The 56,720-nt window shown below is 71.5% G+C and carries 49 protein-coding genes (1 of these 49 running past the window's edge); 30 read left to right on the forward strand and 19 right to left on the reverse strand.

Translation table 11 applies throughout. The annotated features are described in order from the left end of the window. Window positions 1–11: 11 nt before the first annotated feature. Window positions 12–1,088: a hypothetical protein gene (locus AC21LY_RS16020; protein ID WP_489047549.1), complete on the reverse strand. Its 1,077-nt coding sequence runs from the start codon at window positions 1,086–1,088 to the stop codon at window positions 12–14. Between the two features lie 137 nt (window positions 1,089–1,225). Between AC21LY_RS16020 and AC21LY_RS16025 the strand changes: the two genes are divergently transcribed. Beyond that, window positions 1,226–1,630 (forward strand): NUDIX hydrolase, encoded by a 405-nt coding sequence (locus tag AC21LY_RS16025; protein WP_489047550.1) that lies wholly within the window; start codon window positions 1,226–1,228, stop codon window positions 1,628–1,630. Then, the gene (locus tag AC21LY_RS16030) at window positions 1,627–2,784 is read left to right on the forward strand and encodes a winged helix-turn-helix domain-containing protein (protein ID WP_489047551.1); all 1,158 of its coding nucleotides are present in this window, start codon (window positions 1,627–1,629) and stop codon (window positions 2,782–2,784) included. The genes AC21LY_RS16025 and AC21LY_RS16030 overlap by 4 nt, the downstream gene beginning before the upstream one ends. On the opposite strand, the gene AC21LY_RS16035 is transcribed toward AC21LY_RS16030, so the two are convergent. Together AC21LY_RS16035 and AC21LY_RS16040 are read right to left on the reverse strand one after the other, a co-directional pair. Further along, window positions 2,772–3,575 carry a Fic family protein gene (locus tag AC21LY_RS16035; RefSeq protein ID WP_489047552.1) on the reverse strand — a complete coding sequence of 268 codons (804 nt, stop codon included), beginning with the start codon at window positions 3,573–3,575 and terminating at the stop codon, window positions 2,772–2,774. The two genes, AC21LY_RS16030 and AC21LY_RS16035, sit on opposite strands and share 13 nt — an antisense overlap. A 9-nt stretch (window positions 3,576–3,584) precedes the next feature. Beyond that, window positions 3,585–5,120 (reverse strand): ABC-F family ATP-binding cassette domain-containing protein, encoded by a 1,536-nt coding sequence (locus tag AC21LY_RS16040; RefSeq protein ID WP_489047553.1) that lies wholly within the window; start codon window positions 5,118–5,120, stop codon window positions 3,585–3,587. A gap of 477 nt (window positions 5,121–5,597) precedes the next feature. On the opposite strand from AC21LY_RS16040, the gene AC21LY_RS16045 reads away from it, so the two are divergent. The 4 genes from AC21LY_RS16045 (at window position 5,598) to AC21LY_RS16060 (ending at window position 10,318) form a co-directional block, all read left to right on the forward strand. Then, complete coding sequence (locus AC21LY_RS16045) at window positions 5,598–6,899, forward strand: ROK family transcriptional regulator (RefSeq protein WP_489047554.1); 1,302 nt, start codon at window positions 5,598–5,600, stop codon at window positions 6,897–6,899. Between the two features lie 99 nt (window positions 6,900–6,998). After that, the gene (locus AC21LY_RS16050; protein WP_489047555.1) at window positions 6,999–9,053 is read left to right on the forward strand and encodes a serine/threonine-protein kinase; all 2,055 of its coding nucleotides are present in this window, start codon (window positions 6,999–7,001) and stop codon (window positions 9,051–9,053) included. Beyond that, on the forward strand, window positions 9,053–9,652 hold the full coding sequence (locus AC21LY_RS16055) for a DUF6319 family protein (protein WP_489047556.1): 600 nt from the start codon (window positions 9,053–9,055) through the stop codon (window positions 9,650–9,652). The genes AC21LY_RS16050 and AC21LY_RS16055 overlap by 1 nt, the downstream gene beginning before the upstream one ends. Before the next feature lie 9 nt (window positions 9,653–9,661). Further along, window positions 9,662–10,318, forward strand: coding sequence for a nitroreductase family protein (locus tag AC21LY_RS16060; RefSeq protein WP_489047557.1), 657 nt, complete (start codon window positions 9,662–9,664; stop codon window positions 10,316–10,318). A 27-nt stretch (window positions 10,319–10,345) separates the two neighbouring features. On the opposite strand, the gene AC21LY_RS16065 is transcribed toward AC21LY_RS16060, so the two are convergent. After that, the gene (locus AC21LY_RS16065; protein ID WP_489047558.1) at window positions 10,346–11,560 is read right to left on the reverse strand and encodes a TetR/AcrR family transcriptional regulator; all 1,215 of its coding nucleotides are present in this window, start codon (window positions 11,558–11,560) and stop codon (window positions 10,346–10,348) included. A 156-nt stretch (window positions 11,561–11,716) separates the two neighbouring features. Here AC21LY_RS16065 and AC21LY_RS16070 point away from each other — a divergent pair, with 156 nt between their 5' ends. Both AC21LY_RS16070 and AC21LY_RS16075 read left to right on the forward strand, forming a co-directional pair. Then, window positions 11,717–12,928: an acetyl-CoA C-acetyltransferase gene (locus AC21LY_RS16070; RefSeq protein WP_489047559.1), complete on the forward strand. Its 1,212-nt coding sequence runs from the start codon at window positions 11,717–11,719 to the stop codon at window positions 12,926–12,928. 32 nt (window positions 12,929–12,960) lie between these two features. Next, window positions 12,961–15,153, forward strand: a complete 2,193-nt coding sequence (locus AC21LY_RS16075; protein ID WP_489047560.1) for a 3-hydroxyacyl-CoA dehydrogenase NAD-binding domain-containing protein — start codon at window positions 12,961–12,963, stop codon at window positions 15,151–15,153. A 649-nt stretch (window positions 15,154–15,802) separates the two neighbouring features. Here the strand turns inward: AC21LY_RS16075 and AC21LY_RS16080 are convergent. Then, on the reverse strand, window positions 15,803–16,567 hold the full coding sequence (locus AC21LY_RS16080; protein WP_489047561.1) for a GAF and ANTAR domain-containing protein: 765 nt from the start codon (window positions 16,565–16,567) through the stop codon (window positions 15,803–15,805). 90 nt (window positions 16,568–16,657) lie between these two features. Next, window positions 16,658–18,706, reverse strand: coding sequence for a M13 family metallopeptidase (locus tag AC21LY_RS16085; RefSeq protein WP_489047562.1), 2,049 nt, complete (start codon window positions 18,704–18,706; stop codon window positions 16,658–16,660). A gap of 157 nt (window positions 18,707–18,863) precedes the next feature. Between AC21LY_RS16085 and AC21LY_RS16090 the strand changes: the two genes are divergently transcribed. After that, on the forward strand, window positions 18,864–20,936 hold the full coding sequence (locus AC21LY_RS16090) for a CocE/NonD family hydrolase (RefSeq protein ID WP_489047563.1): 2,073 nt from the start codon (window positions 18,864–18,866) through the stop codon (window positions 20,934–20,936). A gap of 9 nt (window positions 20,937–20,945) precedes the next feature. Here the strand turns inward: AC21LY_RS16090 and AC21LY_RS16095 are convergent, their stop codons facing one another. Next, a complete protein-coding gene (locus tag AC21LY_RS16095; protein WP_489047564.1) occupies window positions 20,946–21,671 on the reverse strand; it encodes a pirin family protein in 726 nt (241 codons plus the stop codon). An 81-nt stretch (window positions 21,672–21,752) separates the two neighbouring features. Between AC21LY_RS16095 and AC21LY_RS16100 the strand changes: the two genes are divergently transcribed. Then, the gene (locus AC21LY_RS16100; protein WP_489047565.1) at window positions 21,753–23,384 is read left to right on the forward strand and encodes an NTF2-like N-terminal transpeptidase domain-containing protein; all 1,632 of its coding nucleotides are present in this window, start codon (window positions 21,753–21,755) and stop codon (window positions 23,382–23,384) included. Between the two features lies 1 nt (window position 23,385). Here the strand turns inward: AC21LY_RS16100 and AC21LY_RS16105 are convergent, their stop codons facing one another. Then, on the reverse strand, window positions 23,386–23,802 hold the full coding sequence (locus AC21LY_RS16105; protein WP_489047566.1) for a DUF3054 domain-containing protein: 417 nt from the start codon (window positions 23,800–23,802) through the stop codon (window positions 23,386–23,388). A gap of 200 nt (window positions 23,803–24,002) precedes the next feature. After that, window positions 24,003–25,265: a lysylphosphatidylglycerol synthase transmembrane domain-containing protein gene (locus tag AC21LY_RS16110; protein WP_489047567.1), complete on the reverse strand. Its 1,263-nt coding sequence runs from the start codon at window positions 25,263–25,265 to the stop codon at window positions 24,003–24,005. 34 nt (window positions 25,266–25,299) lie between these two features. Between AC21LY_RS16110 and macS the strand changes: the two genes are divergently transcribed. Then, entirely contained in the window at window positions 25,300–26,511 is a 1,212-nt protein-coding gene (gene macS / locus AC21LY_RS16115) for a MacS family sensor histidine kinase (protein WP_489047568.1), read from the forward strand. 28 nt (window positions 26,512–26,539) lie between these two features. After that, window positions 26,540–27,211, forward strand: a complete 672-nt coding sequence (locus tag AC21LY_RS16120; RefSeq protein ID WP_489047569.1) for a response regulator — start codon at window positions 26,540–26,542, stop codon at window positions 27,209–27,211. Window positions 27,212–27,271: 60 nt separating this feature from the next. Here AC21LY_RS16120 and AC21LY_RS16125 read toward each other — a convergent pair whose 3' ends face one another. Continuing rightward, on the reverse strand, window positions 27,272–27,544 hold the full coding sequence (locus AC21LY_RS16125) for a barstar family protein (RefSeq protein ID WP_489047570.1): 273 nt from the start codon (window positions 27,542–27,544) through the stop codon (window positions 27,272–27,274). A 2-nt stretch (window positions 27,545–27,546) separates the two neighbouring features. Further along, on the reverse strand, window positions 27,547–27,927 hold the full coding sequence (locus AC21LY_RS16130; protein WP_489047571.1) for a guanyl-specific ribonuclease: 381 nt from the start codon (window positions 27,925–27,927) through the stop codon (window positions 27,547–27,549). A gap of 342 nt (window positions 27,928–28,269) precedes the next feature. On the opposite strand from AC21LY_RS16130, the gene AC21LY_RS16135 reads away from it, so the two are divergent. Then, window positions 28,270–28,614 carry a hypothetical protein gene (locus AC21LY_RS16135; protein WP_489047572.1) on the forward strand — a complete coding sequence of 115 codons (345 nt, stop codon included), beginning with the start codon at window positions 28,270–28,272 and terminating at the stop codon, window positions 28,612–28,614. 429 nt (window positions 28,615–29,043) lie between these two features. Beyond that, window positions 29,044–29,373 (forward strand): hypothetical protein, encoded by a 330-nt coding sequence (locus AC21LY_RS16140; RefSeq protein WP_489047573.1) that lies wholly within the window; start codon window positions 29,044–29,046, stop codon window positions 29,371–29,373. 68 nt (window positions 29,374–29,441) lie between these two features. Here AC21LY_RS16140 and AC21LY_RS16145 read toward each other — a convergent pair whose 3' ends face one another. Beyond that, window positions 29,442–30,101, reverse strand: a complete 660-nt coding sequence (locus AC21LY_RS16145; RefSeq protein WP_489047574.1) for a TetR family transcriptional regulator — start codon at window positions 30,099–30,101, stop codon at window positions 29,442–29,444. Window positions 30,102–30,245: 144 nt separating this feature from the next. On the opposite strand from AC21LY_RS16145, the gene AC21LY_RS16150 reads away from it, so the two are divergent. Genes AC21LY_RS16150 through AC21LY_RS16160 form a run of 3 tightly spaced genes read left to right on the forward strand, consistent with a single transcriptional unit; the run spans window position 30,246 to window position 32,901 of the window. Continuing rightward, window positions 30,246–31,298, forward strand: coding sequence for a flavin reductase family protein (locus AC21LY_RS16150; RefSeq protein WP_489047575.1), 1,053 nt, complete (start codon window positions 30,246–30,248; stop codon window positions 31,296–31,298). Window positions 31,299–31,332: 34 nt separating this feature from the next. Next, window positions 31,333–32,505 (forward strand): fatty acid desaturase family protein, encoded by a 1,173-nt coding sequence (locus AC21LY_RS16155; RefSeq protein ID WP_489047576.1) that lies wholly within the window; start codon window positions 31,333–31,335, stop codon window positions 32,503–32,505. 33 nt (window positions 32,506–32,538) lie between these two features. Next, on the forward strand, window positions 32,539–32,901 hold the full coding sequence (locus tag AC21LY_RS16160; protein WP_489047577.1) for a hypothetical protein: 363 nt from the start codon (window positions 32,539–32,541) through the stop codon (window positions 32,899–32,901). A gap of 283 nt (window positions 32,902–33,184) precedes the next feature. On the opposite strand, the gene AC21LY_RS16165 is transcribed toward AC21LY_RS16160, so the two are convergent. The 3 genes from AC21LY_RS16165 to trmB are packed head-to-tail and all read right to left on the reverse strand — an operon-like array spanning window position 33,185 to window position 37,773. After that, window positions 33,185–36,244 carry an MMPL family transporter gene (locus AC21LY_RS16165; RefSeq protein ID WP_489047578.1) on the reverse strand — a complete coding sequence of 1,020 codons (3,060 nt, stop codon included), beginning with the start codon at window positions 36,242–36,244 and terminating at the stop codon, window positions 33,185–33,187. A gap of 33 nt (window positions 36,245–36,277) precedes the next feature. Beyond that, window positions 36,278–36,940: an NYN domain-containing protein gene (locus tag AC21LY_RS16170; protein WP_489047579.1), complete on the reverse strand. Its 663-nt coding sequence runs from the start codon at window positions 36,938–36,940 to the stop codon at window positions 36,278–36,280. After that, window positions 36,937–37,773, reverse strand: coding sequence for a tRNA (guanosine(46)-N7)-methyltransferase TrmB (trmB, locus tag AC21LY_RS16175; protein ID WP_489047580.1), 837 nt, complete (start codon window positions 37,771–37,773; stop codon window positions 36,937–36,939). The genes AC21LY_RS16170 and trmB overlap by 4 nt, the downstream gene beginning before the upstream one ends. Before the next feature lie 37 nt (window positions 37,774–37,810). Between trmB and AC21LY_RS16180 the strand changes: the two genes are divergently transcribed. The 7 genes from AC21LY_RS16180 (at window position 37,811) to AC21LY_RS16210 (ending at window position 46,152) form a co-directional block, all read left to right on the forward strand. Then, on the forward strand, window positions 37,811–38,539 hold the full coding sequence (locus AC21LY_RS16180) for an LppX_LprAFG lipoprotein (RefSeq protein ID WP_489047581.1): 729 nt from the start codon (window positions 37,811–37,813) through the stop codon (window positions 38,537–38,539). Between the two features lie 8 nt (window positions 38,540–38,547). Continuing rightward, complete coding sequence (locus tag AC21LY_RS16185) at window positions 38,548–40,116, forward strand: MFS transporter (protein WP_489047798.1); 1,569 nt, start codon at window positions 38,548–38,550, stop codon at window positions 40,114–40,116. 41 nt (window positions 40,117–40,157) lie between these two features. Then, window positions 40,158–40,874 (forward strand): hypothetical protein, encoded by a 717-nt coding sequence (locus tag AC21LY_RS16190; protein ID WP_489047582.1) that lies wholly within the window; start codon window positions 40,158–40,160, stop codon window positions 40,872–40,874. Next, complete coding sequence (locus tag AC21LY_RS16195) at window positions 40,871–41,932, forward strand: hypothetical protein (RefSeq protein ID WP_489047583.1); 1,062 nt, start codon at window positions 40,871–40,873, stop codon at window positions 41,930–41,932. Before AC21LY_RS16190 ends, AC21LY_RS16195 begins: the two co-directional genes overlap by 4 nt. Beyond that, the gene (locus AC21LY_RS16200; RefSeq protein WP_489047584.1) at window positions 41,922–42,257 is read left to right on the forward strand and encodes a DUF6802 family protein; all 336 of its coding nucleotides are present in this window, start codon (window positions 41,922–41,924) and stop codon (window positions 42,255–42,257) included. The genes AC21LY_RS16195 and AC21LY_RS16200 overlap by 11 nt, the downstream gene beginning before the upstream one ends. A 181-nt stretch (window positions 42,258–42,438) precedes the next feature. Further along, window positions 42,439–44,283: a phosphoenolpyruvate carboxykinase (GTP) gene (locus tag AC21LY_RS16205; protein WP_489047585.1), complete on the forward strand. Its 1,845-nt coding sequence runs from the start codon at window positions 42,439–42,441 to the stop codon at window positions 44,281–44,283. 993 nt (window positions 44,284–45,276) lie between these two features. Next, a complete protein-coding gene (locus AC21LY_RS16210; protein WP_489047586.1) occupies window positions 45,277–46,152 on the forward strand; it encodes a hypothetical protein in 876 nt (291 codons plus the stop codon). A 65-nt stretch (window positions 46,153–46,217) separates the two neighbouring features. On the opposite strand, the gene AC21LY_RS16215 is transcribed toward AC21LY_RS16210, so the two are convergent. Further along, window positions 46,218–47,366: an FAD-dependent monooxygenase gene (locus tag AC21LY_RS16215; RefSeq protein ID WP_489047587.1), complete on the reverse strand. Its 1,149-nt coding sequence runs from the start codon at window positions 47,364–47,366 to the stop codon at window positions 46,218–46,220. A gap of 150 nt (window positions 47,367–47,516) precedes the next feature. On the opposite strand from AC21LY_RS16215, the gene AC21LY_RS16220 reads away from it, so the two are divergent. Next, complete coding sequence (locus AC21LY_RS16220) at window positions 47,517–48,047, forward strand: FAS1-like dehydratase domain-containing protein (protein ID WP_489047588.1); 531 nt, start codon at window positions 47,517–47,519, stop codon at window positions 48,045–48,047. 3 nt (window positions 48,048–48,050) lie between these two features. On the opposite strand, the gene eccA is transcribed toward AC21LY_RS16220, so the two are convergent. Beyond that, window positions 48,051–49,730, reverse strand: coding sequence for a type VII secretion AAA-ATPase EccA (gene eccA / locus AC21LY_RS16225; RefSeq protein ID WP_489047589.1), 1,680 nt, complete (start codon window positions 49,728–49,730; stop codon window positions 48,051–48,053). 57 nt (window positions 49,731–49,787) lie between these two features. Beyond that, window positions 49,788–50,270, reverse strand: a complete 483-nt coding sequence (locus AC21LY_RS16230; protein WP_489047590.1) for a hypothetical protein — start codon at window positions 50,268–50,270, stop codon at window positions 49,788–49,790. A gap of 106 nt (window positions 50,271–50,376) precedes the next feature. Between AC21LY_RS16230 and AC21LY_RS16235 the strand changes: the two genes are divergently transcribed. The 4 genes from AC21LY_RS16235 (at window position 50,377) to AC21LY_RS16250 (ending at window position 55,745) form a co-directional block, all read left to right on the forward strand. After that, window positions 50,377–51,156 (forward strand): ABC transporter ATP-binding protein, encoded by a 780-nt coding sequence (locus AC21LY_RS16235; protein WP_489047591.1) that lies wholly within the window; start codon window positions 50,377–50,379, stop codon window positions 51,154–51,156. Further along, window positions 51,156–53,729: an ABC transporter permease gene (locus AC21LY_RS16240; protein WP_489047592.1), complete on the forward strand. Its 2,574-nt coding sequence runs from the start codon at window positions 51,156–51,158 to the stop codon at window positions 53,727–53,729. Before AC21LY_RS16235 ends, AC21LY_RS16240 begins: the two co-directional genes overlap by 1 nt. A 76-nt stretch (window positions 53,730–53,805) precedes the next feature. Next, window positions 53,806–54,846, forward strand: coding sequence for an NAD(P)/FAD-dependent oxidoreductase (locus tag AC21LY_RS16245; RefSeq protein ID WP_489047593.1), 1,041 nt, complete (start codon window positions 53,806–53,808; stop codon window positions 54,844–54,846). Window positions 54,847–54,857: 11 nt separating this feature from the next. Continuing rightward, window positions 54,858–55,745, forward strand: coding sequence for an RNA polymerase sigma-70 factor (locus AC21LY_RS16250; RefSeq protein WP_489047799.1), 888 nt, complete (start codon window positions 54,858–54,860; stop codon window positions 55,743–55,745). A gap of 6 nt (window positions 55,746–55,751) precedes the next feature. On the opposite strand, the gene AC21LY_RS16255 is transcribed toward AC21LY_RS16250, so the two are convergent. Then, complete coding sequence (locus AC21LY_RS16255; protein ID WP_489047800.1) at window positions 55,752–56,492, reverse strand: class I SAM-dependent methyltransferase; 741 nt, start codon at window positions 56,490–56,492, stop codon at window positions 55,752–55,754. A 64-nt stretch (window positions 56,493–56,556) separates the two neighbouring features. On the opposite strand from AC21LY_RS16255, the gene AC21LY_RS16260 reads away from it, so the two are divergent. Beyond that, window positions 56,557–56,720, forward strand: partial view of a glycosyltransferase family 4 protein gene (locus tag AC21LY_RS16260; protein ID WP_489047594.1) — the beginning only. The gene runs 979 nt beyond the window's last position; 164 of the gene's 1,143 nt are visible here — the first part of the coding sequence; its start codon is at window positions 56,557–56,559; its stop codon lies off the right edge, out of view.

Genomic DNA, 56,720 nt, shown 5'->3' on the forward strand with positions numbered 1-56,720 from the left:
CCGCGCCGGGGTCAGGCCGCGCCGGACCCCGCGCTCGCGGGTGCGGCAGCGGCGGGCTCCGCCGCGGGCTGCGCGTCCGCCGGCTGGGCACCGGCCGCGGACGGGGCCGGATCGGCGGCCGGGGCCGGGGCGGACGCGTTCCCGGTCCGCCCGCCCAGGGCATCGCGGATGGTGCCGGTGACCCCACCGGCAGCGTCCCGCAGGTCGCCGGTCACCCCGCGGGCGGCATCACTCGCGGGGGCGGGGTCGGCGTTGGTCGCCCCGCCGGCGGGTGCCCCGCTCGGCGCCGAGGCGGGCGCGGCGACCGGGGCCGCGGCACCGTCGTTCCCGGAGGGCGCCGCGCCGGACGGGGCGGCACCGTCGGGCTGCCCGACGGTGCCCGTGGGCAGGAACCGGGCCACGTCGGCGGCGGAGCCGAGCGGCGGGGGCGTCTGCGTGGCGCCGGCGGACTGCGCGGCGATGGGCTGGTTGCCCCAGTAGATGCCCAGCACCGGGATGTTGAAGTAGCCGCTGGCCCAGCCCGGGGTCAGGTGGATGCCCTCGTTGATCCCGATGGTCAGCTTCGGCATCACCCAGGTGCCGCCGGCGGCCAGCAGGCCGAACGGCAGGGCGATGCTGCCGGCGGTGTTGATCTGCTCGGTGAAGTTCCAGTTGTTCACCGTGAGCGTGTTGCCGAGGGTGATGCCGCCGCTGCCGAACGGGGAGTCGATCGCGTCGTTGGTGGAGATGTTCCAGGTCCCGGACGTCGGAGAGCTGGGCGACCACGAGTTGTAGATGTTCCCGCCCGCGTCCGCCCAGTACCCGTTGACGCCGTAGACGAAGTTGGCCCAGCCCTGGCCGCCGGTGACGTTGACCGGATAGAACTGCGGGACCCACACCACGCTGTTCCACGACCAGGCGCCGATCTCGGCGAGGCCGCCGCCGATCCACAGGCCGCTGGTGATCAGCTGCGACAGTCCCGCGACCGCTCCTGCTCCGCCGGCTGCAGCGGCCGGGGCGGCGGGCATGAGCCCGGCACCGGTCACCGTGATCGCCGCGGCGGCCGTGGCCACCGCCGCGCGCCGACGCAGCGAACCGCGACCACCCATGTCTTGAGTGCACGCCGTTGTAGTCATTGATTCCTCCAGAGATATTCGTTCGAACGCCCTCGGCGTTCCGCGTCACGGTATCCGAGGCGGCGTAGCGGCCGGACGGACTTGTCGGTGCCCGCCGATAGGGTGACGGCATGGACGTGCTGACGGTGGCGGCGGTGTGTTTCCGGGACGAGGCCGGGCGGGTGCTCACGGTGCGCAAACGCGGCACCGACGCCTTCATGCTGCCCGGCGGCAAGTTGGAGCCGGGAGAGGCCGCGATCGACTGCGCGGTCCGGGAGATCGACGAGGAGCTGGGCGTCGCCCTCACGACGGACGATCTGACCCACCTCGTCTCCTGGCGCGGCCCCGCCGCGAACGAGGCGAACACCGACATCGAGTCCACCGTCTTCGCCACCGACCTGCGCGTGTCGCCGCGCGCCGCGGCTGAGATCGCCGAGGCACGCTGGCTGGACCCGGCGGATCACGGCGGCGTGACCATCGCCCCGATGCTCGCGCAGTACCTCTTCCCACGCCTCGCGGGCACGCCCAGCGCATGAGGATCAGCCAGCCGCAGGCCCGCCGGATCGCCCTCGCCGCCCAGGGCTTCGAACCCGGCTTCGCGGGTACATCGACGCCGACGATGCGGCAGGTGCAGAAGACCATCGATCGCCTGGGGCTCATCCAGATCGACAGCGTCAACGTGGTCACCCGCAGCCAGTATCTGCCGCTCTTCGCCCGGCTCGGCGACTACGACACGGCGCTTCTCGACCGCGCCCGCGACCGGGCGCCGCGGCGGCTCGTCGAGGCGTGGGCCCACGAGGCCTCGCTCGTCCCGCCTGAGACCTGGCCGCTGCTGCGGCACCGTCGGACCTCGGCCCGGGCGGCCGCGCGGTTCGCGAGTTACGAGGCTCGCAATCCCGGCCAGCTCGACCGGCTGCGCGCCGAACTCGCCGGGCTGCCGCCCATCACCGCCCGCGCCCTCGAAGCGCACCTCGAGCACGACCAGGTCGTGGAGAAGACGCACTGGGGCTGGAACTGGTCGTCGGTGAAGGAGGGGCTGGAGGTCCTCTTCCACACCGGCGAGGTCACCAGCGCGGGCCGCACCAGCCAGTTCGAACGGCTCTACGCCCCGACGTCCGCGGTGCTGGGCGAGCTCGCGGAGCGCGAGATCCCCGACGAGGAGGCCTACATCGAGCTCATGCGGCAGTCGGCGCGGGCGCACGGCATCGGCACGCTGCGCTGCCTGCGGGACTACTTCCGGCTGTCCACCGCGCAAGCCGCACCCGCCGTCGAGAAGCTGGTCGCCGCGGGCGAACTCATCCCGGTCGAGGCGGACTGGTGGGCCGGCACCGTCTACCTGCATGCGGAGGCCAAACGCCCCCGGGCGATCGCGGCGCGGGCGCTGCTCTCGCCCTTCGACCCCGTGGTGTGGCAGCGCGAGCGGGCCGAGGCGCTCTTCGACTTCTTCTACCGGATCGAGATCTACACGCCGAAGGAGAAGCGGGTGCACGGCTACTACGTGCTGCCCTTCCTGTTCGGCGACCGGATCGTGGCGCGCTGCGACGTGAAGGCCGATCGCGCCGCAGGCGAGCTCCTGGTGCACGCCACCACCTGGGAACCCGGCGGCCGGGACGCGGAGTCCGAGGCGGCGTTGGAGAAGACCGTCGCCGAGATGGCCGGCTGGCTGGGGCTCGACGGCTACCGGCTCTGACCCGCGGGCTCCGTGATCGCGGTGAAGACGCGGAACAGGGCGTGCGCGTCCGGGCGGTAGTGCCCGTAGTCGGGGGCGGACCGGCGGGAGGCACCGTCCCACTGCTTCTTGGTCACTGCGGCGAAGTCGAGGCGGTACCCGTGCCGCGCGGCTAGGAGCTGCAGCAGCGTCTTCGACGAGCGGCCGTTGCCCTCGCGGAACGGGTGCGCGCAGTTGAGATAGGCGTACGCCTCGGCGAGATGGTGCGCGTACCCGCGGCGGTCGAGGTGGCGGGCGGGCTTGCGGAGGATTCCGGCGGCGTCGCCGAGGTAGCGCTCGATCCATGCGGCGCGGAAGGTCTGGTGCCGCAGGTCCATGTCGTACCGGCGGAGGACGCCCGCCCACGGGTAGATCGCGCCGAACAGGGCGCGGTGGATCGCGACCAGGTGGTCACCGTCGAAGGTGGCGGGCACCGCGATCAGCCCGGTCTCGACGCCGACCTGCTGCGCGGTTCCCACCTCGAACTCCAGCTGCCGCAGCGCCCGCGCGTCGCGGATCCCGAACCGATTGCGCAGGGTCCGCGTGCCGGGATAGACGGTCTCCGGGAAGTCCGACGGCACGTCGACACAGTCGGGGGCGCCGATCTCGGTGGCGGACCGCCGGGCCCGTGTGATGGCGTCGTCGATGTATCGCTCCAGGGAGACGGCACCGTCGGCCACCGCGACGAGCCGGTCCACGTCGAGCCGGGTGGGTTCCCAGCCCTCGAGCGCGCTGTTCGCGATGGCCCCGCGCAGCACCTCGGCCCGGTCCATCCCGGAAGCCTATCGAGCGACCCGCACCTCGCGCGTCAGGCCGAGCAGGTCGAGGAAGGCGCGATCGTGCGAGATCACGACCAGCGCGCCAGTCCACTCCCGCAGCGCCGCCACCAGCAGCTCCACCGACGGGACGTCGAGGTTGTTGGTCGGCTCGTCCAGGGCCAGGAGCGACGGTGCCGGGTCCCCGAGCAGCGCGATCGCCAGCGCCAGTCGCAGTCGCTCGCCGCCGCTGAGCGTGCTCACGATCCGCTCCGACTGCCGGCCCCGGAAGAGCATCCGGGCGAGCGCGGCATGGGCGTGCTGCGCGTCGAGATCGGGATGCGCGTCACGCACCGCGTCGAGCAGTGCGCCGTTCTCGGCGGTCCCGAACCGCACGTCCTGCGGGACGTAGCCGATCACCGTCGGCGGCTCCGCGGCCCGCGCGGCGGCGATGGCGCGGCGCAGCACCGTCGTCTTGCCCGCCCCGTTGGGTCCGACGAGCGCGACCCGCTCCGGGCCCGCCACCTGCAGCGGGCCGTCGTCGAGCTGGAGACGGTGCAGGCCGGGGCCGGGCTCGGGCATCGCGATGCGGACGGCGCGATCGTCGCGGACGCCCTCCTTGGCGGAGTCCAGGGCGTCCCGCGCCGCGTCGACGCGACCCTCGTGCAGCCCGCGGTGCTTGCCGGCGGAGACCTCGGCGGCGTTCTTCCGCAGGCCCGCGATGATCTTCGGCACCCGCTTCTCGGCCTCGGCCTTCGCCGCGAACCGCGCGCGACGGTCCAGCTTGACCTGCGCCTCCACCAGGTCGCGCCGCTGCGCCTTGAGGTCGACCTTCGCCGTGGTCACGGCCTGTTCCGCCGCCGCCTGCTCGGCGTCGAGCACCTCGCGGTAGTGCGAGTACGGGCCGCCGAAGACGCGGACCGCGCCGCGGTAGAGCTCCACGGTGGTGTCCATGCGTTCGAGCAGCGTCAGGTCGTGGCTGACCACGACGGCCGTGCCGCCGAATCGCTCCAGCGCCTCTGTGAGCAGGCCGCGGGCCCGCTCGTCGAGGTTGTTGGTCGGCTCGTCGAGCAGCAGGGTGTCGGGCCGGCGCAGCAGCCGGCCGGCGATGGCGAGCAGGGTGGCCTCGCCCCCGGACAGCGTCCCGACGGTGCGGTCCAGGGCCCCGAGCCGCAGGCCCAGGCCGTCGAGCACGGCGGTCGCGCGTTCCTCGACGTCCCAGTCGTCGCCGACGGCCTCGAAGTCCTCGGGAGCGGCCGAGCCGCCCTCGATACGGCGCAGGGCGGCGACGGTGCCGCCGATGCCGAGGGCATCGGCGAGCGTGTCCTCGGGCCGGGATTGCGGGTGCTGCGGGACGTAGCCGACGACGCCCGCGCCGCTCACCGAGCCCGATGTGGGCGTGATCAGGCCGGCGAGGACCCGCAGCAGCGTGCTTTTCCCGGCACCGTTGGCCCCGACGAGCGCGGCCCGCCCCGCCGGGATGGTGAAGCTGAGGTCGTCGAAGACGGTCGCGCCGTCCGGCCAGGTCAGGGAGAGCGCGGAGACAGCGAGAGAGGTGGCCATGAGTGCTCCTTGAGGTCGTCTTCGGTCGCGCGGCACGGATGGTGCGGCAGCGGGGGCAGGGACGGCTCAGGACAGCATGGCCACCATCCTAGATTCCGACCCCGACGCGGCGCCACCGATTATTCGAGCGCCGGCAGGAGCGCCGGCAGGGTGGGGAACCGCCGGTTCGCACCGGTCTCGGTGTGATCTGCGTCCCACTCGGGGCGGTCGGGCTTGTGCGCAGTTGAGCATGTGGTGCTACTTTCAAATCATGTCCGGGAGTCTTGAGGCCCATCTGCGCGTCGGTTATGAGACCGTCGCGCTGGGTTGCCGTCTCCCCATGGTTCGCGTGCACTGTCGAATGTGTTGCTGCTGAGCGTTCCGCTCGCATCCGCTGGAGGTCCTGATAAGGGGCCGATCCGTTCGACAACTCCATCTTCACGCCGGCGCCCGGGAAAGCTCCCGTAGGTCGCGGCGTACGCACACCTTCGAGGAATCATGACCGTCGTTGATCTTCCTGCCGTCACCCCTGCCGCGACCCGCGCCCCGCAGTCCCGTGTGACTCGGCCGCGCAACCCGCTCGTCCGCCCCGCCGCCGTCGAGCGTCAGGCGCGCACCGCCTCGCCCGCGCGGGTCTTCCCGCCCCAGCTGCGCGTCTCGGAGAAGCCCGCCGCCGCCGTGCTGCGGGTGATCCGACGGGGCGGCCTCGTCCTGCGCGACGAGATCGTTCGCGAGACCCAGCTCTCCGCCGCCACCGTCAACCGCCAGGTCACGGCCCTGATCGAGGCCGGGCTGGTGCGGGAGCGCGCCGACCGCGCCGCCAGCGGCGTCGTCGGCCGCCCGCGCCTGCCGCTCGAGGTCGACCCGAACGGCCCCCTCGCGCTGGGCATCCACATCGGTTTCCGGGTGAGCACGGTGACGATGCACGACGTGGCCGGCAAGGTCGTCGGCGCCATCCAGATCCCCACGCCCGAGAGCGGCGAGCCCGGCGAGGTGCTGTCGGTGATCGCCACCAGCGCACGGCGTTTCCTCGCCCGCTGGGACGGCCGTACCGTGCTCGGTGCGGGTATCGCCATCGGCGGCCGCGTCGACGACCGGGGCATCGTCGCCGATCATCCCCGGCTCGGCTGGAAGGACGTCGCTCTGGGCGAACGCCTTTCGGGCGCGATCGGCCTGCCCGTCACGGTCGCTCCGCACGTCGAGGCGATGGCCGCCGCCGAGCTGCACCTCTCCGAGGAGTACGAGTCGCAGGGATCAACGCTGTACTTCTACGGCCGCGAGACCGTCGGCGTCGCGCTCGCGCTGCACGGCGCCGTGCACTCGCCGAAGTCGGGCCCGCACACCATCGGCCACCTGCCGACGCGGAACGTCGAGCTGCTCGACCCGAAGCGCACCGGCCGGCTCGAGGACGCGGTGACCGATACCGCCGTCGTGGACGCCGCACGCGCGCAGAAGCTTCCGGTGCGCACCATCGCCGATCTGCACAAGCTGGCCGACGGCGGCAACGCGACCGCGCGGGCCATCGTCGCCGAGCGCGGCCGGGTACTGGGCGAGGCCGCCGCCCTCGTGGCGGACATCTTCAACCCCGACCGCCTGATCCTCGGCGGCCAGGCCTTCACCGACCACACCGCGATCCTCCCGCACGTCTCGGCGGCCCTGAAGGCCACCTCGGCCGAGCCCTCCCGGTCCGTGCGGGTCAGCGGTGCCGGTGGTCGCGTCCAGCAGCAGGCCGCGGGGGCCGCCGCGCTCGACGGTGTCTACACCGACCCGCTGGGCGCCGTCTCCCGCGCGATCGCGTAGTCGCCGGCCGACGAGCCGCCAACCCCACGTTAAGCCGCGCGCAACCTGCATCGCGGTAGATTCGTACCGCTGTACATGTGCGGGAGCGGAGGCAAGTTCGTGGCGTCGGAACCAGGTGAATCGATCGCGGGGTACGTGATCGAATCGGTACTCGGTACCGGAGGCATGGGCACCGTCTACCGTGTGCGGCACCGCACGCTGCCCCGCTCCGTCGCCCTGAAGGTGCTGCAGACCCAGCTCTCGGCGGATCCGTCGGTGCGGGCGCGGTTCGACCGCGAGGCGGACCTGATCGCGGGACTCAAGCACCCGCACATCGTGGACGTCTACGACCGCGGCGAGTCCGACGGGCATCTGTGGATCGCGATGGAACTGGTCGAGGGCGGCAACCTCGCCGAGACGGTGCAGCGGGAGGGGCCGTTCAGCCTGGACCGCACCGTCGCCGTGATCGAACAGGTCGCCGACGCGCTCGACTACGCGCACCAGCACGGCATCCTCCACCGCGACGTCAAGCCCGCCAACTTCCTCGTCGATCGCGGCCGCCGGGGCGAGCAGGTCAAGCTCGCCGACTTCGGCATCGGCGCCGCGCAGACGGAGGTCGGGCAGCACACGCAGGCCGGCACCGTCGTCGGCACGCTCGCCTACACCGCGCCCGAGGCCCTGCTCGGCCACCCCGTCGACCCCCGTGCCGACGTCTACTCCCTGGCCTGCGCCACCGTCGTGCTGCTCACGGGCGCACCGCCGTTCACCACGACCATCTCCGGTCAGCTCATGCTGGCGCACATCAGCCAGAACCCGCCCAGCATCCGGCTCAAGCGTCCGGACCTGTCGCCGGAGATCGACCATGTGCTCGGCCGGGCGATGGCGAAGAACCCCGCGGACCGGTTCGCCACCGCGGGGGAGTTCGCCGACGCGCTCTCCGCCGCCGCCCGCCGCATGTCGGGCGCCGCGGGGATGGCCCCGCCGATGGCACCGCACGGCGCGAACTGGCAGGGGACACCGTCGAATCCGGCTCTCGCGACGGGATTCCACCGGGCCGGGCCGCCCTCGCCCGCGCCCGGCCTGCAGGGCCTGCCGCCCGGGGCGCCGACGGGGCTGCTCGGTCCCGCCGGGCCCGGGCAGCGCGGTCCGGGAGGGCCGACGGGGCCGAGCTCACCGTCGATGCCCGTGCCGGGTGGTCCGAAGGGCCGTAAGCGGCTTCTCATCGGCGGCGCCGCGGCGCTGGTCGTGGTGCTCGCGATCGTGCTCGGCGTCGTCCTGCTCCGCGGCGGAAGTGACGGCGACGGACCGGCGCTGGATGCGTGGAGCCCGCGCACCATCACCGACATCAACGGCACGACGGAACTGAAGGACCGTCCGCAGCGGATCGTCGCGCTGGGCACGGGCGATGCGGAACTCGTCGCCGCCCTGGGCTTCGACGTGGTCGCGGGCGCGAACGGCCCCAGGTCCGAGCTGCCCTCGTGGGTCTCCGCCCTCGCGAACACGCCGTCGGCCGGCACCGCCACCAACCCGGACCGCGCGGTGATCGAGAAGGCGAAGCCGGACCTGATCATCGACACCGATCCCACCGCGGCGGACAAGGTCAAGGACCTCAAGTCGCTCGCCGGCGGCCGGGCCATCGCGGTCACCAAGGAGGGCAGCGGCGGCTGGACCTGGGAGGAACAGCTGGCCTACATCGCGGAGGCGCTCGGCGCGAAGGACCGGGCCGAGGCGGTCAAGCGGACCTACCAGAACCGCATCACCGAGCTCCGCACCGCGCACCCGGAGTTCTCGGGCAAGAAGGCCGACGTGGTGCACTACGACGGCACCGCAACGAGACTGGCATCGAAATCCGTGAACGCGTTCCAACTGCTCGGGCTGCTCGGCTTCTCCACGCAGACCCCCGTCGACGGTGCGGGGGCGTGGATCACGCTGAGCTCGAGCGACCTCTACAAGGCCGTCAGCAGCAGCACGGTGGACCGGGCGGTGGTGGCACGTACCGACGCCGCGGGCGGCAACGGCGGCTTCGACGGGCTGCCCTCGTCGCTGATCTACGGCGTGCCGATCATCATCGTGGACAAGACGAACGGCGTGGAACCGCTCCTGTACGGCGGGCCGCTCGCCCTCGATACGATCGCGTCCACGGTTCTTCCGGCATTGACGAAGGGAGTCAAGTGATGGCGGAGCAGACCTTGACCGACGAGGACCTCGCGCGCTACGCCGCGGCGCTCGCCGAGGGCAAGAAGCCGCTCGTCTACCTCGTCGAGGCCGTGCCGAGCCTGGGGCTCGCGGCGGGAGCCTCGGCGCGGATCGTCGAGATCGACGGGGACGCCGTCACCGTCAAACCGACGGGCGTGGACGACCGATTGCCGTACGAGGCACGGGAACTGCGGGCCACCAAGCAGCCCAAGCCGGTCAAGCGGGCTCCGGCGAGGGCGCCGTCGGGCGGCGCCTCGGCGAAGACGGCGGGTCGTGCGGCCCGGTCCGTGGCGATCACGGTGTACGTGGGCGCCGACAACACGGCCTCGCTCAAGGTGACCCGCAACGCGCAGAAGCCGCAGGGTGCGCAGGAACTCCCGCTCGCCGCCGTGCACAAGGCGCTCGCCGGCCTGGGCGACAAGGAGGCGCAGGCCGTGGTCGACGATGTGCTCGCCGCGGCCCGCGACGCCGCCGCCGACCGAGTCGCGGCGCTGCAGGCCGAACTCGCCGCGGCGAAGAAGTCGCTCGCCACGCTCGATCGGGTCAAGCGCGGAGGGGCGCCCGGCCGCGGTCGCTAAAGTCGAGACATGACCCTCGATTTCCCGCACCTGGATCTGTCCGCCGACGAGGTACTGACCACCACCCGGTCGGTGCGCAAGCGTCTCGACCTGGAGCGGCCGGTGCCGCTGGAGGTCATCACCGATGCGCTGGAGGTGGCGCTGCAGGCGCCGTCGGGCAGCAACGCGCAGGGCTGGCACTGGATCGTGCTGACCGATCCGGAGCCCAAGAAGATCGTCGCGGACTACTACCGCAAGTCCTACTTCGCCTACGCCGAGGCCGGCGCGGCGGCCCGCGCCGCAAAGCCGCCGAAGGACCTCGAGACCGCGGAGAAGGTGGCCTCCAGCGCCACCTACCTCGCCGAGGTGATGGAGCAGGTGCCCGCTCTGGTGATCGGCGCGATCCACGTGCCCGGCGGCGAGCTGCCCGCGGGGAACCAGGCCGGTGTGTGGGGTTCGCTGCTCCCCGGCGCGTGGAGCCTGGCGCTGGCACTGCGCGAGCGCGGACTGGGATCCGCCTGGACCACACTGCATCTCGAGTACGAGCGGGAGGTCGCCGAGGCGCTGGGCATTCCGGCGAACATCCGGCAGGGCGTCTTGCTGCCCGTCGCGTACACGAAGGGCACCGACTTCAAGCCCGCCAAGCGGGCGCCGCTGGAGACGGTGCTGCACGTCAACGGCTGGTAGCCGCTGCCGCACGGCGCGGGATCGCGGTCAGATGCCGAGGGCGGCGTCCATGAGGGCGACGAGCTCGTCGTGGAAGCGCGGCCGGCTGCGGAGGCGGCGGGTGCGGGCGAAGTCGTTGGCGATGGTCATCGCGGCGCCGACGGCGATGCGGGCCCCGGCCGGGTCGAGCGCGCCGCCGGCACCGCCGGACGGGTTTGCGGCACCGTCGGGCGCAGCGGCGAGGAGCGCCACCCAGCGCGCCACGTACGCCTTCTGCGCGGCGAGCAGGGCCTCGCCGCCGGACTCGATGACCACCTCGCGCCCGACGGTGAAGGCGACGGCGAGGTCCGTCGACACCACGAGGTTGGCGGCGTAGGACCGGACCAGGGCCCGGAGCTCGGCGCGGGGGTCACCGTCGGACATCCCGGCCGCGCCGATGACGCCGATCTCGAGCGCGGCGCGCGCCCGGGCGACGATGCCCACCAGGATCGACCCCTTGGACGGGAAGTGCCCGTACACGCTGGGGCCCGAGATCCCGACGGCCGCACCGATATCGTCCATGCTGACCGCGCTGTAGCCGCGGGAGAAGAAGAGCTGCGAGGCGGCGTCGAGGATCTCGTCGGTGCGCAGGACGGGGGCGCGCGGCGCGGGCGGGGCGGGCAGGACGGGCGCCGTCGACGGTGCCGCGCGCAGCACCCGCCGCGCGATCGTCTCGAGATCGCCGCGGTACCGGCGGATGCCGATGCGGCCGCGGCTGGGCGGCACGGACCCGCCGACGGCGAGTACCGCCCAGGTGAGCACGCGGGCGTCGTCATCGGTGAGCTCGGGGTGGTCGCGGCGCAGCACCTCGGTCCACGAGCCGAGCACGGATTCGCTGGCGGCGATCATCTCCCGCGCCTGCTCGGCGGTGAGGTGGCGGCGGTTCCAGCGCCACAGGGCCAGCGGCCCCGGGCGGGAGACGGCCATCGCGAAGACGGCGGAGGAGAGGTCGTCGAAGGTGACGCCGGGGCGGGCGAGCACCTGCGCGGTGGTCTCGGCCATCTCGTCCACGGCCGAGCGCATCGCCGCGGCGAGGATGGCCTCCTTGTCCGGGAAGTGCCGGTAGACGCTGGGCCCGCTGATCCCCGCTGCGCGCGCGATGTCGGAGACCGAGACCTTGCCGTAGCCCTGCTCGAGGAACAGCTCGGTGGCGACGTCGACCAGCTGTCGACGCCGCTCGGCGGGGCGTAGACGGGTGCCCGCGGGGCGAGAAGTTGTTCCCATGATTAACGTCACGATAGCCGATCGCAGCGCGTGTGTATGAACTTCCACCAGCTGATCTAGCAAATTAAGCTACAGACGGTTAGCCTGTAGGAGTGACAGGCTCCATGGCATCCGCGGAGGCTGGAAACACCTTCTTCGAAAGGACGGGAAGACCAAGTGTCTGACGCATTCATCTACGAGGCGATCCGTACGCCGCGTGGCAAGCTCAAGGGCGGCTCGCTGACCGCCATCAAGCCCACCGACCTCGTGGTCGGCCTGATCGACGAGATCAAGGACCGCAACCCGGAGCTCGATCCCGCGTCGATCGACGACATCGTGCTCGGCGTGGTCTCCCCCGTGGGCGAGCAGGGCGCCGATATCGCCCGCACCGCCTCCATCGTGGCCGGCCTGCCGGACACCGTCGCGGGTGTGCAGATCAACCGCTTCTGCGCCTCGGGCCTCGAGGCCACCAACATCGCCGGCCAGAAGGTCGGTTCCGGTCTCGGTGACGACCTCGTCCTCGCCGGTGGCGTGGAGTCGATGTCCCGTGTGCCCATGGGCTCCGACTTCGGCGCGCTGTTCTACGACCCGCAGTACAGCTACGACAACTACATCGCGCCCCAGGGCATCGGTGCCGACCTGATCGCCACCATCGAGGGCTTCTCCCGCGATGACGTCGACCAGTACTCCGCCGAGTCGCAGGAACTCGCCGCCAAGGCGTGGGACGAGGGGCGTTTCGCCAAGTCGGTCGTCCCGGTCAAGGACCAGAACGGCCTCGTCGTGCTCGACAACGACGAGCACCGTCGTCCCGGCACCACCGCCGCCGACCTGGGCAAGCTGCGCCCCGCGTTCACCGTGGTCGGTGAGATGGGCGGCTTCGACGCCGTGGCGCTGCAGCGCTACAACACGGTCGAGAAGATCAACCACGTCCACACGGGCGGCAACAGCTCGGGCATCGTCGACGGTGCCGCGCTGGTCCTGGTGGGCAACGAGGCCGGCGGCAAGAAGGCCGGCCTGACCCCACGCGGCCGCATCGTCGCCACCGCGTCGACCGGTGCGGACCCGACGATCATGCTGACCGGCCCCACGCCGGCCACCGAGAAGGTCCTGGCCAAGGCGGGCCTGACCAAGGACGACATCGACGTCTGGGAGCTCAACGAGGCCTTCGCCTCCGTGGTGCTCAAGTGGATGAAGGACTTCAAGCTCGATCGCGAGCAGGTCAACGTCAACGGCGGCGCCATCGCGCTCGGCCACCCCCTCGGCGCCACCGGCGCCATGCTGGTGGGCACCGTGCTCGACGAGCTGGAGCGCACGGGCGGCCGCTACGGCCTGATCACGCTGTGCATCGCCGGCGGCATGGGCTCGGCCACCATCATCGAGCGCATCTGACGCCCGCCGGAACAACAGGAGACTCACGAACAATGTCTGACAACATGATCCGCTGGGAGAAGGACGCCGACGGCATCGTCGTACTGACGATGGACGACCCGACCAGCTCCGCGAACACCATGAACGAGCTCTACGGGCGGTCGATGCGCGAGACCGTCGACCGGCTCGAGGCCGAGGCCGAGTCGATCACCGGCGTCGTCATCACCTCCGCGAAGAAGACCTTCTTCGCCGGCGGCAACCTGACCGAGATCCGCAAGGCCACGAAGGCCGACGCGCAGAAGGTCTTCGACGAGCTCCAGGAGATCAAGAAGGACCTCCGCCGCCTGGAGAAGCTGCCCAAGCCCGTCGTGGCCGCCATCAACGGCGCCGCGCTCGGCGGCGGCCTCGAGATCGCCCTCGCCGCCAACCACCGCATCGCCGCGGACGTCAAGGGCAGCAAGATCGGCCTGCCCGAGGTCTCGCTCGGCCTGCTCCCCGGTGGCGGCGGCGTGACCCGCACCGTCCGCATGCTCGGCCTGCAGGGCGCGCTCATGGGCGTGCTGCTCCAGGGCCAGCAGATGGCCCCCGCCAAGGCCCAGAAGACCGGCCTGGTGAACGATCTGGTCGGCACCGTCGACGAGCTGCTCCCGGCCGCGAAGGCGTGGATCAAGGCCAACCCCGAGGGCGGCGTGCAGCCGTGGGACGTCAAGGGCCACCGCATTCCCGGCGGCTCGCCCATCGACAAGACCCTGGCCCCGAACGCCCCCGCGTTCCCCGCCAACCTGCGCAAGCAGCTCAAGGGCGCACCGATGCCGGCGCCGGAGGCCATCATGGCCGCCGCGTTCGAGGGCACCTACGTCGACTTCGACACCGCCCTGGAGATCGAGTCGCGCTACTTCACCAAGCTGGCCACCGGTCAGGTGTCGAAGAACATGATCAAGGCGTTCTTCTTCGACCTGCAGACGATCAACGGCGGCGGCTCGCGCCCCGACGGCTACGAGAAGTACACCGCCAAGAAGGTCGGCGTCATCGGCGCCGGCATGATGGGCGCCGCGATCGCCTACGTCTCCGCGAAGGCCGGCATCGAGGTCGTCCTCAAGGACATCGACATCGACGCCGCCAACCGGGGCAAGGACTACAGCGTCAAGCTCGAAGAGAAGGCGCTCGCCAAGGGCCGCACCACCAAGGAGAAGTCCGACGAGCTCCTCGCGCGCATCCACCCCACCGTCGATCCGCAGGACTTCAAGGGTGTCGACCTGGTGATCGAGGCGGCGTTCGAGTCCGTCGAGGTCAAGAACAAGGTCTTCCAGGAGATCGAGGACATCGTCGAACCCGACGCCATCCTCGGCTCCAACACCTCCACCCTGCCGATCACCATCCTCGCGGAGGGCGTCAAGCGCCAGGAGGACTTCATCGGCATCCACTTCTTCTCCCCCGTGGACAAGATGCCGCTCGTCGAGATCATCCGCGGCGCCAAGACCTCCGACGCGGTACTGGCCAAGGTCATCGACTACACCCTGCAGATCCGCAAGACCCCCATCGTGGTCAACGATTCGCGCGGCTTCTTCACCTCCCGCGTCATCGGCACCTTCATCAACGAGGCTCTCGCGGCGATCGGTGAGGGCGTCGATCCGGTGTACCTGGAGCAGGCGGGCCAGCAGGCCGGTTACCCGGCCGCGCCGCTGCAGCTGGCCGATGAGCTGACGCTCACGCTGATGCAGAAGATCCGCCTCGCCACCGAGACGGCGCTCAAGGCCGAGGGCAAGGAGGTGCCGCAGCACGGTGCCTTCGCCGTGGTCGACTGGATGGTCGAGAACGGCCGCCCGTCGAAGAAGGACGGCGCGGGCTTCTACGACTACGCCGACGGCAAGCGCACCGGCCTGTCGAAGGGCTTCCAGGAGCACTTCAAGTCGGGCTCCGTGAAGCCGGACTTCGCCGAGCTCCAGGAGCGCATGCTCTTCATCGAGTCGATCGAGACCGTCCGCTGCTTCGACGAGGGCGTCATGGACTCCGTCGCCGACGCCAACATCGGCTCGATCTTCGGCATCGGCTTCCCCGCGTGGACCGGCGGTGTGCTGCAGTACATCAACGGCTACGAGGGCCGCCCCGGCACGCCCGCCGAGGGCCTCACCGGTCCGAAGGCCTTCGTCGAGCAGGCGAAGTTCCTGGCCGGCAAGTACGGTGCGCAGTTCGAGCCCCCCGCCTCGCTGGTCGCCAAGGCCGAGGCCGGCGAGACCTACGAGTAGGTCGCGCCAGGCGCATCCGCTGAACTGAAAGGTCCGGCATCACCCATGGGGTGCTGCCGGACCTTTCGTTTCGCGGGCGCCGCCGGAAAGGCGGGCGCTCGATGGCGCAGCCCATGCGCACGACGCATGGCCTGCGTTCATGCAGGTCAGGGGTGTTTTTTCTGAGGGCTGCCATGCGTGCGACGCATGGGCAGAGGATCTGCCAGGCGGCTGCTCCCCGTTGGGCAGAGATGGGGCGGTCAGACGATAGCCGCGCGAGGCGCAGGCACGCGGCCGTCGCATGGGTGGGGGGAGTCGGCGTGTGGTGGGGGGATCGGCGTCGCGTGGGGGACGGCCGAACCCGCACCCGACGAACGGCGCCGGGTGGGGGACGAAACGAGAGATCCGCCCTTCGGTGCAGCGCGGGGGACGACGGCGCTGCGGGGCGGATGACGGTGCCGCGCGGGGGACGACGGTGCCGAGCGCGCGGGTGGGGACGATCCTGGGCTTCGGCCATGCGGCGGACGCATGGCCTTCGGCACAGAAAGGGTTATTGACCTGCGTAAACGTGGGCTATGCGTGATGCGCATGGCTTTTCTGATCGACTACACAACTTTCCGCGGGCACGCGGCCGGGCGACCCACCCGGCCGGGTCGCACCGTCGGGCCGGCTACTCCGGGCCGGCCTCGATGACCTGCTCGGCGACCTCGGCCAGCCGGATGTTGCTGTCCTGCGAGAGGCGGGCGAGGAGACGGAAGGCGGCGTCGGAGTCGAGTTTGTAGCGCTCCATGATCATGCCCTTGGCCTGGCCGATCACGTCGCGCGTGGTGAGCGCCGCCCGGATCTGCTCCTTCTCGCGCACCGCGGAGAAGGCGACGGCCGCGTGCACGGCGTAGAGGGAGCCGATGGAGATGGACTCGGCGTCGAAGGCGTGCGGCTTGCGGGCCAGGAGATCCAGCGTGCCGTAGGCCTCGCTCTGCACGTACAGGCAGAACGAGAGCATCGAGCCGACCCCGGCGGCGTGCGCGGCGGCGGCGAAGCCCGGCCAGCGCTCGTCCGTGGCGGTGTCCTCCACCAGCTGGATCGTGGTCGATTCGAAGGTCGCGCCGATGCACGGGCCCTCGCCCAGTTCACGCTGGACGTCGGCGACGCGCTGCGCCTCCTCCCCGATGACGACGGGGTGCGTGATGCCGCCCTTCGAGTCGACGAGCGTGATGCTGGCGAAGTCCGCTCCGGGCACCTGGTCCACGGCGAACTGGGTCGCGGCGGTCAGGAGTGATTCCGAATCCGTGGACTGCACTCGTAACAGCCTCGCGATCTCTCCCATCCGCTCGCCGAGGGTCAGTTCCTCAAGTGGGACCTCTGGCGCCTCGAGGACGACCCCGAGTACCGAGGGGAGTTGTTCACCGGTCTGCTTGCGTGAAGGCACGGCCACCCGTTCTCCGTGCCAGGCCGACACGGGATCACATCGTGGTTATCCGCCGGTTGCTGGACGGGACGTTCGTTATTCGCTATCGGTCGGTTGTCACCATATCGACACGCGGTGCTCGTGGTCCAGAAACAGGCGATCCCCGGCACGGACGTCGAACGCCCGGTAGAACTCGTCGAGGTTCGAGACGATGGTATTGCAACGGAACTCCGCAGGCGAGTGGGGGTCGATCGCGAGCCGCCGGATCGCCTCCTCGGGGCGGGACTTGCCGCGCCAGACCACGCCCCAGCTGAAGAACAGCCGTTGCAGCCCGGTGAGGCCGTCGATGCGGGTGGACTCGTCGTCGACGGTGCCGCCCGCCCGCTCCCGCGCGATCGCGTAGGCGACGAGCGCGATGCCCAGCCCGCCGAGGTCGCCGATGTTCTCGCCGACGGTGAAACCGCCGTTGACGTGGTGCTCGGAGCCGCCCGGCTCGCCCGCCAGCTCCCGCGGCACGAGCGCGTCGTACTGCTCGATCAGCGCCTTCGTGCGCTTGCCGAACTCCTCGCGATCGGCGTCGGTCCACCAGTCCTCAAGGTTGCCGTCACCGTCGTACTTGGCGCCCTGATCGTCGAAGCCGTGGCCGATCTCGTGCCCGATCACCGCGCCGATGGCGCCGTAGTTGACGGCGTCGTCGGCGTCGGGCGAGAAGAACGGCGGCTGCAGGATCGCGGCCGGGAAGACGATCTCGTTCATCCCGGGGTTGTAGTAGGCGTTGACGGTCTGCGGGGTCATGAACCACTCGTCGCGATCGACGGGCGCGCCGATCTTCGCGAACTCGCGGTCGTGCTCGAAGGCCTCGCCGCGGCGCAGGTTGCCGACCAGGTCGTCGCGGCGGATCTCCAGCGCGGAGTAGTCCCGTGAGCTGTCCGGGTAGCCGATCTTCGGCGTGAACTTGCCGAGTTTCTCCAGGGCCCGCTCGCGCGTCGCCGGGGTCATCCACGGCAGGTCGGTGATCCGGCGGCGGTAGGCCTCGACGAGATCGGCGACGAGCGCCTGCATCCGATCCTTGGACTCGGCGGGGAAGTGCCGCGCCGTGTACAGCTCGCCCACCGCGAAGCCCAGGTACTGCTCGACCAGGGTGACGCCGCGCTTCCACCGGGCGCGGATCTCCGGCGTGCCCGTGAGGACGGTGCCGTAGAAGGCGAAGTGCTCGTCGACGAGGGCGTCGGTGAGGAAGGGGCTGCGCGCGTGCAGGACGCGCCAGGCCAGCCAGGTGCGCCACTGCTCGAGCGGGCGGTCGGCGAGCAGCGTCGCGGCGTGGGCGGCGAAGGAGGGCTGTCGGAGGTTCACCTCGGTGAAGGCGGGGGAGACGCCGGAACCATCGGCGCCGGGACCGTCGGCTCCGGTCACGGCGGCGACCCACGCCGCGGGCGCGAGGCCCGGCGCCTCGGCGGTGAGCTCGGCGAAGGTGCGCAGGTTGTAGCCCTTGTCGGCGTCGCGGCGCGCGACCACGTCCCAGTGCCCGGCGGCGATCGCCGTCTCCAGGTCGAGGATCTGCGCGGCCGCCGCGTCCTCCTCGCCCGGGGCCACGACACCGTCGAGCACCTCCGCGCCGAGCCGGAGAGTGGCGGCGACGTGCGCCACGAACTTCTCCCGCACCGGCGCGTACTGCTCCTCGCGGTAGTACGCCTCGTCGGGCAGGGAGATGCCGCTCTGCACCAGGTTGACGAGGTAGCGGTCCGAGCGCTTCGCGTCGGTGTCCACGTAGTAGCCCAGCAGCCCGCTCACGCCGGTGCGCTGGAGGCGGCCCAGCACGGTGACCAGCTCCGCCTGCGAGCCCACGCCGCGGACCTCGGCGAGTTCGCCGGCGAGCGGGGCGAGCCCGGCGGCGGCGATCGCGTCGACGTCCATGAAGCTCGCGTAGAGATCACCGATGCGGGCGGCGTCGCCGGTCGCACCGGAATCGGCGGCGCACTCCTCGATGATCGCGCGCACCGTCTCCTCCGCTGCGTCCCGTAGCGCGTAGAAGGCGCCGTCGGTCGAGCGGTCGGCGGGTATCTCGTGCGTGTCCAGCCAGGCGCCGTTGACGTGCCCGAACAGATCGTCCTGCACGCGGATTCCGGAGTCGACGTGGCTGAGGTCCAGAGCGGGAGAGGTGGTCACCGCTCCATCCTGCCAGCCCGAGCCGGCGTCTCACATAATGGGAGAAGTGACTCGTCAGTATTCCCTGTGACCCGCGACACGGTTAGCGTGCCGGGTGACGAATACCGCAATCGGGGTTACCCGACGCGGTGCCGAGAAGTTAGAGGGGATTCTGTCGATGAGTCTGACCCGTCCGCACCTGCGGCGCGCATTCGCCGCACTGCTCACGGCCCTCGTCCTGCTCGGCGTATCGGTCACCGCACCGGGGCTCACGGGCCGCGCGGCCGCGGAACCGTGGAAGCCCGGCACCGGCGTCGCCGGCCTGATCAATCCCGAATGGACCGCCTCGCACGACGGTCCCACGCAGTACCCGGGCATGACCGTGGACTGGGACGTGCCCATCCGGATGTCCGACGGCACCGTCCTCAAGGCGAACGTCTTCCGCCCCGCCGATGCCGCGGGCCGGGCGATCACGACGAAGACGCCGACGATCGTCAACCTGACCCCGTACACGAAGTTCCTCAGCGCGATCTCCCAGGTCGTGGTCAACACGCCGGTGCTGTCCGACGCACTGATCGGCGTGCTCAACCTGTTCAACTTCGCCGGCACGCCGATCGCCGGAGTCAACGACCTGCGGGACGTCCTGAACGGGGGCATGGCGAACTCGTTCACCGGCGTCGACCGCAAGCTCGTGCAGAACGGCTACACCCAGGTCGTGGTGGACGTGCGCGGCACCGGCAACTCGCAGGGCGTGTGGCAGGTCTTCGCCGAACGCGAGCAGCAGGACACCGTCGAGGTGCTGGACTGGGTGCGGAAGCAGCCCTGGACCAACGGGCGCATGGGCATGACGGGCGTCTCGTACTCCGGTATCAACCAGCTCCAGGTGGCCGCGAGGAACCCGAAGGGGCTGCAGGCGCTGTTCCCGGTCGTGCCGGGCGCCGACCTCGCGGCCGACATCATCGCCCCCGGCGGCGGTCTCGGCGTCGGCTTCCTCGGCCCGTGGCTCGCCCTCGTCAACATCCTCAAGTTCGTGCCCGACGTGCGCTCGCTGCTCAACGGCACCTTCGACTGGACGTGGCTGCGGGACCGGATCCTCAATCCCGCCGTCTTCGTGCCCCAACTGCTCTCGGGCGTCTTCTCGCCCACCGTCGAACAGCTCGACCCGAAGACCAAGGAACTGGTCGACAAGAACTCGCCGCTCCGCGCGGCCTACCGCACCCCGCTCGACAGGATCACCACACCGACCTTCGCCTTCGGCGCCTGGCACGACCTGTTCACCAACAGCGAGTGGCGCCTGCCGACGGAGCTGAGCAGCCTTCCGCCGAGCAAGAAGAAGCTCATCATGGGCGACGCCTATCACGTGACGGTCACGCACGACCTCGGCGGAGTGAACCAGCCGCCCCGCGCCGACGTGTTGCAGAAGGCCTGGTTCGACAAGTGGCTCAAGGACGCCGACAACGGGATCGACAATTACGCGCCGGTCACCGTGCACCGCAAGGGAGGCGGCTGGTGGCAGGGCGAGAGCTTCCCCGAGCCCGGCCAGAAGTACCAGCGGATGTACCTGTCGAGCCTGCCCTCCGGGTCGGCGCCGGGCGCGCTGAGCGACAACAGCCTGCAGACGTCGGCGCCCAGGATCGCGGCGCGGCGCACCGTCGGGCCGGGCCTGAGCACCCTGTGCTCCAACGACACCGCCCAGGCGATGTTCGGCCTGCTCGTCTTCCAGGGATGCTCCGCCGACAACCGGGTCGCGGAAATGAACGGCCTCACCTTCAGCTCGAAGCCCGTCGGTAGACCGACGGTGGTCTCCGGGCCGATCAATCTGCACCTCACCACGGCCCAGGACGCCCGGGACGCCTACTGGAGCGTGATGGTCACCGACGTCTCGCCCGACGGCCGGTCCGAGGTCATCAGCTCCGGGCAGCTGACCACCTCGCTGCGCCAGATCGATCAGCAGCGGAGCATCCGCACCGCCGCCGGCGACTACTCGGCGCCGTACTACCAGCTCGACGTGGCGCAGCGGCAGCTGGTGGCGCCCGGCCAGGTGGTCGAACTGGACATCGCGACCCACGCGACCAGCGCGGTGCTGAAGCCGGGGCACCGGCTGCGCGTCGACGTCTTCGCGCTGAACCTGATCAAGGCGATGACCCTCGGCCCGGTCAGCTCCGAGACGCAGTTCCGGCAGCAGCACGTGCTCATCGACCCTCGACGGCCCAGCTACCTCGTGGTGCCGTCCGACCGGCCGCTGCCGTAGCGGGTCCGGTCAGCCGCCCAAGCGGGTGCGCATCCGCCAGAACAGGAGCTCGGCACCGTCGGGCCCGGCGGTCGCGCGCCGTCCGTCCCCGACGGTGCGCAGCGAGTCACCGTCGGACAGCTCGCCCGGGCCGTCGACCTGAGCGGAACCGGCGGCGAGGTAGAGGTGCCCGAAGGGCGCCTCGGGGAGTTCGACGGTGCCGCCCGGGGCCAGGCGCGCCGCGAACAGGGTGGCGCCGCGGTTGCCGATCCGGATCGCGGCGTCCTGCGCGGGGTCGCCCGAGGCGACGGGGACCAGCCCGCCGGCGGCGAGGTCGGCGTCCACCTCCCGCTGCTCGTACGACGGTGCCCCGCCCGGCTCGTCCGGCAGGACCCACATCTGGACGAACCGGACGTCGGCGCCCGCGGGATCGGGGCGGTCGTTGCGCTCGGAGTGCAGCACGCCCGTGCCCGCGCTCATGCGCTGCGCGAGGCCCGGATGGACCAGCCCGGCGTGTCCCTCGCTGTCCTGATGGACCAGCGAACCGGAGAGCACCCAGGTGACGATCTCGACGGCGCGGTGGGGGTGCGTGTCGAAGCCCGTCCCCGCCGCGACCCGCTCTGCGTTGCAGGCCAGGAGCACGCCGTGGTGGGTGTTGTCCGGATCGTAGTGGTCGCCGAAGGAGAAGCAGTGCCGCGATCGGACCCCCGGCATCGACGACGCCGCACGGTCCCGTGAGCGAACCAACCGATCCATATCCCAAGGATGCCATGTGCGGCCCGGTAAACTCCGCGGCCAGGGATGCCGAACGCACCATGAGCAGCGAGGAGATCTTCAGTGAGACGCAGCGGCCGGGCACGGTACGGCGTCGCGGCGGTGGCCTCCATCCTCCTGCTGGCGGTCGGATCCGGGCTGGCCGCGTGCGAGGACGACGGGTCCGCCGACGTGCAGAAGATGCTCGACGGCTACGCCTCGGCCCTCGGCGAGGGCAAGGCCGTCGCGGCCGCCGCCTTCACCTCCTCGCCCGATACGGCGGGCGGCGTCATCGGACGCACCCTGCGTGACATGGACGCGAAGTCGGTGCAGGTCAAGGCGTCGAACGTGCAGCGCTACTCCGGCGGCAACGCCACCTTCGACGTCAAGACGCACTGGAACTTCGGCGACGGCCGCGACTGGGACTACACCACCAAGGGCAGCGCCTCGCAGCTGTCCATCGGCTGGCGCATCTCCTGGGACCCGGCGGTACTGGCGCCGGGGCTCACCCCCGAGACGGCGATCCGCCAGATCCGCACCGACGCCAAGCCGCCGAAGGTCTTCGCCGCCGACAACTCGGAGCTGATGTTCGCCGGCACCGTGCACCGGCTGACCGTCGACCCCAACACCACCAAGAACCTCACCGACAGCCTGAACCGCGTGGCGAAGATCGTCTCGCCCGTCGCGCCGTTGGTCACTCCGGAATCGCTCGCCGCGAGGGCGAAGGCCGATCCCGGCAAGCCGGTGCCCGTCGTGGACCTGCGGGACGACGACTACGGCGTACTCGGCGATGCCCTCAAGGCCGTTCCCGGACTGCAGGACACCACCGTGGGGGATCTGCTGATCGCCAACCGGCAGCTGTTCTCCCCGCTCTTCGACGGGATCAAGGGCGCCTGGCAGGCCAACCGCGACGCGACCGCCGGGTGGGAGGTGCAACTGCTCACCAACGGCAAGCCGCCCACCAAGATCGTCGGCTTCCAGGGGCCGCCCGGCCCGGACCTGCGGACCTCGATGGATCCGAAGGTGCAGCTCGACGTCGAGAACGCCGTCGTCCAGCTGGGGCAGCCGGCCGCGATGGTCGTGCTCTCGATCTCCAGCGGAGCGGTGCTCGCGGTCGCGCAGAACACCCAGGCGAGCACCGTGTCCACGGACTGGGCGCTGACGGGACTCTCCACCACCGGCCCCGTGCTGGAGCCGCTCTACACCGAGGTCAACGCCGCCGCGGGCAACGACGCCGGGAAGCAGGCGAAGCTGCTGGCGCCGCTCGGTATGGGCACGGACTTCGCGATGACCGGCGTGCGGACCACGACGGCGGAGCTGCCCGGTACGGGAGGCCGCGCCCCGGCGGGGCTGGGCGCGGACACCGTCCAGGCCAGCCCGTTCGGGATGGCCGTCTTCGCCTCGGCGATCGCCAAGGGGAAGACCACGGCGCCGTGGGTGGTGCAGGGGCAGACCGCGAAGCCGAGCGCGCCGCTCGGCGACGTCGACGAGAAGGTCCTCAAGGCGGTGCGGGCGAAGATGGACGCCACCGTCTCCCCGTCCGGGGACGGCGGCGACCTCGTCGCCACCAAGGTCAAGGGCCTCGTCGGCACCAACGGCCCGCAGGGTCCGGGCTGGTTCATCGGCTACCGCGGCGACCAGGCCTTCGCGATCATGGTGACGGGCGATCGGTCCGGCAGCGGGTCGCTGCAGGTCGCGGGTGCGTACCTGAAGTAGGTCAGAGGTTCGCGGGGGCTTCTGCTCGGCGGGCCAGCACGATCCGGGCGACGGTGCGCCAGCCCAGCAGGAACAGGCCCAGGGCGATGGTGGCCACGATGACGAAGCTGACCTCCACGCCCTTGGACGTCAGTAGCCCGCGCGCGGTCATGCCGAAGGCCACCGTCGAGATCCAGATGAGGACGCCGGCCGGGAAGACGCGTCCCGGCGCGAAGGTCGCGGCGCGGCCGGGCTCGTGGCCGCGCAACGCGGCCAGGACGTAGGTGAACGCCCAGCCCACGGCCAGCGCGAGCAGGAAGGGCCATGCGGTCTCGGCGAAGCCGGACGGCGAGAAGGCCTCGTTGTGGTTGAACCGCCCGATCACGACGAACAGCAGGACGAAGGCCACGTCGACGGCGGCTATGACCGGAATGCGCATACAACGAAGGTAGTTGATCTCGAAGCTCCTGCCGGAATCGGTGCGCGGGCACGCGGTCGGGGCGCGGTCCTCCCAGCCGCGGCCCCGACCGGGCCCTGACCCCCTCGCCCCCCTCCACTCCGGGGCGCCGTGAGCGGTGCGGGTCCCTCGCTCACAGACACGACGATGCCGGAGCGCGCTTCCAGCCCGGTTGGGAAGGGCTAAAAGCGCTGTTCGGGCGGGGTTTCCTCGGTCGACGGTGCGCTCTTGTCGGGCGGAGCGTCGGGCTGGGGCGGGGTTTCGTTGTTCTCACCGGACTCACCGGACTCGCCGGACTCGCCGGATGCGGACGGAGCCTCGCCGTTCTCGCCGGTCTTGTCGGTGGCGTCGGGATCGACGTCCATGGTGGCGCGGTAGGCGATGAAGAAGACGGCCCAGCCGACCACGACGACGAGGACGTAGCTGATCAGGCGGTACAGGATCGTCGCCGTGAAGGCCTGGCTGGCGGGCATCCCGGCCAGGACCAGGGCCGGCACGAGCGCCGCCTCCACGAGGCCGAGGCCGCCGGGGATGGGGCTGATGGTGTTGACCACCTTGGACGCCGCGTAGGCGCCGGCGAGGGCGGCGAGGCCGGGCGCGTCGCCGACGGCGTAGCAGGCGAAGGCCAGGCAGGCGACGTCGGCGATCCAGTTGAACATGGACCAGCCGAAGGCCTCCGCCCCGTAGCGGCGGCTCATCTTGACGGCCTGGAGCTGCTCGATCACCTCGCGCAGGCGGGCCAGGCCGGTGTCCTCCGGCTTGTTGCGCAGGTCGTTGATCCAGCGGATCAGTCGCGCGCCCACGAAGTACAGACCGTCGGGGTGCGAGGCGATGTACTGGACCATCACGATGAAGACCACGAGCATGCCGACGGAGAACATCACCGAGTAGGGGCTCGATTTCGCCCCGGCCAGCAGCGCGCCCACCAGGCCCAGGACCGCGAGGCCGGCGGACATGAGCAGCCCGCTCATCACGATCTGCCAGGCGGCGACCACCCGCGAGGCCCCCCACATCCGGCTGCGGCGGTAGACGAGGGTCGGCGCGAGCACCTGGCCGCCCGGCATCGTCTGCGAGACGGAGTTGGACGCCAGCTGCAGGCCCAGCGCCTGCCGCTGCGTCACTTTCACCCCGGCCGAGCGCAGCAGCACCCTGGTCACCTGGGCGAACGAGTCCATCGAGAAGAAGACCGCGACCACGCAGGCCAGGACCCATTCCCAGCGGATGTGCTCGAGCTCGCGGACCGATTTGGAGACCGTCGGGCCGAACAGGTAGGCCTCGATGCCCAGGATGATCGCGATGATCAGCAGCAGGGTCCGGCGGACCCAGCGCAGGCGACGCCGAGTCGCATCGACGTCCTTCGACGGGGCGCTCGTCGAGGGCCCGTCCCCGGAGGGCTCGGCGCCCGAGGGCTCGGCGCCCGAGGGCGCGTCGTCGTCTGCCTGCATCGGCGCCAGCCTACCCAGCGGTTACCGTGGGCACATGCCAGGCCTCGCATCGCGACTGCGGCGCGCCGAACCGGCGGGCGATGCGCCGCCGCCCGCGTCGGTCGCGGATCCGCGCGCCCCGCTCTGGCGCGGCGCCCAGTGGTTCCGCGCGCTGTCCGTCGTCTACGCCGTGGGCAGGCAGGTCGACGAGGCCGACCGGTACCAGCGGATCGGCTGGAGCTGGGTGATGATCGGCGCCGTCGTGGCCGTCAGCCTCATCGCCGGCGTCGGGTACGTGCGCGGCTTCGGCCGTACCCGGTGGTTCGTGGTCGGTGAGTTCGCGGCCGCGGCCGTGCTGGCGTTGGGCACCGTCTGGGTGGCCTCTCCGGAGTTCACCGCGCACAACCAGACCCTCCCCACCACGTTGTGGCTGACCAACCCCGTGGTCTCGGCGGCGATCCTCAGCGGTCCCGTCGCCGGCGTGGCGGGCGGCATCGTCATCGCCGTCGTCAACGCGATCTACCGCGGTACCTTCCCCGATACCCTGCTCCGCGACGCCAACTACCCCGTCTTCATGGCCGTCGGGCTCGGGCTCGGCGTCGCCGCCCGGGTCGCGATCCGCTCCCAGGAGCAACTCCGCGAGGCCGAGCGCGTCGCCGCCGAGGCCCGCGCCCGGGAACGCCTGGCGAGGGAGGTGCACGACGGCGTGCTCCAAGCCCTCGCCTTCCTGGCCCGACGGTGCGCCGAGCTCGGCGGGCCCGGTTCGGAGCTGGGCGCGTTGGGGGAGCTGGCAGCACAGCAGGAGCGAGCGCTGAGGCACTTGATCGCCGAGACGCCCTCCGGCGCGCGCGGACCGGAGGGCGGGGGCACCGTCGACCTGCGGGACCTGCTGCGACCCCTGGCGTCCCCGACGGTGACCCTCGCCGAGCCGGGCGGGCCGGTGCTGCTCCCGGCCGGCCCGGCGGCCGAGCTGGCTGCGGCCGTGCGGAACGCGCTGGAGAACACGTCGCTGCACGCCGGCCCGGGCGCGCGCTCGTACCTGCTGCTCGAGGACGTCGACGACGCCGTGCTGGTGACGGTGCGCGACGACGGCGCCGGAATCGCGCCGGGACGCCTCGACGCCGCGCGGGCGGAGGGCAGACTGGGGGTGTCGGAGTCCATCGTCGGGCGGATGCGGGCGCTGGGTGGCCGGGCCGAACTGACCACGGAGGTGGGTGGAGGCGTGGAATGGGAGTTGTCGGTGCCGCGGTCCGCGGGCGAGCAGTGACCGCACTGATGATGAGGAGGCGAGCGCGATGGATACCTCGGTGAGCGGGCCGGACGGGGACGCCGGCGGGATCTCGGTGCTGGTGGTGGACGACCACCCGATGTGGCGCGAGGCCGTGGCCCGCGACCTCGAGACGCGCGGCTTCGTCGTCGCAGGCACCGCCGATTCGGTGGCCGCCGCGGGGCGGATCGCGAAGGCCGTGCAGCCGGCGGTGGTCCTCATGGACATGTCGCTGCCCGACGGGAATGGCGCCGCCGGCACCGCGCTCGTCCTGCAGGCCGCCCCGAAGGCGCAGGTGTTGATCCTCTCCGCCTCCGACGAGCGCGACGACGTGGTCGAAGCCGTCAAGGCCGGCGCGTGCGGCTACCTGGTCAAGAGCGCCTCCGCGGAGGAACTGGTGGCGGCGGTGCACGCCACGGCGGCCGGGCAGCCGGTGTTCACGCCCGGCCTCGCCGGGCTGGTGCTGGGCGAGTTCCGGCGCATGGCCTCGGCGCCGGAGCCCGTCGGTCCCGCGCTGACCGCCCGGGAGACCGAGGTGCTGCGGCTGGTGGCGAAAGGACTGTCCGCCAAACAGATCGCCACCCGTCTGCACCTGAGTCACCGCACCGTCGAGAACCACGTGCAGTCCACGCTCCGCAAACTGCAGCTGGGCAACCGGGTCGAGTTGGCGCGGTACGCGTTGGAGAACGGGTTGGATTGAGGCCGGTTACTCGCCGTCGTCCTCGTCGTCGAGCGCCGGCGATCCCGCGATCGCGCCGGATCAGACGGTGAGCGGGATGCCGGCGCCGGCGAAGACGTCGAGCACCTCGGCGTACAGCTTCGCGCCGAGGGCTCGGCGCACCTCGTCGGCGTGGGTGATCCGGAAGCCGAAGGGCTGGTCCTCGGGGGTGCCGAAGCCGCCCCGCAGGCAGTCGACGAGCGCGTCCAGGTTGCTCCCGAAGTAGCCGCCGGTGCCGTTCACGGCACGGCCGAGCTCGGTGTAGAAGTCCTCGACGTCGCGCACCCGGCGGCCGTCGACGGTGTAGGTCCGCATCCTCAGGCTCCCGTCACAACGCAGAACGAGGCGTAGTGGTCGCCGGTGTAGTACCAGTTCGGCGGTGAGGTCAGCGGCGTGCCACCGGTGATGATCCGGCGCGTTCCGCGGGTCGCCGAGCCCGGCGTGATCACCGTGTACTCGTGGTAGTAGCCGGAAGCCTGCGCAGGCAGGATCCCCTCGCGGTTCTGGAAGACGATGCCGTCGTTGCGCGGGTACGGGAAGGGCCCGCCCTGGCGGATGAGGCGCGCGGTGTCCGTGGCCTGCTCCGGGAGCGAGGAGAGTGCGCAGGTCGGGAGTGCCGCGGAGGAGGGGGAGACGGTCGCGACGAGGACGCCGAGGGCCACGGCAACCGATCCCGCGACGCGAGGTGCGGTGATCATGCGAGAAAAGTTAGCCGAACTAGATGATCGCGCGGTGGCGACGCGGTGAAATCCGGTGTCTGACGAACGATCTTGAGTCGGGTCGACCCTCGAGGGCGCGGGTGTTCCGAGTCGCCGGTCGTGGGCCGGTGGTTCCCCGTGAAGCAGCACCTGGGTGCTGTAGGGTGTAAACATAGGTGGAAACCATGGTGTAATCAGGGTTGCATACTTGGCTGGAGGGTTGCTAATGTCGAAGTATCCGCACGAGGTGGATAGGTCTATAGACCCAGGAGGGGGTGGCAGACCGTGACTAGCACGACGATCCAGTCCGTCGATCAGAGCGCCCACCAGGAAGCTATGCGTATGAGCGACAGTGAGCTCGCGGCGGCACTCCGAGATGCCCTTGGTGCGAAGCTGGTCGCCTACCTCGCCGGTGTCGGCGAGACGCGCACCGTTCGTGGCTGGGCGGAGGGCAATCGGGCTATCGGGACGCAGCTCATCCGCGATCGTCTCGTTGTCGCCTTCCGGGCGCTTCGACTGGTCACGGTGCGAGATACCGATCGCGTCGCTCAGGCGTGGTTCCTGGGTATGAATCCCGCCCTGGATGACGAGGCTCCGGCGAAGGTGATTCGCGACAGTGACGACAATGGGGCGGAGGCACGTCGCAACGTGCTCCAAGCGGCCCGCAGGTTCGCTGCCGTTGGTTAGTGTCTACGGGTGGCTGGCAGCGCTCGGGGCGACTCTCAACTAGATATTCGCAGTCTCGTAGCCCACTCGGTTTACCGTGTGGGCTACGGGCCTAACCCGTGGACTTTCCCGAGTGGCAATACGCTGAAAATCACCGATTCGACAACCGCTGGGATGACCCCGAGGGCAACTGGCGCATGCTCTACGTGGGGTCGACTCTGTATGGATGTTACCTAGAGGTCTTGGCGCACTTTCGCCCGAAGGTTGATGCATACCTCGAACTGGATTCCATAGTCGACGACGGGTACGGCCAGGACTATCCCACGATCGGTCCCGGCAGAGTGCCCGGGTCCCTGGCGAAAGCCTCGAGTTGCGGGAAGTGCCAGGTTGGAGGGGCACTTCTGTCGGATCTCGTCATCGATCACCATCGGCACGCTTCGTCAGCACCTCATGCCCGCCGCTTATCGCCACGGCCTCGATGACCTCGATGCGGGTGCGCTGCGCCTGCCGGCGCCACGAGCGTTCACGCAAGAAGTGTCCGCATGGCTCTATCGATGGAGGCATCCGAGCCTCAACATCGATCTCACCGGCATTCAATACCGGTCTCGGCACGGTGACGATGTGTATCTCTGGGCGATCTACGAACGTCGCCCTCCTTCCCGTAGCGATATCTGCTACTGCTCGGACGCGTTGATCGAATGCGATGCGCGACCCGTCGACTGGGAAGACGGCGACCTGCAACGCGCAATGGAAAGTCTAGGGCTGATCTGGGACGACTGACCGAAGAAAGGCCGACCGGGAACGGCGAGGGGCTGGTCGGACCGTGGATGAATTGTGGACAGTCGTGACTATCGCTCGCGGGGCTGGTAGGAGGCCAGGCCGAGGGCGACGACGGTGAGCTGCCGGGTGGTGCGGTCGATGAGCTCGTCCTCGTCGCGGGTGTTGCGGGCGTCGATGCGCACGAGTTCGGCGACGAAGCCCAGCATGATCGTGACGTAGAGATCGGCCACCATGTCGAGGTCCTCGACGCTCAAGTCGGAGAGCGGGGGGATGCGCGAGAGATCGTGCGTCAGTTCTTTGGCGAACAGGCGTAGTTCCACGTCGATCGCGCGCTGCAGTTCGGGGGAACCCCCATACCGCTCGCGGACGAGGAACTGGAACTCGGCGTCGTTGGTGCGGGCCTGCCGCGCCACGATGCGGATCGCCTCCGCGCCGCTGGGGGCGACCCCCTCGCGCCGGCCCTCACGGAGCATCCGGCGCAGCACGCGCATCGCGTCCTCGACGAGGGTGACACCGAGGTCGTCCATCGACGCGAAATGCCGGTAGAAGGCCGTGGGCACCACGCCGGCCGCCTTGGCGACCTCGCGGAGCGACAGACTCGCGAACGAGCGTTCACCGGCCAGGGCGAGCGCTTCGTCGAGCAGGGCCTGCCGCGTGCGCTCCTTGGCCTCGGCCCGCGACGGTCCCGGAGTATGCCGTTCGACGGCGCGCGGGGTCGGTCTGGGCATGCCGTCGAGTCTATCGCTCCTGCGTTTTCGGGCGGGCCGGGCGGAGCTTGTGGTGGAGGTCACGGAACAGGTCCTTGACGGGGGACTGCTGACTGCGGGCATACTGTGAGTGTACAAGCGTGCACTGAACGGAGAAACACAGCCATGAGTCGCTTCACTCGATTCGCCGGATCCGTCATCGAGGCGGTGCTGACCCCGCACGCCGTGGATCGCTACCTCGAACTCGTCGACCCGATGGTCACCTGGACCGAGATCCGCGGCCGCGTCACCGCCGTCAGTCGCCGCACGGATCGCACGGTGACCTTCACCGTGACCCCGACCCGTCAGTTCGAGGGCTTCGAGGCCGGACAGTTCGTCCAGGTCAGCACTGTGATCGACGGTGTCCGGCAGACCCGGTGCTTCTCGCCCGCGGGCTCGCAGCACCAGGCCGGCGACCTCGAGTTCACCGTGACCGCCGACGCCGACGGACATGTGAGCACGTACCTGCGTGAGCACCTCGCCGTCGGCGACGTGCTGGGGCTCACCCCCGCCGCAGGCACCTTCACGCTGCCCGGAACCCCGGGGAACCGCCCCGAGCGGATCCGCCTCATCAGCGGCGGAAGCGGCATCACACCCGTTCTCTCGATCGTGCGCACGCTCGTGGACGAAGAGCACACCGGGCAGATCGACGTGCTGCACTTCTGCCGCGACTCGGCCGACAACCCGTACCGCGAGGACCTCGAGCGGCTCGCCCGCCGCCGGAACATCTCGGTCACCTACGTGTACACCCGCGCAGGCGGACGGCACCTCGGTCCCGAGCATCTCGAGGACTTCGGCGACATCGGCTTCGCCTGCGGCCCCGCGCCGTTGCTCGAGACCGCGAAACAGCTGTACTCCGACGCGGGCATCGAACTCCGCGTCGAGGAGTTCACGCCCCCGGTGGTGGCGGCACCGTCGGGCGAGGCGACCGGCACCCTGCGCTTCAGCGAGGCCGGCACCGAGGTCGAGAACGACGGCCGCAGCATCCTGGACCAGGCCGAGTCCTCCGGCCTGTTCCCCGAGAGCGGCTGCCGGATGGGCATCTGCTTCTCGTGCACGGCCGTCAAGAAGTCGGGCTGCACCACCAACATCCTCACGGGCGAGACCAACGACGAGCCCGACCAGCACATCCAGCTCTGCGTCAGCGCGCCCGTCGGCGACGTCGAGATCGCGCTCTAGCCACCACGACCACGAGAGACTCAGGGGAGAAATCATGACCGAACAGATCACCCTCACCGCCGAGCAGGTCCAGGAGATCGGCGAGCGGTTCGACGCGATCCGCGCCCGCATCCTCGCCGACCTCGGTGAGAAGGACCGCGAGTACATCTACAAGATCGTCCGCGCTCAGCGCGGCCTTGAGATCGCCGGCCGCGCGATGATGTACCTGCCGCCGCTGTGGCCGGTGGCCGTCGGCGCGCTCGGCGCGTCGAAGATCCTCGACAACATGGAGATCGGCCACAACGTCATGCACGGCCAGTACGACTGGATGCGTGAGCCGGGCCTGAACTCCCGCGAGTTCGAGTGGGACACCGTCTGCCCCGCCGACCAGTGGAAGCACAGCCACAACTACCTGCACCACACCTTCACCAACGTCCTCGACATGGACCGCGACATCGGCTACGGCATCCTGCGGATGGCGCCGGAGCAGAAGTGGCACCCCTACTACCTGGGCAATCTCGCCTACGCGAGTGCGCTCATGGTGCTCTTCCAGTGGGGCGTCATGCTGCACGACCTCGAGGCCGAGCGGATCATCAAGGGCGAGCGCAAGTGGGGCGACATCAAGGATCTCGTCGCCGGCATGCGGCGCAAGGCCGGCAAGCAGGTGCTCAAGGACTACGTCATCTTCCCGCTGCTCACCGGCCCGCTGTTCCCGCTGACCTTCCTGGGCAACATGTCCGCGAACCTGATCCGCAACCTGTGGACCTTCTCCATCATCTTCTGCGGGCACTTCCCGTCGGGCGTGCAGACCTTCACCAAGGAGGAGACGGCCGACGAGACCCGCGGCGAGTGGTACGTCCGGCAGATGCTGGGCTCGGCGAACATCAACGGCGGCCGCCTGTTCCACATCATGAGCGGCAACCTGAGCTTCCAGATCGAGCACCACCTGTTCCCCGACATCCCCGCCAACCGCTACCCGGAGGTCGCGGCCGAGGTCCGCGCGACGTGCGAGGAGTTCGGCCTGCCGTACAACACCGGCTCGCTGCGCGGGCAGCTCGGATCGACGTGGAAGAAGATCGCCAAGCTCTCGCTGCCGAACCGGTGGACCAAGCAGGAGCCGGAGCTGGCCGTGACCATCGAGCGGGCCCGGCACGAGGACGCCGCGTCGAAGGCGCTGGCCAAGGCGGGCTGGCAGCGCGCCGCCGAGCGTGAGATGGTGTCGGTCTAGGACATCTCGACCGGTACCGGAAGGACGCGGAACGTGGGCAAGCTGGAGCGGCGCAAGGACGCGGCGCAGGACGCGATCGAGTCGACGTCCATCCGCGTCGGCAGGATCGCCACGATCATCACCACCGCGGTCGCCGACGTCGCGCGCGAGATCGGTGACGCGGTGGGCGATGCACTGGAGATGCGGCAGGCGGCCAAGGCGGCCGCCGCGGACGAGGCCAGGCAGGCAGCGCCGGTACAGGCCGAGCAGGCCGCATCTCCGGCGGGGACGGAGCCGGTCGCATCTCCGGCACGGACCCAGCCCGCGGCGACCGGCGCTCCCGCCACGGATCTCCCCGGGGCACCGGCACCGGCACCCGCGGCCGAGTCGCCGGACGCCGAGCCCGACCGCAGCTGACACCTCCATAGCAAGCCCGAATCCGGCCCCGCGAACCTCTCACCGAGGTCGCGGGGCCGGATTCGTCGGTTCTCACGCAGCGCCCGACCGGCCTCGTCGGGCTTGACGGGGCGCGGTCCCGGCGTCGTCGGACCGCGCGGATCGCCGGGGACGACGGTGACCCGACCGAACCGGTCGCGGCGGCTCGTCGGGTCTCGGGGCGCGAGCGCCCCGCCGGCACGGTTCCCCCGAAGACGGCGGTGCCCCGCAGGAAAGGAGATCCTGCGGGGCACCGTCGTAGCTGCTAGCGCTCCTGATCGCGGCCGGGGACGGGGCCGCTCTCGCGGGGCCCGCCGGGGCGGGGGCCCTGCGGACCACCCGGGCCCTGCGGACGCGGCGGGTACGGCGGGCGCGGACCCTGGGGACCGCCCTGCGGCCCACCGGGCCGCTGCTGCCGGGGCAGCTGACCGCTCGGACCGTGCGGACCCGGACCGACCGGACCGCTCGGGCGCGGGCCGCCCTGGGGTCCCTGGCCGGGCGGCGGGCCCTGACGGTGCCGCTGCCCCTGGCCGGGCCCCTGCCCGGGCTGCGGCCCGCGACCGGGGACCGGCGGCTGGTAGCTGCGCGGATCCTGCGGCGGGCGCTGCGCGGGCCCGGCGGGGCGCGGCGGCAGCTCCAGCCGGCCCGAGAAGCCGGGCGGCGGTCCGGGGCGGCGCGGGCCGGGTCCGACGGGGGTCGGCCGTGCCGGCCGTGCCGCCGGTGCTCCGGGCAGGTTCGGCGGCGGGATCAGGCGGCCCGACTCCGGCGAGGAGATCGGCGCGCCCGCCGCGACCGGCACACCGGCCCCGACCAGCTGCGGTGCGGCCTTGCCGGGGGCGGCGGTGGCGGCCTTGACCTCGGACAGCGGGCGGCCGTCACGGGTCTCGGCGGGCAGCGAGGTCTCGCCGAGGCCGACGGCCTCCTGGATCTTGCGCATCCAGACCGGCGCCCACCAGGAGTCGTCACCGAGCAGCTTCATGACCGCGGGCACGAGCACCATGCGGACGACCGTCGCGTCGACGAGCAGCGCGAACATCAGGCCGAAGGAGACGTACTTGAGCATCACCAGGTCGGACGTCGCGAACGCCGCCGCGACGCAGGCGAGCAGCACGGCGGCCGCCGTGATGATCCGGCCGGTGTTGGCGGTGCCGGCCCGGATCGCCTGCTTCGTGGTCGCACCGGCGGCGCGTTCCTCGATCATGCGGGAGATCACGAAGACCTCGTAGTCGGTACTGAGCCCGAAGACCACCGCGATCACCAGCACCAGGACGGGCGCCATCATGGGGCCGCCGGTGAAGTTGAAGATGTCGCCGCCGTGGCCGTCGACGAACATCCAGGTCAGGAAGCCCAGCGTCGAGCCCAGCGAGAGCAGCGACATGAGCACCGCCTTGATGGGCAGCGTCAGCGAGCCGAAGGCCAGGAACATCGCGATCGTCGTGACCACGACCAGCAGCAGCATGAGCATCGGCAGCAGGTTCAGCATCGAGTCGATCGAGTCCTGCTGCAGCACCGGCATGCCGCCGACCAGGAAGCCGACGCCCTTGTCCGGGTCGGCACCGTCCATCGTGATCCCGCGCAGCGCCGTGACCGCCTCACCGACGGCCTCGGTGTCGTTCGGGTCCTGCATGCTGCCGTTCGAGACGCGGATCGCGACGTCGTGGCCGCGGACGACGAGCTTGTCCGAGGTGCCCTTGACGGTGGAGACGGCGTCGGTGGGCGGGCTGAACCGGGTGGAGTTCGGGTCCGCCGGGTTCGACCGGGTGAAGCCGGGGATCTTGTTCGCCTCGTCGAGCACCTGCTTGATCTGCGCGTCGCTGGCGTTGGTGAAGACGATCTTCACCGGCTGTCCGGTGTTGTCCGGGAAGAGCTCCTGGAACTGGTCCTGGGCCTGGCGGGTCTTGTCCGTCGGCGGCAGGTAGGTCTGCGAGATGCCGCCGAACTGCAGGCCGACGATCGGGATGCAGATCGCCAGCAGCAGCGTGACGACGCCGATGATCGCGGTCTTCGGGCGCTTCATGACCGCGTCGGTCACCTTGCCCCACATGCCGGCCTCGATGTTGGCCTTGGTCTTGGCCCGGCCCGTCTTCTCGGCGGCCCAGTGGATGACGCCGCCGATCAGCGGCAGCTTCCACTTGTCGAAGATCGTGAGGAACCAGTGGAAGCTGAGCGCGAAGACCTTCGGGCCGAGCACGGCGAGCATCGCCGGAAGCAGCGTGAGCGAGAGGATCGCGGAGATGAAGACGCCGAGCAGCGCGCCCGTGGCCATTGACGTGAGCAGGCCGAGCGGCGAGATGTACAGACAGGCCAGCGCCGCGACGATGAGCAGCGACGACATGATGATCGTGCGGCCCGCGGTCATCACCGTGCGTCTGACCGCTGTCGGTGTGTCGTACCCCTCGTCCAATTCCTCTCGGAACCGGGACACCATGAACAGGCCGTAGTCGTGCGCGATACCGAGGCCGATCAGCGAGATGATCGGGCCGACGAAGAGGTTGACGTCCGTGAAATCGGCCATCACCGAGGCGATCGCCATCGCGGCGCCGATCGTGAGCACACCGATGATCATCGGCAGCACCGCGGCGACGATGCCGCCGTAGACGAAGAACAGCACGATCGCGACCAGGGGCAGGGCGATGATCTCGGCCTTCTTCTGGTCCTTCTGCACGCCCTCGGTGACGGCCGAGGTGACGGGCACCAGGCCGCCGACCTGCGCCTGGAAGACGGGCTTGTTCGCCTCCGACTGGAGCATGTCCATGAGCGAGCCCTGGATCTCCACCCAGTCCTTGCCGCGCTGGGTGTCGTCCGCCGAGTGCATGGGCAGCGTGAAGAAGCCCCAGGTGCCGCCCTCCTTGTCGGTGCGGGTGAACTTCTTGAACAGCGCCTCGTTGGCCTGCGGTCCGCCCGGGGCGAACATCGTGTAGCTGAGGGAGCTCTCCTGCGGCTCCTTCTCATTACTCGGGTTGAGCTTCGGGTTGTCGCCCGTCGCGAACTTCGCGAGGATGTCCTGGCGCGTCTTCTCGACGGCCTTCTCGACCTCGGGGTCGGTGATCTTCTTGCGCTCCGCGGGCGTGCAGTCCTCCTTATCGGGAGGGCACGCGGGCTTGATGAGCACCAGAATGTCGGGCTGCATCTCGCGGCCGTTCGCCTGATCCGTCACCACCGCCGCGGCCACGGAGTCGCTCTTCTCGTCGTACAGACCGTTCATCTTGGTCTTGGCGCCGAGTCCGAGGAAGCCCCAGACACCGGTCACGGCGATGGAGACGAAGAGGACCGCGATGATCGTGTATCGGAACGCGTACGTGAAGCGTCCTATCGCTGCGAACAAGCGAGAATTCCTTTCCGGTGGCCGGTTCTAGGGCTAGGCCCGGCTCGAAAGTAGCGAGGACAGGGGACGGAACGGCTGCAGCCACGCACCCTCGTCGGGCAGCGAATCCAGGCTGACACGTGGCAGCGGCTCGCGGAACACCCCGGCGATGTCTTCGAGATCGACGAACTCCAGAGTAGGGGACGCGAGCGCCCACGCGGCGTGCTCGCGAAACCCCAGTACGGATACCGGTACCCCGCTCGCCGCGATCTCCTCCAGCGGCTCGCGGAAGGCCTGGCCGTCCGCGGAGGCGACGAGCAGCCCGCCGAGGCCCGGCGAGTACCGCCGGACGTCGATGTGGTCGAGCATGTCGTCGTCGACGTCGCTGTCCTCGTCGATCTTCGGCTTGGCGAAGACCGCGTAGCCCACGTTCCGCAGCGCCTCGACCCACGGGCGGACCACGTCGGCCGTTCCGGGCGCGATGTTGGTGAAGACGGTGGCCTCGGGCTCGAGGCGGGTGTCCGTGTCCGATTCCAGCGAGGCGGTGTACTCGAGCAGCCAGCGGCCCAGCGCGTCGAAGCGCGGGCGGTGCGCGGCCGTCGGCCGGCCGCCGAGGATCGAGCCCAGCCCCATGTCGAGATTGGGCGCGTCCCAGACCAGCAGGACGCGTTTGGCCACGTCGGGCTGCGGGTCGGCGGGTGCGTCGAATCCGGTCATCGCACCTCTCCTTCCTCCACGCGCTCCCAGACGAACTCGTGGATCTCGCGGCCCACCTGCGCGGCCTTGTCCTGGAACTTGGTCACCGGGCGGTCGACGGAGATCGGCAGCCCGGCATCGGCGAGTCGCGGCGGCAGCACCACGGGCCGCAGCAGCGGCTCCAAGGGTGCGGTCTCCGCAATGGCCTCTGCATAGTCTGCATGATCCGTCGCCACGTGCAGAATCCCTCCGACGCGCAGACGGTCCGCGATCAGCGAGAACATGCGCTGCTGGAGCAGCCGGCGCTTGTGGTGCCGGGCCTTCGGCCACGGGTCCGGGAAGTAGACGCGGACGCCGGTGAGCGAGCCCGGTTCGATCATGTCCTCCAGCATCGCGACACCGTCGCCCCGGACGACCCGCACGTTGGTCAGGCCCGCGCGCTGCACCGCGCCCACCAGCTGCGCGATGCCGGGCAGGTAGACCTCCACGGCCACCACGTCGTTCTCCGGCTCGGCCTGCGCCATCGCCCACGTCGACGTGCCCGTCCCGGACCCGATCTCCACGATCAGCGGGGCCTTACGCCCGAACCAGGCCTCCGCGTCCAGGGGGTGCGACGGTGCCGGGAAGGCACCGTCGGGCGGGGGAGAGGTGGGCGACGACGCCGGGCCGTCGGCGGGGTCCGTCGCGAGGGGCCGGGCAGGGGGGATGTCCCGGCCGAGGGTCTCCCAACCCGTGTCCATTGCGAGCTGTTGCGCGGGGGTGAGGGCGGCGCGGCGGGATCGGAAGCTGGTGACGCGGGGGTACAGCCGACGGTGCTCGGCGCGGGGGTCCTGGGACTGGGGCACGCTCTCCATCGTCCCAGCTTCACCATCGTGACCTAGCATTGGCCGCATGATCGCGCCCAACATCCGCCCCACGGCGCTCCGCCTCGCCTCCGCGGTGGTGGCACTGCTCGCCGTCGCCGGCCTGCTGACCGCCTGCTCGACGAGCGACGGAGCCAAGCAGAACGACGCCCCGCTGCCGGACGCCAAGACCCTGATCGACGCCTCGTCGAAGGCCGCACGGGACCTGCACGACGTGCAGCTGGACCTCGCCGTCGACGGCACCGTGCCCAACCTGCCCGTCAAGAGCGTCTCCGCCTACCTCACCAACCAGCCGAAGGTCTCGGGCCAGGGCGATGCCGAGGTCACCTTCAACGGCACCCAGGTCAAGGCCAAGTTCGTGGTCGTCGACGCGCACCTGTGGGCGCAGTTCGGCTCCGGTCAGTCCTACCAGGACATGGGCCTCGCCGCGGACGTCTACGACGCCTCCGCCATCCTCGACCCGGAGAAGGGCCTCGCCAACCTCATCTCGTCGGTGCGCGATCCCAAGGTCGAGGGGCGCGAGCAGATCGGCGGGACCGAGGCGATCCGCGTCTCGGGCGTCATCCCGGGCTCCGCGCTGGCGGGCATCGTGCCCAAGGCCTCGCTCGGCGACCGCCCCCTCACCTTCTGGGTGCAGGAGGCCGCGCCGAACAACCTCGTGCGCGCGCACGTCGGCTTCGATGCGGGCACCCTCACCGTCACCCTGTCGGACTGGGGCAAGAAGGTCGCGCTGCTGGATCCGAAGACAGCGAAGTGACGCTGACCATGACGCCCGAGGCGCCGAGCGAGGTGCGGGGCCGGGGCGTCGCCATCGGCGCCGCGGGCCTCGCGGTGCTGCTCGGTGCGCTCGACACCTATGTGGTGGTCTCGGTCCTCGAGGACATCATGCGCAGCGTCGAGATCCCGATCAACCGGATCCAGCTCGCGACGCCGATCATCACCTGGTACCTCCTCGGCTACATCGCGGCGATGCCGCTGCTCGGTCGCCTCTCCGACCGGTTCGGCCGGCGTCTGGTGCTGCAGGCCAGCCTGGCGCTGTTCATCGTCGGGTCCGTCCTGACGGCTCTCGCACACACCGTCCCCGAGGTTCTCGCGGGCCGCGTGGTCCAGGGCGTCGCGAGCGGCGCGCTGCTGCCCGTGACGCTCGCCCTGGCGGCCGACCTCTGGTCCGCGCGCCGACGGGCCGCGGTCCTCGGCTGGGTCGGCGCGGCCCAGGAGCTGGGCAGCGTCCTCGGCCCCGTCGTGGGCGTGGGGGTGGTGACCCTCGTGCACAACCACGTCGCCTCGGTGCCGCGCGACGACGCCTGGCGCGTCGTCTTCTGGATCAACGTGCCGCTCGCCCTGATCGCGATGGTGCTGCTGCAGCTCACCGTGCCGAAGCGGGCTGTCACCGCGCAGAAGGTCGACGTCGTCGGCGGGCTGCTCCTCGCGGTCGCCCTGGGGCTCTCGGTGGTCGGCCTGTACAACCCCGAGCCCGACGGCGAGCACATCCTGCCGCCGAACGGCGCCGCGCTCCTGCTCGGCGCCGCGGTGGCCTTCGTGCTGTTCGGCGTGTGGGAGAAGCTCGCGCGCACCAAGCTCATCGCCACCGCGGGGATGCGCGTGCGGCCCTTCCTCGCCGCCAGTGCGGCGTCCGTGTGCGCGGGGGCGGCGCTGATGGTGACGCTGGTCGACATCGAGATCTACGCCCGGATGGTCTTGCAGCGCGACGGGGTCGCCGCCGTACTGACCCTGGTCCGATTCCTCGTGGCGCTGCCCGTCGGGGCGATCCTCGGCGGCGCCCTCGCGACCCGCATCGGCGACCGGATCGTCTCCGTGGCCGGGCTGCTCGTCGCCGCGGGCGGTTACCTGTTGATCGCGACCTGGCCCACCGACGTGCTCTCGGCCCACTACCTGGGCTTCCTCCCCGCGCTCGACACCTCGCTCGTCATCGCCGGTTTCGGCCTGGGCCTGGTGATCGGGCCGCTGTCCTCCGCCGCGCTGCACGCGGTGCCCCTCTCTCAGGCCGGCATCGCGTCGGCCCTGCTCGTGGTCGCGCGCATGAGCGGCATGCTGATCGGCGTCGCCGCGCTCACCACCTTCGGCTTCTACCGGCTCAATGACATCGTCGCGTCGATGCCCGCGATCGCGCCGCAGGGCGACCTGGCGAAGACCGCGATCGCCGTCTTCAAACAGACCCAGGAGGCCTACGCGCTGATGTTCGGCGAGGTCTTCCTGGTGACCGCGGGGATCTGTGTCGCCGGCGCGGTGATCGCGCTCCTCGTCACCGGCGGGCGGCACGAATCGGCGCAATCGCCCACCGACGACGGCGAGACGCTCGTACCCTCGCGATAGGGAGCCGGTGCGGGGGCACTGGTGACGGAGCGGGGGCTCACATGGGGGATCTGTCCGTGCGCGGCGGTGTGCCGCGCGTGCGGGTGCTCGGGCGCGAGGGGGTCGGCAAGACGGTGCTCGCCGCGGCGCTGCGGTCCCGCTCGGTCGCCACGACCGAGGCCGACGACGGTGCCGACGCGCTGCTGTACTGCTTCGCCGGCGGGCTGCGCGGCACCGACCGGGCCGCGATCGCGACGCTGGATGCGGGCCCGGCCCCTGCGGTGGTGGCCTGGACCAAGGCGGATGCCGCGGGCTCCTGGCGTGCCGCCGACGACTACGCCGCCCGGCTCGGCGAGGTGCTCGGCCGGCCCGTGATCGCCGTGATGGCACTGCTCGACGGTGTGGACGCCGCCGATCTGCCCGCGATCCGGCGGCTCGCTGAGTCCTCACTCGCGCTGCCGGCGTCGGCGCTCGACGCCGCGGAGGCGCTCGGCGAGGACACGCCGCTGTTGCGCCGGTTCGGCTGCTACGGCCTGGCCTGCGCGCTCGGCGCGCTCCGCGAGACACCGTCGATGCCCGACGACGCGCTGCTCAGCAGCCTGCGGGAGCTGAGCGGTGTCGACGCCCTGCTCCCTCCGCTCGCGGCGGCCTTGGACGGCTTCGAGGCCCGCCGGGAGGCCGAGTTCGACGGTGCGCTCCGCACCGTCGCGGCGGCGGACTGCGCGCGTCGCGATGAGGCCGAGCAGGTCCTGCTCGACCGGCTGGGGCGCGCGTCATGACGGTGCTGGTCGCCGGGCAGGACCCGGCGGGCGCGGTGGCCGTCGCGGCGCGCTTGGGCGCCGACGCCGCGGTCGTCGGGCCCGACGGTGCGCTCGCCCCGCTCGGCGAGCCCCGGGGCGCTCCCGTCGACGGCCACGACGTCCTCGTCTACGTGCTCGACGCCTGCGTCCCCGCCGACACCGTGGACGGCGTCGCCCTGGGCCGGCTCCGCGCCGGCCTGCCGAGCGTCGTCGCCGGCACCGGGGCCGACGTCTACCCGGACGCCGCGGCGACGCTCGCGGAATCCGCACGCCGCCTCGACGCCGAGGTGCTCAGCGTGCAGCCCGACTCGGGTGGGGGCTTCGCCGCGCTCCGCGCTGCGCTCGAGCATCCCGCGCCGCCGCGACCCGCCCGCCCGGCGTCGCCCGCTCCGCCGAAGCCCGCGCTCGAGCGGGCGGACCGCTCCGCCTACCTGCGCTCGGCCGTCGCGCGGATGCGGGCCGGGCTGCTCGCCGCGTCCGCGGAGGGCTTCCGGCGGCCCGAGGACGAGCCGACGGGCGATGTCCACGATCGGCTGACCGAGGTCGTCGTCGGGTTGGAGCAGGCGGCGGCCGAGCACCTGCGGGCCGCCTACCGCGGGACCTTCGCGGGGTGGCCCGACCCGCCCGAGCCGGCGGCGCCCGCGCTGCCCCGCCCCACTCCGCAGGAGGAGCCCGCACAGCGCCGGCGGCCGGAGGACCTCGCGGTGCTGGTCCTGGGCGCCTCCGCGGGGCTCGGTATCGGGCGCGCCGTGGCCGCGCCGCTGGAGGCGCTGGGCGCGCTGCGCTGGCTCGCGCTGCCGATCAGCCTCGCCGTGGGCCTCGCGGCCGCGCTCTGGTTGCTCCGGGTGCGCCGTCGCAGCACCGCCCGCGCCGACCACCGGAGCTGGGCGGACGCCGCCACCGCGAGCTTCCGGCAGCGCGTCGAGGCCGAGTTGGCCGCGGCGCTCGTGGCCGCCGAGGCGGACGCCGCGCTCCGGCTCGCGCGGGGACCGGGAACCGATCGGGAGGCTGGTGCGTCCAATGAGTATGGACCCTGAATTCGGGCTGTTCGGGTCGCCGGATTCGGCGGCCTTCGGCTCAGAGCTGTTCGACGGTGCGGTGCCCGCCGCCGCGCCCTCGCCCGGTGGCCTCTGGGTGCACGCCGAGGGCGGCTGGTTCGACGTGCACGCGCTCGACACCGACGGCGACGGCGTGCTGGACACCGGGACGGTGAGCGACGGGCAGGGCACCGCCGTCTTCACCGATCTCGACGCCGACGGTGTGGCGGACGTCTACCACCGGATCCGCGCGGACGGCACGTTCGAGACGTGGCGGTTCGCCGACGGACGGTGGCGGCTCCTGGACCGGGGTGATGTGGCGTGATCGGCACCGGCTCCGCCCGGCACAGGAGGACGCAGGCGAGTGCAGGGGGACGCAGGCGGGCGCACGTGAATCGGTGCACGTGTGATGTGAGATGTCGCACGTCACCCTCGGTTCTGTGACCTTGCCCGATGTGTGACACTGGTTCAAAGGTTCTTCCGCGCGACTTTCGGAGATGACATAGATGACGTCAGCCACCATTCCCGGTCTCGAGGGGGATTCGGTCCCCACGAAGCACGCACAGCTCATCGAGTGGGTGCGCGAAGTAGCCGAGCTCACCCAGCCCGACCGAGTGGTCTGGGCTGACGGGTCCGACGAGGAGTGGGACCGACTGACGTCCGAGATGGTCGCCGCGGGCACCTTCACCAAGCTGAACGAGGACAAGAAGCCCAATTCCTTCCTCGCGCTCTCGGACCCGGCGGACGTGGCGCGCGTCGAGTCGCGCACCTACATCTGCTCGGAGACCAAGGAGGGCGCCGGCCCCACGAACAACTGGGTCCGGCCCGCCGAGATGCGCGCGACGATGACCGACCTGTACCGCGGCTGCATGCAGGGCCGCACCATGTACGTGGTGCCCTTCTGCATGGGGCCGCTGGGTGCCGAGGACCCGAAGCTGGGCGTGGAGATCACCGACAGCCCGTACGTGGTGGTCTCGATGAAGATCATGACCCGCATGGGCACCGCGGTCCTGGACAAGCTGGGTGACGAGGGCTTCTTCGTCAAGGCGATCCACTCCGTGGGCAAGCCGCTCGCGCCGGGCGAGGCCGACGTGCCGTGGCCCTGCAGCGAGACCAAGTACATCACCCACTTCCCGGAGACCCGCGAGATCTGGTCCTACGGATCGGGTTACGGCGGCAACGCGCTGCTGGGCAAGAAGTGTTACGCGCTGCGCATCGCCTCCGCCATGGCGCACGACGAGGGCTGGCTCGCCGAGCACATGCTGATCCTCAAGCTGATCTCGCCGGAGGACAAGGTCTACTACATCGCCGCCGCGTTCCCGTCGGCCTGCGGTAAGACCAACCTCGCGATGATCCAGCCCACGCTGCCGGGCTGGCGCGCCGAGACCGTGGGCGACGACATCGCCTGGATGCGCTTCGGCAAGGACGGCCGCCTGTACGCGGTGAACCCCGAGTTCGGCTTCTTCGGTGTCGCTCCCGGCACGTCGATGGAGTCGAACCCGAACGCCATGAAGACCATCGAGGCCGGCAACACCATCTTCACCAACGTCGCCAAGACCGACGGTGGCGACGTCTGGTGGGAGGGCATGTCGGCCGCGCCGCAGCACCTCACCGACTGGCGCGGCAACGACTGGGAGTCCTCCGCCGCCGAGAACGAGGACGGCCTCGTCACCGTGGCCGCGCACCCGAACTCGCGCTACACCACCCCGATGTCGCAGTGCCCGTCGATCGCGCCCGAGTGGGACGACCCGCAGGGCGTGCCGATCTCGGCCATCCTGTTCGGCGGCCGCCGCAAGACGACGGTGCCCCTGGTCACCCAGGCGCGCGATTGGAAGCACGGCGTCTTCATGGGCGCCACGGTCGGCTCCGAGCAGACCGCGGCCGCCGAGGGCAAGGTGGGCACCGTCCGCCGCGACCCGATGGCGATGCTGCCCTTCCTCGGTTACCACGTGGGCGACTACTTCGACCACTGGCTGAACATCGGCAAGCAGGCCGACGAGTCCAAGCTGCCGGCGGTCTTCTACGTCAACTGGTTCCGCCGCGGTGAGGACAAGCGCTTCCTGTGGCCCGGATTCGGCGAGAACAGCCGCGTGCTCAAGTGGATCGTCGATCGCATCGAGGGCAAGGCCGCCGGCAAGGAGACGCCGGTCGGCATCGTCGCCACGCCGGAGGAGCTGGACCTGACCGGCCTGGACACCCCGGTGGAGGACGTCGCCGAGGCACTGGCCGTGAACGTCGAGGAGTGGCGCGGCGAATTGCCCTCGATCGAGGAGTGGTTCGCGTTCGTGGGCGACAAGCTGCCCACCGGCCTGCAGGACGAGCTGGAGGCGCTCAAGCAGCGCCTGGGCTGATCGTCTGACGCCTTCTCTGCGCCCCCGCCGGATTCCGGCGGGGGCGCAGTGCTGTCCGGCCCCGGCCGCGATGCGGGCCGCGATGCGGGCCGGGATGCGGGCGGGGGCAGCGGCGCGATGCGGGCGGACACCGCGACAGCGTGAGTAACGGTGTCTCGCAACGGTGGCGGATACGGTGATGGCAAAGCCCGGGACCCGTCGATTGACGATGGATTGGCGGTGGCAACCGGCGCGCACGCGGGCTGCGGCGCCGTGAGACGCGACCTTGCCCGGTGTGATCCGAAAAATTACTTCCGCGAAGCATCGTCGCCTTCACACTGGACAAGACGCTTCGGAAAGATGCGGTACGCGCGTTGTTGTAGCGGTCACATCGTGTTGTTTTCGTTACCCGTGTTTCCTGGAATCGCCGGGCTCGGTCGTGTTTGCTCAGAGGTGGGTCGAATCGGTAGTCGAAGAAAACATCTCCGAATCCTGTTTCTCATCAAGGCTTCTCAACCGCGCGTCGCGTGCACGTCACTGCGATGCGGGGTGATCGGTCGTGTTCTCGGAATGCCGATAGGCCGCCAGTGGAAATGCTCGAGCGCGAATGGCAGAACGGGAGAGATCATGTCCAGCTATCAGGGGCGGCACCGCAGGAGGAGCCGGACGACGGTATCCGCGACGCGGATGACAGTGTCGGCCGCTGCGGCGGTCGCGGTGAGCTCGATCTGGCTGGGGACGGGCATCGCGCAGGCCGGCGGAGATCCGGCGCAGCCGCCCGCCCCTGTGCAACCCGGCGAACCGGGGACGGCCGCAGGATCGGGGACCGCCGCCGGACCCGGGAAACCCGCGGGGCCAGGGGCGCCCGCGGCGGCCGGGGGCCGATCGGGACCGGCGAAGCCGTCCGGCCCGGCGGCGGTGCCCGGAGCGCCCAGCGGCCAGGGGGTAGGCGCGCAGGGAGTCGGCGGCCAGGGAGGCGGTGCGACGACAGGCAACGCAGGCGGCGGCGCGCGTGTGGGCGGCGCCGGTGCCCAGGGTGCGGGTGGAAACGGTGCGCAGAGCGCGGGTGGAAACGGCGCGCAGAGCGCGGGGAGCACCTCCGGAAACGGTAGTGGCGGCAACGCTGCGGCCGGCGGGCGCGGAGCCGGCACCGGCCCCCAGGCCGCGGCCGCGCCGGACGCCCGGCCGAGCGGTCCGGGTGCGACCACCGGCAGTGGCGCCGGAACGAACGGCACCGGCACGAGCGGCGGCGGGAACGGCACGAGCCCGGGAGCGCGGGCCACCGGTCCGGGGCCGAACGCCTCGCCCTCCGGTTCGAGCGCCTCGCCCACCGGCCCCGGCGCCCGGGCAACGGGTGGCGGTACGAACGGCGGCGGCGCGACGGGCCCGGGGGCGGGCGGCTCGCCCTCGGCCCCGGGCGCCCAAGCGGCCGGTGGCGATACGAACGGTGCCGGCGCGGGTGCGGCGGGCGCGCGCGGCGCGGGCCCGGGCGGCGCCGGTTCGGGCGGCGCCGGTTCGGGCGGCGCCGGTTCGGGCGGTTCGAGCAGTGCGAGCAGCGCGGCCACGGGTGGGGCGGCGACGTCGTCGGGATCGGACCGGGGCGGCGCTGCGTCTCTCGCGGGGACGGGCTCGGCGGGCGGCAGCGGCGGAGCCGGTAGCGCCGGAGCGGGTACCAGCGGCAGCGGCTACGACATCGGCACCGGCAGCGCCGGGGCCGGAACCGCCGGCGGCGCCGCGTCGGGCGGGTCCGGAGCGGGTTCTGCTGGTGCCGGGGGTGGCGCCGGTGTAGCGGTGCCCGGCTCGCCGGGTGCGTCCGTGGGCGCCGGATCGAGTGGATCCTCCGGTCATGGTCTCGTCGGTTCGATCCTCGACGCGGTCCCACTGCTGTAACCGGTGCCCTGCGCCGTGCCCGTGCCTCGGGCACCGGCACGGCGCACGCACGGCACAGAAGCAGGTCAGTCGGGCGGAGACCAGCGCTGCACGCGGCGGAAGACCCTGTCGGTCACCAGGTTCGGTGCGAGGCGCATCGCGAGGTCGCGAGCGGTGACGACGGCGGGCGTGGGCCACTGGAGAGCGGAGCCGAGCAGGTGCGCCTGCCGGGCGATGGCCTGGGTCCGCGGCCGCCGGACCTTGTCGTAGGCGGCGAGCTTCGCCGGGATGTCCCGGGGGTCGGGGTCGCGGGTCAGGGGCCGGAGGAGGGAGACCAGCACCGCGGCGTCCTCCAGCGCCAGGTTCGCGCCCTGCCCGAAGGTGGGCGGCATGGCGTGGGCGGCGTCACCGATCAGTGACGCCTGGCCGCGGGCGTAGGTGCGCAGCGGATGTGCGAGCCGCTCCACCGGCTGGTAGTCGATGTGCGCAGGCTCGGTGGCGGCGATGAGCGCCGGGATCGGCGCGTGCCACTCGCCGTAGCGCTCCAGGAGTTCCCCGGGTTCGGGGAGGTCGTCGGGGCCGGGACGGACCGCGAACCAGTACACGCGGCCGTCGCGCAGCGTGCAGTAGCCGAAGCGCTCGCCCCGACCCAGCGTCTCGCCACCGTCGGGTACGGCGACGGGCTCGTCCGTGATGCCCCGCCACGCGCCGTAACCGCAGTACGCCGCGCCCGGGTCCCCGGCGTGACTGCCGCGGACGCGGCTGCGGATGCCGTCGGCGCCGATCACCACGTGCCAGTCCTCGAGGAGTCCGCTCGGGCCCAGGTCCAGCGTCTCGCGGCTGACGCCCTCGACCCGGATCCCCGGCCGGACGGTGTCGGGCGCCAGGCCCTGCAGCAACGCCCGGTGCAGCTCCGTCCGGTCCACCACGCGCAACTCGGCGACGGTGGCCGGCGCCAGGGTCGCGAGGCGGGTCCCGTCCGAGCGGCGGACGCCGTAGGGGACGGACGGCGCACCGTCGGCGACGATCCCGCGCACCCGCTCCTCCAGGTCGAGCGAGCGGAGGGCGGCGAAACCGTTGGCGAACAGCGAGAGTCCGGAGCCGCGGGGCAGGAACCGCGCGGCCTGTTCCAAGACGATCACTTCGGCGCCGGCGCGCTGCAGCCCGGAGGCCACCGCCAGGCCCCCGATGCCGGCGCCGACGACGGCGACGCGCAGCGAGTTCGTCCTCCACATGGATTCGACGCTAGTGCGCGCCGTGCGCCGTGTCACCGCGGGGTGGAAGGTGTGACGCGTCGGATCTGTCCGTGTTGGGATCATGCGTGAGCACCCGTTATCCTTACGTGACCTCGATTTCCGGGGCTGTCGTCATTCGAGGAGAACACCGTGGCAGTCGCCGATGATTGGGATGTCTGGTTCGACAACGCCTACGAGATCGGCGCCGAATCGGTGCGGTCCTTCGCTCGCGCGACGCGCAGCTGGGACGTCCCCTACGCCGCGAGCCGCGTTCTTCCGGACGACGTCGCCGTGCCGGCCACGCTGCTCGGCGCCCCCATGCTGCATGCCGCGTCCGCCGTGGTGGGGAAGGCGATCCCGAATTGCAACCTCTCGGCCATCCTGCACGCCGGCCAGACCTTCCGGTACCTGCGCCCCTTGCACATCGGCGACGTGCTCAGCCTCGGCGTGCGGCTGGCCTCGCACACCGTGAAGGCGGACACCGACTTGATCGTTGTCGAGTGCATGGTCTTCGCGCACGGTGAGCCCTCGCTCGGCGCGGAGATCTTCCTCGCCCACAGCCAGCGGGAGACCGGCATCGACCTCGAGGCCGCCGACCGCCTGGCCGACGAGGTCATGATGACCGGCACCGGCCCGTCCAGCAGCAGCGCGTACGCGGCGAACGTCGCGGAGACGACCTAGCGGCTACACCGAGGCGCCGAGCACGCCGTCGAGCGCCCGCACCATGTCGGCCGCCTCGATCCGCATGAGCACGGCCTCGTCGACGCCGGCGAGGTCCAGGCCCGACTCGGTGAGCCGCAGTTCGCGCTCCTCCTCGGCCGCCTCGATGACGTTCCGTACGAACCGCCCGTTGCCCAGGCGGTCCAGCCTGTCGACGATCCCGGCGCAGCAGCTCTCCAGCACCTCCGCGGCCTCGCCGGTGAGCACCGCGTCCCGCGACCGCGCCATCGCGGCGCCGATCTCGGCGAGCTCGCCCGGGCTGTAGCCGGGGAACCGGATGCGGCGGGCGAATCGCGAGGCCAGGCCCTCGTTCGCGCCGAGGAAGCGGTCGATCTCGGCGTCGTAGCCGGCGACGATCACCACCAGCCGGCCGCGGTCGTTCTCCATCCGGGCCAGCAGCGTGTCGATCGCCTCCTGCCCGAAAGCGTCGCCGCCGGTCAGGCCCTCCTGCACCAGCGTGTACGCCTCGTCGATGAACAACACGCCGTCCAGGGCGGAGTCGATCACGGCACTGGTCTTCTGCGCAGTGGCGCCCAGGTACTGGCCCACCAGGTCGCGGCGGGAGCACTCGACCACGGTGTCGGTCGCCAGCAGCCCCAGCCCGCGGTACATCCGGGCGACGATCCGCGCCACCGTCGTCTTGCCCGTGCCGGGCGGGCCGGTGAAGGCGAGGTGCAGCGAGCGGCTGCCGCTGCTCAGCCCGCGGTCGGCGCGCACCTTCGCCAGCTGCATGGTGGTCCGCAGGCGGGTGACCTGCTCCTTCACCGCGCGCAGCCCGACTTGCCGGTCCAGTTCGGCGGCGGCGTCCGCGAGCAGGTCGTCGCCCGCCGGGCCCGGCTCGGTGCCCGGGCCGGTCGCGGCAGGCGCGTCCAGCACGAGGCGGTGGGACGGGTCGCGCAAGGCCGCCTCCGCGGGCGGGTACGACGGTGCCGCCCGCTCCAGCAGTTCCCGGGCGCGGTCCTCCTCGCCCTGCTCGCGCAGGACCAGGGCGTGGCAGTACCGGGCCGCGGCGGCCGCACCGGGCACCGGGCCCTCGGCGGCCACGGCGAGCAGCCGCGCGGCCTCGGCGAACCGGCCGAGCTGCGCCGCCGCGGACCCGGCGATGCAGGCCGCCGCGGCGGAGAGCACGGCATCGTCCCAGTCCGCGTGCCCGTCGAGGGCGGTCAGGGCGTCCTGCCACCGTCGGGTCCGGGCGGCGGTGACGGCGCGCTGGTACCGCTCGACGGGGCAGCGCGGCGCGGCGTCGAGGACGCGCTCGGCCTCCTCCGGAGCACCGTCGGCCAGCAGCCGGGCGGCGTAGGCGACGTGCGCCGTGGCGGCGTCCCGCAGCGGATGGTCGACGTACAGCCCGGTGGCGAAGACGCCGCTCAGCGCGCCCGGCGGCAGGCCCGTTCGGCGGGCGGCGGCGCCGATCCCGTCGGCGGTGCGGTGCAGCGCGGCGAGCACCTCCGCGGTGTTCTCCCCGGCCGCGGCCCGGCCCAGCCAGGCGTCGGCCATGGCGGGGTCGGCGGCCGTGGCCGCAGCGAAGGCGCGGCGGGCGAGTGCGGTGTCCCGCGGCGCCGCGTCGAACTCACCGATACCGATGCCGAGCGCGGCGACGCCGGCGCGGAAGGCCTGCAGGGCCTGCAACGCGGAAGTGGTCATGGATCCCCCCGGAACGGACGAGGATCCCCCGATCCTCGCCCGCCACCGTAGCGCCGGTCAGCGCGCGAGGAGGGCGATCTCGCGGATCTCGGCGAGATCGGGGCCGTACTCGGTGGACGACCAGAACCGCAGCCGCCAGACGTCGTCGCCCTCGCCGGCGTGCCGCGCCGCCGCCTCGACCTCGTAGAAGCCCCGTGCCATGGGGAACTCGAGGACCTCGCCGGGGCCGTCGGGGCCGGGCGAGAACCACTCGACCGAGCCGGAGGTGTCCACGCAGAGCTGCGTGCGCAGCACCGTGTCCCACTCGCCGTCCGCCGGCGGGACGGCGTCCCAGTGCTCCAGCTCGACGGGCATCGCGGCCTGCGCGCGCGACGGTGACGCGAAGCCCGCGGTGGCGCGGTTGGTCGCCGCGCCGTGCACGGTGACGGCGGCCAGCAGGTCGTCGGGAACGCGATGCCCGAAGCAACTGCCGAAGAACTTTCCGTCGCGCAGGTCGAGCACGCCCTGCAACTGCGTGAGGATCCGGGGTTCGAGGCGCATCGGTCCATCATGACGGACGCGCCGCGACCCACACCCCTGGTGTCCGTTTCGGGCTCGGGGATGACCCTGATGTCGCAGGTGGAGAGATTCTGGCATTGTCGTTGACATGGCACAGACACCGTTCGCTCCCGCGCCGCCGCACCCGACCGGAACGGTGGCCGCACGCGCGGTCGCGGTGACCAAGGTCTACGGCGAGGGGGAGAGCGCCGTGCACGCGCTCGCGGGCGTCACGGTCGACTTCCGGGCCGGCGAGTTCACCGCGATCATGGGACCGTCGGGCTCCGGCAAGTCGACCCTGATGCACTGCCTCGCCGGCCTCGACGCAGCGTCGGGCGGCTCGGTGCAGATCGGCGGCACGGAACTGACCTCGTTGAACGACAAGCAGATCACGCAGCTGCGGCGCGACCGGATCGGCTTCGTCTTCCAGAGCTTCAACCTGGTGCCCACGCTCACCGCGATCGAGAACATCACCCTGCCGCTCGACATCGCCGGCCGCAAACCCGACGAGCAGTGGCTGAACGCGGTGATCGACCGGCTGGGGCTGCGGGACCGGCTCGACCACCGCCCCACCGAGCTCTCCGGCGGGCAGCAGCAGCGCGTCGCCTGCGCCCGCGCCCTGGTCGGACGGCCGGAGATCATCTTCGGCGATGAGCCCACCGGCAACCTCGACTCGCGATCGGGCGCCGAGGTGCTGTCCATCCTGCGCGCCGCGGTCGACGACTTCCGGCAGACCGTCGTGATCGTCACGCACGACCCGCGGGCCGCGTCGTACGCCGACCGGGTGGTCTTCCTCGCGGACGGGCGGATCGTGGACGAGATGCGGCGCCCGACGGCGGAGCGGGTGCTGGAGAAGATGATCCATCTCGACGAGCTCGTGGCCCGCTGATGGCGAATCCGATGCGCCGGGTGGCGCTGCGGAACCTCTTGGCGCACAAGGGGCGCCTCGTGTTGACGGTGCTCTCCGTGCTGCTCGGCACGTCGTTCATCGCCGGTTCGATGGTCTTCACCGGGACGCTGTCTAAGGCCTTCGACGGGATCTCCGACCGGATCGCCGTCGGCGTCGACGCGCGGATCTCGCCCGAGAACGCACAGGGACAGGGCGGATTCGGCCCGGCGGGGCCGGGCGTGCCGCTCTCCGTCGCCGACCAGGTGAAGACGGTGCCGGGTGTGCGCGTCGTGGTTCCCGCGATCACCGGGTCCATCGCCCTGCGCGACGGCAACGGCGACGTCGTCTCGCCCACCGGTGCCCCGCAGGTCGGCGGCGCCTACCTGCCGCCGGGGCGCAACCTCGATCCCGACGGTCTGACGATCACGGCGGGGAGGGCACCGTCGGCCCCGAACGAGATGGTGCTCAACGACTCCGCCGCCGAGCGCCTGAAACTGCCGGTGGGCTCGAAGACGACGGTCGTCGCGCCGCACTCGCCCAGCCCGACCGAGGTCACCGTCGTCGGCACGTACACGATCTCGACCGACTCCGGCGGCTACGTGGGTGCGCTGTTCGCCGAGGACGAGGCGCGCAAGCTCTTCAGCGACGGCGCGACGGCCCCGTACATCGAGGTCGGCGCCGCGGCCGGCACCTCGCCCGAGCAGTTGCGCGCCGCGCTCGCCCAGCGGTTCCCCGACCTCGAGGTGCAGACCGGCGCGCAGGTGCGGCAGCAGTTCGAGGACACGATCAACCAGGGGCTGAGCTTCCTCAACTACTTCCTCGTCGCCTTCGGCCTGATCGGCCTGCTCGTCGGCGTCTTCATCATCTACAACACCTTCTCGATGCTCGTCGCGCAGCGGCTGTCCGAGCTCGCTCTGCTCCGTGCGATCGGTGCGGCGCGGAATCAGGTGCGCAACTCCGTCGTCCTCGAGGCGCTCGTCGTCGGCGTCGTCGGCAGCGCCCTGGGGCTGGCCGTCGGCATCGGCCTCGCCGTCCTGCTGCGGGCCGGGGTCACGGCCGCGGGCGCGGGCTTCCCCGACGGTGGCCTGGCCGTCGGTCCGTCCGTGGTGGTCACCGTCATGGTCGTCGGCACCGTCGTCACGGTGCTCTCGGCGCTGATCCCCGCCGTGCGGGCGTCGCGGGTCCCGCCGGTCGCGGCCATGCGGGCGCAGGACGGCGGGTCGGCGCAGTCGGTGCTGGTGCGCGGCGCGATCGGCGCGGCGCTGCTGCTGTGCTCGCTGGCACTGCTCTTCGTCGCCACCACCGAGGTGGGCTCGGTCGCCGCGATCGAGGTCGGCATCGCCGGCTTCGGGCTGATCCTGGCGATCGTGATCGGCGGCCCCGCCCTGGTGGCCCCGCTCCTCGGCGGCATCGGCCGCGTCCTCGCGGCCCCCTTCGGTCCGGCCGGCCGGCTGGGCCGCACCAACGTGATGCGGAACCCGCAGCGCACCACCGCGACCGCCTTCGCGCTGGTCATCGGCGTCGCGTTGGTCGGCGTGATCGGCACGCTCGGCGCTTCCATGCAGAAGTCCGTCGACGCGCAGGTCGACCAGGGCGTCCGCTCCGACCTGATGCTCCAGGCCCCGTCGCTGGGCATGCCGGCCGCCGCGCTCACCGCGATCAAGGACGTGCCGGGCATCGGCTCGAAGACGATCCTCTACGGCGTGCCGGTGCGGATCGGGGGCGATCGGCTCGCGGCACTCGCGGTCGACGGTGACCTCACCGCCGCGTTCAACCTCACCCGCACGTCCGGCGAGCTGGCGCTGAAGCCCGGCGGGCTGCTCGTCGACGACCGCACCGCCCGCGAGCGCGGCTGGGACGTCGGCACCGTCATCGACCCGACCTCGGCGGTCGGGGCAGCGAGGACCACGCTCACGGTCACGGGCATCTACTCGATGAAGGGCGGCGCACTGTCCGGTCCGGTGATCACCGCTACCGACATGAACACGCTGTATCCGCCCGCGGGCGGTGCCACCGCGCCGCTCGTGACGCCGCAGTCGGTGTTCCTGAGCGCCGCCGACGGGACGTCGGTGAGCGACCTCAAGGCGCGACTGCGGGAGGCGGTGAAGCCGCTGCTGGTGGTGAACGTCGACGATCAGCAGGACCTCAAGGACCAGGCGGGGCAGGCGATCACCGCTCTGATGGGCGTGCTCTACGGCCTGCTCGGCCTCGCGGTGGTGATCGCGATCCTCGGCATCGTCAACACCCTCGCCCTCTCGGTCGTCGAGCGGCGGCGGGAGATCGGCATGCTCCGCGCGATCGGCCTGGTCCGCGCGCAGGTGCGGCGCTCGATCTACCTGGAGTCGATGCTCATCGCGGTCTTCGGCGCGGCCCTCGGCCTGGTTCTCGGTGTCCTGCTGGGCGTCTCGCTGGTGCACGCGCTGCGCGACGAGGGCCTCGGCTCCGTCGTGGTGCCCTGGTCCACCGTCGTCGTGATGCTCGTGGCCTCGGCCTTCGTCGGGGTGGGCGCGGCGATCCTCCCCGCCATCCGCGCCGCCCGCACGCCCCCGCTGGCCGCGATCGCGGAGGGATGAGCGCAGCGCTGTCACAGATCGGGAGCCGCCGGTGTCCCATGTGCGGAAGACTCGTTCCACGCATGAGGAGGCAATCATGAAGGTCGTCGTGATCGGTGCGGGCTATGCGGGCACCATCGCCGCGAATCGGCTGGTGAAGAAGGCGAACGTCGAGGTGACGGTGGTCAACCCGCGGTCCGGATTCGTCGAGCGGGTGCGGCTGCATCAGCACCTCGCCGGCAGCGGCACCGCCGTCACCCCGCTCACCGAGATGCTCGACCCGCGGATCCGGCTCGTCGTCGGCACCGTTGACAAGATCGGCGACGGCACGCTGGTGCTCGCCGACGGCACCTCCCTGCCCTTCGACCGCGCGATCTACGCCGCGGGCGGGGCGCCGGAGGCACCGTCGGGCACCGTGGCGGTGGGCTCGCTCGACGGGGCGGAGGAGGCGCGCCGGGCGCTCGCCGCCCTGCCCGACGGTGCCGCCGTCACCGTCGTCGGCGGTGGGCTGACCGGGATCGAGACCGCCGCCGAGATCGCCGAGGCCCGGCCGGGGCTGCGCGTGCGGTTGCTCAGCGAGGGCGAGATCGGGGCGTCGCTCGGCCCCGGCGCGCGAGCCCGGGTGCGTGGGGACCTGGACCGGCTCGGGGTCACCGTCGAGCGGGGCCGGTACACCGGGCCCGACGGTGCCGACCTCGTCCTGTGGGCGCTCGCCACGCAGGTCAGCGACCTGGCCGCGCGCAGCGGCCTCGCCGTCGATGGCGCCGGCCGCGTCGTCGTCGACGAGTTCCTGCGCAGCGTCTCCGACCCGCGGATCGTCGCGGTCGGCGACGGTGCCGCCGTCCCCGGTGCGCGCCTGAGCTGCCAGACCGCGCTGCCGCAGGGCGCGCACGGCGCCGATAACCTGGCCCGCGAACTGGCCGGGGCGCCGATGCGGCCCTACTCGATGGGATACACCGGGCAGAACGTCTCGATCGGCCGGCGGCGCGCGGTGGTCCAGGCGGCGCGGCGCGATGACACCCCCACCCGCATCCAGTTCGGCGGCCGGCCCGCCGTGCTGGTCAAGGAGCAGGTGTGCCGGATGGCCAAGGGCGCGGCGAGGACGGCCCGGTACGCCTGGCTGCCCGCGCCGCGATGACCGGGTCCGCGATGACCGGGCCGAACGCCGCGGAACTGTTCGCCGAGCACCGGCCGCTGCTGTTCTCGGTGGCCTACGAGATCCTCGGCAGCGTCGCCGATGCGGAGGACGTCCTGCAGGAGAGCTATCTGCGCTGGTGCGAGGTGGACCTCGGCACCGTCGACCACCCGCGGGCCTACCTGGCGCGGATCGTCACGAGGCAGGCGCTCAACGCGCTGCGGGCGGCGTCGCGGCGGCGGGAGGAGTACGTCGGGCCGTGGCTGCCGGAGCCGCTGGAGGCACCGTCGGGCGACGGTCCCGCCGAGCACGTCCTCACCGGCGAGGCGGTCACGACGGCGATGTTGCTGGTCCTGGAGTCGCTCACTCCCACCGAGCGAGCGGTGTTCGTACTGCGGGAGGTCTTCGACTTCGGGTATCCCGAGATCGCCGATGCCGTGGGCAAGACCGAGGCGACGGTCCGCCAGACGGTGCACCGCGCCCGCGGACACGTGCGCGCCCGGCGGCCGAAGGCGGTGGCCGACCCCGCGCAGGCGCAGGGGATCGCCGAGCGGTTCCTGGTCGCCGCGGCGACCGGCGACGTGCAGTCGCTGATGGACGTGCTCGCGCCCGACGTGGTCTTCCTCGGCGACGGCGGGGGCGTCGTCTCGGCCGCGCGGCGCCCCGTGCACGGCGCCGACCGGGTCGCGCGCCTGGCGGCCGGGCTGTTCCGGAAGGGCACGACGATGGGCGAGATGGGCGTGCGGTTCGCCGTCTACAACGGCATGCCGGCGATGGTCGTCTCCTTCGACGGCGTCGTCGACCTGGTGCTCTGCGTCGAGGTCGACGGTGCCGCCGTCACCGGCGTGTACGTCGTGCGCAATCCGGAGAAGCTCGCGAACGTCCGGCCGCCCGTCGGCTGACCGGGCTCAGCGCCGGCGGAGCACGAGCACCAGGTTCGAGACGAGCACCTCGCGGAGCACGGGCACGCGGACCATCCACCACGCCCACGACGGGTGATACCGCGGGAACGCCGCCACGAGCTCGGCGTTCTCGACTCCCGCGGCCCAGCGCAGGCCGTCGGCGGCGCCGACCTTGAACAGTGATGTGCCGTAGAGGTTCTTCGGCGGATGCCCGTGCTTGCGGGTGTAGCGGCGCGCCGCGCGCTCGCCGCCCAGGTAGTGGGTCAGGCCCATCTCGTGCCCGCCGAACGGCCCGTACCAGAGGGTGTAGCTGAGGATCACCATGCCGCCGGGCCGGGTGACCCGGATCATCTCGGCGCCCATCGCCCGCCAGTCCCGCACGTGCTCGGCGACGTTGGAGGACAGGCAGACGTCGACGGCACTGTCGGCGATGGGCAGCGCGAGGCCCGAGCCGCGCAGGCCCCGCGAGGAGGTGATGCCGGCGGCATGGGCCTCGGACGGGTCGGGCTCGACGGGCACGTAGATCGCACCGTGCTCGGCGAAGGCGTCCTCGAAGTAGCCGGGCCCGCCGCCGACGTCGAGGACGAGGGCACCGTCGAGGTCGCCGTACAGGTCGCCGGTCAGATCGACCGTGTCGCGTGCGAGCGAGCCGTAGAACCGGGCCGGTTCGGACTGCTCGAACCGGAAGTCCGACAGCAGCCCGACGGAGCGGCGCAGTGTGGCCCGCTCGCGGAGCCTCGCGGTCACCTTCGTGCAGATGGCAGAGCTCCAGGTCGCGGGGTACACGCCACCGGACGGTACCCTAGAGGGCGTGCGTGAGGTCCTCCTGCTGTGTTGGCGTGACACCCGCCACCCGCAGGGCGGCGGCAGTGAGCTGTACCTCGAGCGTGTCGGCGAGGAGTTGGCCGCGCGCGGGGTGCGGGTGACGCTGCGGACCGCGATGTATCCGGGCGCCGCACGGTCCGAGACCGTGCG

This window comes from Tsukamurella sp. II2bb, assembly GCF_057815145.1.

Excerpts from the sequence above, each read along its gene's own strand:
- AC21LY_RS16020 (WP_489047549.1), bottom strand. The coding sequence starts at position 1,088 with ATGGGTGGTCGCGGTTCGCTGCGTCGGCGCGCGGCGGTGGCCACGGCC.
- AC21LY_RS16025 (WP_489047550.1), top strand. The coding sequence starts at position 1,226 with ATGGACGTGCTGACGGTGGCGGCGGTGTGTTTCCGGGACGAGGCCGGG.
- AC21LY_RS16030 (WP_489047551.1), top strand. The coding sequence starts at position 1,627 with ATGAGGATCAGCCAGCCGCAGGCCCGCCGGATCGCCCTCGCCGCCCAG.
- AC21LY_RS16035 (WP_489047552.1), bottom strand. The coding sequence starts at position 3,575 with ATGGACCGGGCCGAGGTGCTGCGCGGGGCCATCGCGAACAGCGCGCTC.
- AC21LY_RS16040 (WP_489047553.1), bottom strand. The coding sequence starts at position 5,120 with ATGGCCACCTCTCTCGCTGTCTCCGCGCTCTCCCTGACCTGGCCGGAC.
- AC21LY_RS16045 (WP_489047554.1), top strand. The coding sequence starts at position 5,598 with ATGACCGTCGTTGATCTTCCTGCCGTCACCCCTGCCGCGACCCGCGCC.
- AC21LY_RS16055 (WP_489047556.1), top strand. The coding sequence starts at position 9,053 with ATGGCGGAGCAGACCTTGACCGACGAGGACCTCGCGCGCTACGCCGCG.
- AC21LY_RS16060 (WP_489047557.1), top strand. The coding sequence starts at position 9,662 with ATGACCCTCGATTTCCCGCACCTGGATCTGTCCGCCGACGAGGTACTG.
- AC21LY_RS16065 (WP_489047558.1), bottom strand. The coding sequence starts at position 11,560 with ATGGGAACAACTTCTCGCCCCGCGGGCACCCGTCTACGCCCCGCCGAG.
- AC21LY_RS16075 (WP_489047560.1), top strand. The coding sequence starts at position 12,961 with ATGTCTGACAACATGATCCGCTGGGAGAAGGACGCCGACGGCATCGTC.
- AC21LY_RS16090 (WP_489047563.1), top strand. The coding sequence starts at position 18,864 with ATGAGTCTGACCCGTCCGCACCTGCGGCGCGCATTCGCCGCACTGCTC.
- AC21LY_RS16095 (WP_489047564.1), bottom strand. The coding sequence starts at position 21,671 with ATGGATCGGTTGGTTCGCTCACGGGACCGTGCGGCGTCGTCGATGCCG.
- AC21LY_RS16105 (WP_489047566.1), bottom strand. The coding sequence starts at position 23,802 with ATGCGCATTCCGGTCATAGCCGCCGTCGACGTGGCCTTCGTCCTGCTG.
- AC21LY_RS16110 (WP_489047567.1), bottom strand. The coding sequence starts at position 25,265 with ATGCAGGCAGACGACGACGCGCCCTCGGGCGCCGAGCCCTCGGGCGCC.
- macS (WP_489047568.1), top strand. The coding sequence starts at position 25,300 with ATGCCAGGCCTCGCATCGCGACTGCGGCGCGCCGAACCGGCGGGCGAT.
- AC21LY_RS16120 (WP_489047569.1), top strand. The coding sequence starts at position 26,540 with ATGGATACCTCGGTGAGCGGGCCGGACGGGGACGCCGGCGGGATCTCG.
- AC21LY_RS16125 (WP_489047570.1), bottom strand. The coding sequence starts at position 27,544 with ATGCGGACCTACACCGTCGACGGCCGCCGGGTGCGCGACGTCGAGGAC.
- AC21LY_RS16130 (WP_489047571.1), bottom strand. The coding sequence starts at position 27,927 with ATGATCACCGCACCTCGCGTCGCGGGATCGGTTGCCGTGGCCCTCGGC.
- AC21LY_RS16135 (WP_489047572.1), top strand. The coding sequence starts at position 28,270 with ATGAGCGACAGTGAGCTCGCGGCGGCACTCCGAGATGCCCTTGGTGCG.
- AC21LY_RS16140 (WP_489047573.1), top strand. The coding sequence starts at position 29,044 with ATGCCCGCCGCTTATCGCCACGGCCTCGATGACCTCGATGCGGGTGCG.
- AC21LY_RS16145 (WP_489047574.1), bottom strand. The coding sequence starts at position 30,101 with ATGCCCAGACCGACCCCGCGCGCCGTCGAACGGCATACTCCGGGACCG.
- AC21LY_RS16150 (WP_489047575.1), top strand. The coding sequence starts at position 30,246 with ATGAGTCGCTTCACTCGATTCGCCGGATCCGTCATCGAGGCGGTGCTG.
- AC21LY_RS16155 (WP_489047576.1), top strand. The coding sequence starts at position 31,333 with ATGACCGAACAGATCACCCTCACCGCCGAGCAGGTCCAGGAGATCGGC.
- AC21LY_RS16170 (WP_489047579.1), bottom strand. The coding sequence starts at position 36,940 with ATGACCGGATTCGACGCACCCGCCGACCCGCAGCCCGACGTGGCCAAA.
- trmB (WP_489047580.1), bottom strand. The coding sequence starts at position 37,773 with ATGGAGAGCGTGCCCCAGTCCCAGGACCCCCGCGCCGAGCACCGTCGG.
- AC21LY_RS16180 (WP_489047581.1), top strand. The coding sequence starts at position 37,811 with ATGATCGCGCCCAACATCCGCCCCACGGCGCTCCGCCTCGCCTCCGCG.
- AC21LY_RS16185 (WP_489047798.1), top strand. The coding sequence starts at position 38,548 with ATGACGCCCGAGGCGCCGAGCGAGGTGCGGGGCCGGGGCGTCGCCATC.
- AC21LY_RS16190 (WP_489047582.1), top strand. The coding sequence starts at position 40,158 with ATGGGGGATCTGTCCGTGCGCGGCGGTGTGCCGCGCGTGCGGGTGCTC.
- AC21LY_RS16195 (WP_489047583.1), top strand. The coding sequence starts at position 40,871 with ATGACGGTGCTGGTCGCCGGGCAGGACCCGGCGGGCGCGGTGGCCGTC.
- AC21LY_RS16200 (WP_489047584.1), top strand. The coding sequence starts at position 41,922 with ATGGACCCTGAATTCGGGCTGTTCGGGTCGCCGGATTCGGCGGCCTTC.
- AC21LY_RS16205 (WP_489047585.1), top strand. The coding sequence starts at position 42,439 with ATGACGTCAGCCACCATTCCCGGTCTCGAGGGGGATTCGGTCCCCACG.
- AC21LY_RS16215 (WP_489047587.1), bottom strand. The coding sequence starts at position 47,366 with ATGTGGAGGACGAACTCGCTGCGCGTCGCCGTCGTCGGCGCCGGCATC.
- eccA (WP_489047589.1), bottom strand. The coding sequence starts at position 49,730 with ATGACCACTTCCGCGTTGCAGGCCCTGCAGGCCTTCCGCGCCGGCGTC.
- AC21LY_RS16230 (WP_489047590.1), bottom strand. The coding sequence starts at position 50,270 with ATGCGCCTCGAACCCCGGATCCTCACGCAGTTGCAGGGCGTGCTCGAC.
- AC21LY_RS16235 (WP_489047591.1), top strand. The coding sequence starts at position 50,377 with ATGGCACAGACACCGTTCGCTCCCGCGCCGCCGCACCCGACCGGAACG.
- AC21LY_RS16240 (WP_489047592.1), top strand. The coding sequence starts at position 51,156 with ATGGCGAATCCGATGCGCCGGGTGGCGCTGCGGAACCTCTTGGCGCAC.
- AC21LY_RS16245 (WP_489047593.1), top strand. The coding sequence starts at position 53,806 with ATGAAGGTCGTCGTGATCGGTGCGGGCTATGCGGGCACCATCGCCGCG.
- AC21LY_RS16250 (WP_489047799.1), top strand. The coding sequence starts at position 54,858 with ATGACCGGGCCGAACGCCGCGGAACTGTTCGCCGAGCACCGGCCGCTG.